The following is a 57,671-nucleotide window of genomic DNA, read 5'->3' on the forward strand; positions in this document are numbered from 1 at the left end:
GAAGCTATAGTTTTGCCCAATATACCTTCTGCAATTGCTTTACCTATAATATCAGCACCTAACTTTTTATATAGCTTAACATCTTCGTCAGCTTCAACAAAACATACTTCTACAATCATACTTGTCATAGTAGGTTGCTTAACATCATATAAATGTTCATCGTTAACACCATCTTTTAGCCCTCTATTAATAAAACCTAAACAATGTAAGTTTGCTAGAATCCTATTCGCTATTTTTACTGCTTGAGCATTATTCGGATTTAACCATATTTCACTTCCAATTGCTCCAACATAAGAGTCATATGCTTTGTTAAAATGTATAGATGCAAATAAATTTACTAACGCTTTATTTGCTGCATCTACACCATAAGAAAGGTCAGAACTTACATCACAGTTTCCAGGCGTAACATCTAATACTGTATCTCCTCCTAGTCTTAAATATTTTATTACAGCATCTTTGACCTTACGATCTTCTGTAGTTTCATCTATTAATGCGCTTGCGCCAATGGCTTGAAAATTATGACCACCTCTTATTGCATCTTTGCTCATTATTTTAGTTCCTCCTTAGTTTTTAAATTTTTTAATACTTCTACTAATTTATTAGGTACTGGTATACCTATAATAACTGCATTTTCTAATATGGATATTCCTTCATTTGCAATATAAAAATAGCATACAAGCGTTCTGAATGCCCATGTGCCACTATTAATTAACCTATCAAGCAATACAGCCATAATTAAAACTATTAATATTGTTACTTTCTTAAATATACCTGCAATTCCTATTTCACTAGAAATCTTTTTAAGAACTGCTGCACCCCAAACGCCTGTAACATAGTCCATAAATATAAAAAATATCAATACTTCTAAACTTGTATCCCAAACCCCAAATATAAATGCAAATGCACTACCTAATAATGCAACTATTGTATTGAATATTTCTTTTTCATTCATTTTTTATAACCCCCACTATATTTTTATATGTTTTTTATTTAATAGTTCTTAACGATTTACATTACATGATCCGCCTCCTTAAATATTTTTGCATAAGAAAAGACACCCAAAATTGAGTGCCTTAATTTGATTATTTTATTTTGTAGTTATGTCGGGTTATATTCCAAGTCGCTTTTTGAACCTCTGTAACCGTTGGTATGACTTAGTTGTAACTAGTTGTGACGGATTGTTACTATTGCGTATCAACTATTCTCAAACATAAAAATAGAGCCATAAGCTCCATTTTTATTAATGATATATAATAATTAATTCACTAAACGAACGACCACGATTCTTATCATCAATAATTTTAATTGAATCAATTATTTTATTTTGTTGTCTAAGTTCATTAACCGTTTTATCAATTAACTCGCCTAAATTAGTATTGTACATTTCTGCAGTTACCCTAAATATACATACTTTTCTGTTAGCATCGATTGCTTTGTTTACTTCATTTAATAATGGGACTAAAAGGGCTAGTATAGCTATAATAACTGCAAGTATATTTAAATCTATCTTGCAATTTATAAATACTGGCAGTAAAACAATTATAGCTATTATCAATATGATTTGTATGAATCCAACCGCACCAATTTTTTTCAATACTACTAACCCCTTTCTATTTCCTATTCTTTTTGAATTCTTCAAGAAGTATTTCATCCTCAATAAATTCTCTCATTTTTACTGTTACCCAGGTACTAACTTTAATACCTTTTTCCTCTGAATACTTACAGAAATCTGCATACACTTTTTCATCAATGCTCATGTTTTGTCTGTGTGCCACCATATATAATCATGTTCTTTGCTCTTAATAAATATTATGAGAATATTTTATCACTGATTGATTTAAGAATTGGATTGTATTCTTCTGTTATATCAACATATTTTTCTTCTATTTCAATATCTACTTGTTCCTCATATCTCTTGCATAATATATTATGATAAGTTAAAAATAATTTTCCTTGAAGCTTTCGATTATCCAAAGTACAAGCTGCATAATTAAAAATAATTTTATAATCAGAACTTGGATCATTATGTAGTTTAATTACTTTTGTTGTTATCCCATCTGACCCTTTCCAAAATGAATTTATATCTAGTAATGTACCAAACCCTATATTTTTTAAAGTAACTTCTATACTTCTTTCAATTCTATCTTCAAATGTGCTGCTTATTAAAAATATTGGTTTAATCATAGCATTTCTTTCGTTATCTATCTTTTTATTAGCATTTTTATTCTGAATGGTTGTGATCAATGCCATAAAAGCAGCAAAAGCAGTAGCTACAGCAGATGCTATTTGAGCTTTATCTACAAGTGTTAATGGGCTATTCATTTTCATCACCTCCCTTTAGTACTATTATTCTATAAAAGAAAGTAATTACCTGCTATTTTATTTAAAAGACACCCTTATGGATGCCTTACTTTTTTGAATTTTTAAATTCTTCCATTTCTTTTTCTTCTTTCACAAACTCTCTCATTTTTAAAGTTACCAGGTGCTAACTTTAATAGCTTTTCTCTCTGCATATTTACAAAAATCTGCATATACTTTTTCATCTACACTCATGTTTTGTCGTTTGACTACCATATGTAATTACCCCCTAAGAAGTCATTATATACTATATTCAACATTCATTGCAACGAGTGTATACTAGTGTGTATTATGTCACATTAATGTGACGTCTTATATTCCTATGTTGAAGTAACTATTTTTTTAATTCTAAATTTGTTTTCACTTTTAAATGAACCAAACGCAATGAAATTAGTGTATTTGTTAGTCTTTAGTATCCTAGCAAATAAGAGTGAACATATTGTAGCAGTAATAAATATAGAAATTACTCTTATATAACCACTGCTTATCCCTATATTAAGGAATATTGATTCACATACGTACAATTCTAAAGACCTTTTACCAAAATAAGTTAACCATTTCAGCTGTTTTTCTAATAGTTTTACTAAACAATAAACTGTAATCATTGCTACAATTGCCATAATATACTTATGTGCAATGCTATCATTACTATCCCATTTGTTAAGAAGCACTATCCATAATAAAGCCGATGGTAGTAATGTATATTTGACATATTTAAAAATATAATCTTTATATTTAGATAAATAATATCCACATATAAATATTGGGAAATAGTTTAGTACATCAGCAACTCCAAAATAGCCTTGTGGTAAATTAAAAACCTTAAAAACTAAAATCACTATAAAAATTAAAAATATCATTTGATATTGTCGAATACTATTGTACTTTTTAGTTATCTTGTCTATAAAATAAAATGTCAACATGAATATAAATATGATCCACAAAAACCAGAATGCCCAATCTGGATGCAAAATAGATTTTTTTGCGAATTCATAAAATGAGTTAGGAAATATAGTAAATGGTTTGAGACCAGTAAACTGGAAGTTACACATAAGCTCAACTAATAATGTCCAAGAAATTAAAGGAACTATTAATCTGTAAAACTTCCTTTTTACCCATTCAAAATTATATGTTGGATTACTTAAATACAAAGTAAAACCTGATAATAATACAAACAAGGGCATATGATAAGAATATACTACCCTCCATATTATTGTACTATCAAAGTTGTAAACAAGACCTCTTTGGACAGCATGTCCAAGTATAACTGACAAAATAGCAATTCCTTTTAAAATATCTAAAGTTTCATTTCTTTTTTTCATTCTGTTCACCCCTCCGTTACTAAATATACCATATATAGTCATATTGCTCAACTTTACTATTATTAAACACTGGGATGAACAGAATTAATTGATTGTTTTAATTAGCTATTTGTAATAGTTATACCATCCATATTAGTTATATTACTTAATGCTCCACCAACCTTTTCTTGCTTAATTTTATTAAACATCATGTTATTTACTTTAGCGTTGCACATAATCGCATTCGTAGCAATTTTAGAAACTACATTGTTAACTCTAATGCTATTTAGGTCATTATCTACATAGCCACCACCATAACCAGTTATTATATAGATAACTGCTTCTCTCACTCCAACATTTGTTTCAATAATGTCATTAACTTGGATGTTATAAACTCTCAAGCCGTTTGCACATAATAGAATAACATCATGTGTTGAAGCAACAACACCTCCAAGAGTAATATTTGATATTGTTATATCATGAATATCTAAGTCTCTTATATTCATAGAAGCGTTTAAACCATTTGTTGGTTCCATTGGATAAGCCCAACCTCCAACTGGATAATTACCAAGGCTTAAAGCAGAGCAAGCAACTCCATCATCCCAAGTTTGCCCAGTAATATTATAAATATCTATATTGTGACACCCTGCCCGAAGGTCAACTCCATCACCATTTATTCGTGTGGATACTATGTTTAAATCATGTACACTTCCATTACTGCATTTATCTAAGCCAATTGCCCAACACCTCTGTTGTGTAAATGCAAATCCACTTATTTCGAACCCATCACATTTTGAAAGTGATATTTGAAGTGTTCTCCATCCCCATACATCACCAATCATTAATTCATTTATCTGTTTTATAGGGTTTACACCAGTTTTATTAATATTACAACCAATAATCTTAGCGTTATTTATTCCAAGTATTTTTATGTTTTTTATATCTGCAACCGACAAAGCAGCACCATATGGGTTTGATGGATCTATTGTTAAATTGTTACCTCTAAATACATTATCAAACACATTATCCTTTTGCTTAATAGTGCATCCATCAACAATAATAGTCGTATCAGACTCTAATAATATTACTTCATCAATATTCCAATCTTTTTGGTCAAATATTATTGTTCTTTTTCCAAAGAGAGAGCAGAAATTTAAGCAATCAATAATGACTTGACTATCAGTTTTTATGCCATCATAAAAATCTGAAACGTGGATAATCTCTTTACCATTTTCAAGACCTATTATTTGCTTTAAATTCGCAATGTCAATTTTTGAATTTTGAACGTCATTGATAATACCTGATTCATCAATATTATTGCAATACAATTCAAATCCACCTGTAGCGTCATAGTTAACAGCCAATACTTTGAGATTAAATACAACATATTTGGCATTTGATGGTGTAGTAAAATTAGCAGTTGATGATCGCATTGAACAAACATATTGACTATTTGCATCATAAAAATTGCAACTAACAATTTCACCAGCAGGATAATAATTATACAAATTATGTGTAATTACAGAGTTAGGTACTATTTCTATAAAATTACACATTGCAAAATCACTACTTGTATTTATTATGTCACCGAAAAATTCTCGCCTTATCCCAATAGATATTGTTCCATCGTATAAATTTTTATTTTTTAAATCTAGTAATGTTTCAATCTCTGTGCTTGCTTTCAAACTTTCTATTAATTTTTTAGGTATATAATTTTTTATAAATAATGCACCGTTATCATAAATTTGTAAACTCCCATTTTTTACGTTTGTTCGTATATAAACTGCATTATATGGTAAAAAACATAGACCGTTATCATCTACAGTTATAGCTCCAATAAATGTTTTATTTATATCGAAAACACATAAACTATATGGATTAATCCCCGATAATGTTTTTGCATTGGTATAAACTTGGGAATTCGGTAATACCTTAATGTAATCAGTAGAATAAATATCAGTAATCCCTATATTTTCTATCGCTCCTGTAGCGCTAATACTTTCATTTCTAACCCCATTGTAAAGATTGTCAGACAATTCAAATTTCAATGAGTTATAAAACATGGCTTCATTACCTATAATACTATCTTTCAGTGTAGCGCTTACTTTTCCTCTGAAATCAGTTCTTGCATTAATTCCTTCTTGCCAATTTGTACCTTGATAAACTCCTCCTGCTACCCAAGCCGAGCCATTCCAGTAATTCCAGTTTCCATCTGTAGTTAAATATGATTTAGTATTGCCTGCTGGTATGCCTGCTTTAAGCAATGCTAAAGTTGTATAAATTGTACTTGGAGCACCACTAGCAATTGCTTGTACCAGTGTATCTACGTAAGCTTTATCTGTTTTTGTAGTTACTGTAGCATTGGTTATATCTAAACTTTCTTGATTAGCTTTTAACTTTATTGCATTAGTATTATTTGTTATATTTAAGTTAGAAGTAACTAATGCTGTTTTATCAGCTTTATTGGTATTTAAACTGTCTAGTTGTGACGTGTTATTTGCCAAATCTGACGTGTTTTTATTGATCCCATTTTGTAATGCCGCCACATTACTTTCGGCAATCATCACATTTTTATAAGAATCATACTCTGTTTTAATGCCATTAAATTCCGTTACTCTTTCTCCTTCTACGTTTATTCTACCAATTTCATTTGTTTTTCTTATTATTTCATTGCTATCTGCTAAATCTTGCCTAACTTCTACTGCTGTTTGTTTATCTTCTACAACCAATTGCCTTGCTGTAGTATCTTCTACAACTGTGTTAATGGCTTCAATTCCATCCGCAATAGTTAATTTTACCTCTACCCCTAAAACTGCCGCTCTTATCTTTGCTACTAGATCTGGTATATTTATCATTTGAGTTATTCTCCTTTCAAATAAATTTTATATAATTATTAAATAACCTAATTCTTTCATTTTTGTTCTTAAAGCATTCATGAAGCTATCCATTTCCACCTGAGCCGATGCTTCATTTCCTACTATGCTTATTGCATCCGTAATTGTAAAATTCAAGTTTAAATTATTCCCACCATTTATTAAATTTGAGCTTATAGCTATAACTGGTTTTATCATTTTATCTGCATTTGTAATTGATAAAGTTGAATTTAAATTTGTACTTTCTTTAATTTCCATTTAACTCACTCCTCTTTATTTTGTTGCAAATATGCCCATAGCTTGTTGCCACATATTTGATATTTGAGAATTTACATATTCTTGCGTTGCTAAATTTGTGTTACCATACATATATAAGCCACTTCCCTCTTCTACTGACCAATTACCTTGAAGTGTTGGTGAATTCCCCCCTGCTGTTATTGAACCAACCTCGTTTAGCCCATCTCCACCATATAACTTTATTCCTGCATAATTATTTATACCGTCAAATCCTACCTTCATTCGCAAAATTCCATCATGATAAAATTCAATAAATTGGTCATGGAACAACATATAATCCATGCCATTTGAGGTACGCATTAAAGTAGCTATCATGTACATTGCATTAATATTATTATAAGTTCCGTTGTTCGCAACTATATCGTTGAATACACCTCTAGTTGCTGTCATATCTATAGCTTTTATATTATTAAACGTTCCGTTATTTGCAGTCATATCATTTGCAGTTACATCATGTTCTACGACGTTGCCATCTAAACCCAAATAATATACTTTTTTAGTTCCATTAGTTATGCTTATCCCTTCTGTTGCATTTAAAAGTATTTTTGCTAAGCCTTTTTTAATTCTCAAACCAAAGCTATCGCCGATCTGCACACCATTATAATCACCATCATTAGTCACCATCGAGCCTATAATGCTACTTAAAGTTCCAGTCAGTGTAATACCTTTGTTGCTTAAAGTTAACTTAGGGCTCCACACTACGCTTAAATCCACATCGTATTCCACGCATTTCCAAGTTTCATCAATCCTCATAACTTCGTTTACCATATGTGCCGACGTATTTTCATCAATCATATTGATACTTGTATCAGATAATGTTGCTAAGTCTATTGCTCCAACTTCGAGTGATTTTTTTGGCTTTGTGTAGCTATCTAACTGTAATAAACATTGGTTTTTAAGTTCTGCATCATCATCGACATCTTTAAACTCTACAGTTTTATAAATAATCCCATATTCTGATGCCGCTTCGGCATCCTCTAAGTAATTTAAACCATTATTTACATTCTCAATTGTTAATGAATTTGCTCCAACTGGCACAATTCTAGTACCAAAATCTGTAGCATCTGTTTGAATTAAATTAAGCATATTTTGACTTAAAACTACGTCAATAATTTTATCTGTAGTTGCTTTTAAATAGTCTAAATACTTAATTCCATTCACCTTTCTTAATTGTAAATACCCTAATTGTTCGTTATATACATATTTTGTGATTGCTTCTAAGGTTGTCTCAAGTGCAGTCGTACAAAATAACCAGTCTTCAACGTCAACATTACCCAAATATATTTTTTTATAATTTTCAACCTTTGAGTTATGGGCATCTAAAAATATTTGTAGTAATTGTATAGGAGTTTTCTCCTCATAAATTACAGAATCTACAACGGTATCGTGAAGGAAGTTCATTTCGCCCTCACAAATTATGTCTTTTTTAAATCCCTTATCATCCATACTGCTTTTATTTGTAAATACTCTGCCGCTAAATACTTCTTTATCGTCCCTAATATCCGTAACCACAATCAAAGTTGCCATTCTTGTTAGTAAATTATAAGCAGGATTATTTGGGTAAATAGTAAAGGTCAAGCTACCAGCCTGACCTCTTTTTTTATTTAAATGTGGGACTAATATTTTTGGTGTAGTTTTATCTGTATCAGGATAATGTATAACTGTTTCTACACCTTTGTTAAATATGCTTATTTTATACATTATAAACTCACCTTTCTAAATAATATTTTTATGTGTCCAGTGCCATTTACAGTTATGTTATTTGCTCCGTTTGCTAATTTTAAGCCATAGGGTTTATTATCTCCCATAGACAAATTATAGGTTTTGGAATTATAAATAATACTCATTGCAGTACTTGCATTAATGATAGGCATTACTAGCCTTCCGGGATTATATAAAGTTATTGTTTTTGTACCAACAACATCAAAATCACCAGTTTGCATATAATCCTCTTCAAAATTAAACGTATCCCATAAATTATTTACAGCATAATCAACACCAATTTTAAAAGGATCTGCAACAAATTTAACTTCTAATTCTCCCAACATTATAAAAGTTGCAAATGTTGGTGGTGTTTCAGCTTCTGCCATAAAGTAATAATCTGAAATATCATCAAATATTAATTTTTGTTGCCCTGTATCTTGCAACCATGCTAAGATTTTAGTATATTTAACATATAATTGTTTTACATTGTTAGAATCTATACCAAATTTTATTGTTATTTCTCTTGTGTTGTATACAATTTCTCCATTACTACCAACTGTAGAAAAGTCCCAACCACCACCGTTCATAAATGGAACTGGAACTTTTATTTTATCCTTACTAGGAGGTTGTATGGATTTGCTTATAATAAATAAATCGTAATCACTGTAGCTGTGTTTGCCATTAAAAGTTATCTCATACATTTATAATCCCCTCCTATTTAACGCTAAACTATTTCCATTTATACTTTCTGAATACGGTGTAGTTACTTTTGCAATAGTTTGGCCATCTAAATTAACTGGTACCGTTATTGTTAGGTTACTATTTGATGAATTATTGGAACTTGCCGAACTCCTTAAAGCGTTTGCTATGCTATCTGAAATACTACTTGATGAAACTGTTGTTGATATAGGCACTGCATTACTTGTTCCGGTTACTGCGGACATATCTATACTGCTATTAATATTATTAAGTACACCATTTACCGCGTCTGCTAGTCCGAATAATTGATCTTTAAATGCAGATACTAATCTTTCACCAAGGCTCGCTCCTGCTACTGCGTAATCTTTGCCGTAACTTGTAAGTAAACTTGTTATTTCTTTTTGGTTATCGCTAATTATCATTTTTTCTGCTTCTGCATTTAAATTTGCTTCTGTAGTTTTATTAGCGTAAAAAGTTTTAATATTGTCTAATTGAGTTGCATATGAAGCTGAATTTGCTGTTGCTGTAGCTTCTACCGCTGCCTTATCTGCTACATTTTGTGTTGCTAAAGTTGCTTTCTGTGCTGTAATACTTTCCTTATATTTTCTAGTTTCATTTGTTTTAAGCAATGTATCTAATTGAGCCTGGACTTCTTTTCTCTTAGTTGCCCCCAGGTGCATGCTTAACTGTCTTCTTAATTCTGATTCGTTCGTGCTATCTGCCGAATCTTGATTAGCTATATCGTATTGCGTAGACTCTGCATCAAGCGAGGCAGTTCTAGCACTGTAAATAGTCTCTATAGTTGCTAAACTACTATCTTTTAAAGCTGTATTACTAGCTATTTGCTTATTAACATTCGCTTCTGCTTGGCTCTGTTGATCTGCATAGCTTTCTTTTAAAGCATCCTTTATGTTAGTAAATAGTCCAGTTAAACCAGTAGCTAGGTTATTTGTTTCTGTCTCTGTTGCCTTTGCTATAGATTCTGTAGTAGTTATAACCTCTTGGCCCATTTTTATAACCGCTAAAGTGGCTGAATCTAATTCCTTACGAGCATCTATGCAATCTTGTGAAGCATATCCAAATTGGTACCCTATTTGTTGCCATTTAGCTGTTAATAGGGTAACTTCATCTTGTGCATCTAAAAGAGAATTTTTTTGATTTTCTAAATTCTTTGTTAAATCATTTGTATCTATTGCAAGCCTTGCCATGTCACTATCTAGTGACAACATTGGGTTATTAAAATAAGTGTTTATTTTTTCTTTCATATCTGACCCAGTGATTGCTTTTACTGCTGTAGATATAGCCTTTTCAACCAGTCCTACATTGTTTTGTATTCCACTTGCTAAACTCTGCATAGTATAAGCCCCAAGTTTAGCTGTTGTTCTGTCTGTAATAACAGTATCAAATACTTTTGATAAATTAGTTGTAATGCTGTCTGAAATTCCTTTTGCAACCGTGGATATTGCATCAGTTACAACCTTTTTATTATCTTTAATTCCACTTGCAAGTCCGTTCATAAAATCAGGCATCCATGATTCGTAGTCTGTTAAAGGCCCTTCGTCTGGAACCGAAAAATGTAAGAACTTTCTTATATCTTGTGCAACTCCTTTTATTGCATCGCCTACCGCTCCTGCTGCACCTTTTATTCCATTAACAATTCCCTCTATCATATCTTTACCCCAAGTAAGGGCTTCTCCTGGCAATCCTTTTATATATGCAATTCCATTACTAAAGCCACTTCTAATAACTCCACCTAGTGTGCTTAGTACGCTTGTGATTCCATTTTTAAGAGCATTAAACATATTTATACCTAGGCTCATAAGCGTTCCAGGTAAATTTCTAAAAAAGTTAAGAATGCCATTAAAAATATTGATTGCCCCTGCTTTAATTCCACTACATATGCTAATAATACCTGAACTTAAACCATTCCATGCACTTATAGCTAAACTTTTAATACCGGACCATAAACCACTAAAAAATGTTTTTAATCCATTAAAAATAGACTTAGCTGTATTAACTATCCCACTCCACATTAATGATAAAAAGCTTGCTATTGCAGTAACTACTCCAGTAAATATTAATTTAATTCCTGCCCATATTTGCGTAAAGGCTGCTTTAAGCCCATTAAATATTGAAATTGCATCGGTCTTAATCTTTCCAAAATTTCCGGTGCATAAATCTAATATTAAAAGTATCGGGCCTAAAAAAATTAATTTAATAGCTGCCCACACACCACTAAAAAATGTTTTTAATCCATTGAATACTGTTGTTAAACCACCTTTTAAACTATTAAATATGTTAATTACGCCTTGTATAAGTGGATTAAGTATTATCATTGTTGCTGCAACTATCTCTGCCCATATTGTAGATAACGTTGTTTTTATACTGGTTAATACATTGCTTATAGATGTTTTAATGCCATTCCATACGTTCGTAGCACCAGTGCCTATACTTGTCCATAAATTACTAAACCATGCAGGTATACCAGTAAAAAATGTAACTAAACCATTCCACGCCATTGGTATTGTAACTGTAAAAAATCCAACTAGTGCATCAACTACAGTTTTGGTTATGGCTTGGATATTAGTCCATAGGTCAAGCCAAAATGCTTTAAAAGGTGCACAATGATCCCACAATAATTTAAATCCAATTACCAAACCCGCTATTACTGCTATTGCAATACCGACTGGTCCAGTTATAAAACCTATTACCGCTACTAATGCAGAAACAGCCGGTGTAGCTGCTGCAACTCCTGTTGTTAATACTGCTATTGTCCCACTAATTGTAGTTATTACCGCGACTACTGCTCCAACTACGGTTGCAATGCTGCTTATTATAAATGCTAATGGTGCTATTACCGCTATTATTCCTAATATAGCTAATATTGTTTTTTTTGTTCCTTCGCTCAATCCACTAAATTCTTTTGCTAATTTTGCAATATATTGAGCTACTTTTGCTAATATCGGTGCTAATATGACTCCTATAGTTGAAGAAGCTTCTTTTATACTCTCGCTTGCTATTCTTGCGCTGTTAGCTGCACCAGTACTTGTATTTGCAAAGTCACCTTGGCTATTCTTGGTCTTATCTAATACATAAGCATATCTTAATTGTACTTTTTCAGCTTGTGTCATATCTTTAAATAACGTCTTATGACCTGTGCTTAATGCAAACGCACTTAATGTGCTGTCTAACATGATTACGCCTAGCGATTTAAGACTTTCACCTTCACCTGTAAATATTCCTTTTAACGCATCTTGTGCCTGATCTAATCCTATATTTTTAAAACTTGCTAAATCTCCAGCTAATCCACCTAATTTAGTTGACATTTTAGCGGCTTCGCTTGTATTTATACCCATACCGCTGGCCATATCACCAAACAATGAAGCCATTTCTAAAGCGCTACCCTTGGCAATACCAAACTTATCAAGCGTAGTATCTGACCATGTTTTTACTTCATTTGCATTTTTTCCAAACGCAACATCGACTTTATTAGTACTTTCGATCAAATCTGAACCCATTTTTACAGCCGCTCCACCTAATGCAACAATTGCTAAAGTAGCTGGTGTAGTAGCTTGCCCAACTCTGCTGGCACTTGTTGCAACTTTTCCCGAAGCTTCTGAAACTTTGCTCAATGATGAATTACTTTTCTGTGCTTGTACTTCTAAGTTTTTAAGCTGACTTTCTGTTTTAATTACTTCTCTTTGTAAAGCTTGATATTGCTTTTCTGATATATTACCTTTTGCAAATTGTTCTTGAGCTTGTGCTTCTGCGCTTTTTAGTGAAACTAATTTTTCTTTTGTATTCGTTACGCTTTTAGCTAATAATTCTTGTTTTTGTTGCAATAAAACTGTATTTTTGGGATCAAACTTCAATTGATAATTTACTTGTTTTAATTGAGACTGTAAATCACTACTTGTTTTGTTTACTCCCTTGAGCGCCTTGTCTAAAGGCCCTGTATCTCCATTTATTTCGACTGTTATACCTTTAATGTTATTCCCAGCCAAATTATCCCTCCTTTCTTCCGTATTTGTCTCTTAGTCTTACTCTATCGGGCTTTGTTTGCTCCATTATCCAGCACTTATCTAAATATTCTCTACCTTCTTCGGTCTGCATATAGTTATAAATAATTGCATCCCTAAGAAATAACCAATATTCAAATACACACATATCTTCTAATTCATCAAAACTATAGCCAGTGTAATCACTGACTCTTTTTTCTTCTACTGTATTAACGTTATAATGTCCCTTATCTTCTCCATCGTCAAAATAAGGGACTCTTAGTTTTTTGAGTCTTTAGTTTTGCTTAACCATTCAAAATATGATGTAAGAATTGCATTTATTTGGTCGAGATTTAAATTTGATAATGATTCTGCTGTTATTTTTGTTCTTACTTTATTTTTATTTAATAACATTTCGACCGCATCATATAGGCCATCTGTAGCCTTTTTACCATCTTTGGTACCGCTTAATGCCGTTATTTTAGTAAGCATTTTTTTGCTAGGCGGTTCAACTTCTAAATTCAGCTCAACTTCTTCTTCAATTTCTTTCTTATCTACAATTTTAGTAACTATTAATCTTAATTTTATATCCCAATATCTTTTATTAATTGTATTTAAATTAAACATTTGACAACCTCCAAAGGGGCTATACACCCCGTTATTTTATACTAATGATGTAACTACTATTTCCCCTGCTTTAATTGCTTTAAATGCGCTATCAACTTCAACTATTCCAATTTTGTTTCCAGTTACAGCAGCAATGTCAATTATTCCATCCCATGCTGTATACCCTGATGCAACATTGCAAATATCATTTAATGATGGACGTGTAACCGTAGTCGCAGTTTTATACATATAGCTATTGCCAATTGTAAGTGTTGGTGTTACAGTTATTTTAGTGGTGCCGCTTGTTGTTCCTGCTATTGAAACCGCCGTTAATGCAGTGACCGTCCCAGGGATATCTTCTTCATATATAATTTTTGTTCCCTCGTTATCCATTGGTGCTGCTATAAATTCAGCGTCGACAACCGTTTCTTTATCCGCTGCAAATTTAAAACTAAATCCAGCTTGATTATTACCGACTATCGTCACTCTAATGTTTCCGTCTACAGCATCAAGATACACAAATCTAATTACATATTTCTTTCTATCTTGATTATTCATGCCACCTATTTTTACAATTCTTTTCCCTGGAGTTGATTGTTCATCAACTCTTGCTGTAGCACATAATCTTTCCAATGTATCGCCATTCCATGTCATTAGCCCGCTTTTTAGAGTTACTTCTTCTTCTGTTAAAATTGTTTTGCTTACAAGCCCTAAATCGTCTTTTGCTTCATAATATTTTGGCTTGTACTCTAGAGTTGCTCCACCTTGTATCAGCCCGAGCAGATTAGCCGGTACCTCTAATTCTAAATCCGTTGGGAGTGTTTCACTTACAAACTCTGTTGTATACAATTTACCTGACCCTAAAACTATTTTTTGTTTACCATCTATTGCCATTAACAACTACCTCCTAAAATTTTTCTACAAAATTAAAATCGTATGTAGTTTCGAACCACATTTCTGTGTCGTCCCACATACGATCTTTTTTATACTTTATTGATTTTTCATTTAATAATTTTTCTATTAATATTTCTGAAACGTGATCCACTTTTAAAGAATACAATTCAATACTTATATCTCTATCCGCTATACAATTTTTATCATCAGCCCCGCTTACTGAAGCACCTTCCATAAAAATTATATAAGGTAAAGGCGGAGGTTTTAAAAAACGTTCCTCTGCAACTTTAAGGCTTATAGTTTCCAACCATGGCTTAATGTCCAGCATTTTCTATTACCTCCTTGGATAATTCTTGCATTCTTTTTATTGCTAATTCTTCACCAAATTTAATATGAGGATATGCTTTTGCTCTTCCACCCTGGTTTAGAGCATGTCCTTTTTCTAATAAATGGGTTAGCCTATATTCATCACCACTTACATACCATGTATATCCACGATTATATTGTGTATCAGTTGTTTTTTTAATTTTAAAAGCTTTAACATACTTATTGCCTGAATGTTGTTTAAAAGTTACATGTGCTTTTATTTCTTCATTACATTCTTTCGCTACGATTCCGGTAGAATTTTTAACACCTTCTGTAACTACTTCACTATAACTTGATAGTTCTTTTAATATTGCACTAGCTAAGTTATCTATGCTTATATTACTCATATATTTGCCTTATCTAACGTTAAGTCTGCGCTAGGTGGATTAGTGCCATAAATAGGTTGTACTATTTTAATGCCATATGGTACACCTTCAATTTCAACATAATCTTCGTTATCTATGTCACCTAGTTGAGGTATTCTTATAACTCGATTTATATTGATATTCCTGGCATTTCCTTCAAAAAACCTTTTAAAGCCTAGGATTCTATTCTCAAATCCTAAGCTTGTATGTTTATTGGGAAGTCTTTTTTCATCTTCATCAGTAGTAAATATGTTACATACACCATCATTAAAATTTGAAAATTCAATATTATCTATTTTTATTTTCATACTTCCACCACATCGGGTTGGGAGTCTACCAAACTTTGAATGTGTAAAGACATTAATTCACTAGCAAAATTCTTCTCAAATACTTCTAATGCTTGGCTATTAATATATCTACATCTATCTTTTAATAAGTCTCTTGCTAACCTATTTACCTCAAAATCAATAGCAGACACACCCGCAATTCCTTGCAAATATGCCACACTACTTTCAATTGCATCAATTAAATTTAACTCTGTGTTGGCATCCTCCCACGTTATGTGTAAGTATGCCTTTATCATTTCTAGTATTCCCTCGGGTACTGTTGTAGTCATTTAAACCACCTCTTATTAAGCTTGTTCTTTAGTCTTAACAACATTGTTTACTGCTACTTCTAATACTGCTGCGGTCATTCCAGTAATATCTGCGAGTATAAACGCATTATCATCAAGTGCTCTACCATTACCATACATTTTAGATAAATAAACTCTTTCATCGTCTAGCCATCTAAACTCATCAGAAAATTCAATTTTACCACCATTTGTTCCCGCTCCAATTCCCATAAGGTACTTGTCAGCTAAGCCAAATATAGCTGTTCCTGCTGCTACTGCTGTGCTTTGTATTATAGTTGTTGGGAATGGTAATACATTGTAAGAATAACTACCATCTAGTGCTCTTACAGTTGTGTTTGGGTATATTCTTGTGAAATAATCTACTGGACTAACTACTATTAATATATTGGCTACTGGCCTTTGCTTTCCATTGGGTGCTTGTGCAAGTTTCGCAGCTATTGCACCAAATGTTAGTGGGTTTAAATTAGATACTACCATTGGAGTTTTAAGAGGATATACACCAGCTGTTACTGTTACATCATCAGCTACACTTCTGTTCATCCCGATTGGCTCATTTAATCCAGTACCATCAATTATTGCTGTTTCTGTTGCAAGTGCTATTGCCTCGCTCAATACTCCACGTACATATGCATCTATCCATTGTGGGCCAACCGCTAACATATCTTTGCTTATTGGCATAAATGCAGATAATTTACAAAGTGTTAAATCAATTACTCCGATTTGTCCAGCTAGTTCTTTAGTTATCGCAGAGTTAATAGGGCCCCAAAATGCTAATTGAGCACCTTGTTTATTAACGATCATCTTAGTTAATATAGTAGTATTGGTAAAATTAATTGCAGCTAACAAAGGATGTTCTGCTTTAATATCAGCAATAACATTATCTATGATTGTCTCAGGGTACGCTGCTGGTAAAGTCGTAAATGCTTGTCTAGGATCACTAGATCTCATAGCAGTAATTACACTTTGATAAAATTTATCCTCAACCGCGGTTAACTGGTGCACTCCACGTTTAGTTAAAATATTACTGTCTGCTGTTTTTTGATATGTTTCAAACTCTTCCATTACATTTTGTTGAACATCTTCTGCAAATGCTGCAAATGCGGTTGCTATTGCATTTTCGTCTGTGGATTTCATTGCCACCGCTAAGCTATCTTTAAGTTGTTGTTGAATAAGATCTTTATTTTTAATTGTCATTATTTTACCTCCATTTTTTTATTAAATGCCATCATTAATCTTTCAGCATTAGTTTTCTGTACTATTAATTCTGGTGGAACTTTTAAAACTGGTTCCTGTTGTTCAACTTCAAATTTCATTGCAGCATTAAATCTTTGTTTAGCTTCTGTAATTGTCTTATCTTCTTTGCCAGTTATTTCATCAGCTAACCCATATAACAAACATTGTTCAGCACTAAGCCATGTTTGTTCATCTAATAATGCTTTCAAAGTTTCTGCTGTTAATTTGTCACCAGCTTTTGCAAGATAGCTTGAACAACTAGCACTATCTATAACTTCAACATCATTTGCAGCCTTTCTAAGTTCTTCCGCATTGCCCCACGCGCCCATGGCTGCATGATGTATCATCATTAATGTATTTGTACCCATTACTACTTTATCGCATGCCATTGGAATTACGCTTGCTGTCGAACATGCAAACCCATCTATATAAGCAGTTTTCTGTGCAGTATGTCTTTTTAGTTGGTTATATATTGCTAAGCCTTCTTTGACACTTCCACCATAACTATTAATATAAATATTAATTTGTTTAACATCTTTTGCACTTTCAAGTTGAGCCCTCATATATTTCGCAGATGTTTCGCTTTCAGTAACTTCATCAGTCCACCAATTCACACTATCCTCTGCTACATCATCGTAAATGTATAAATCAAGTGTTCCGATTTCTGCCATTTGCTTAATTAAAAAATTAGTTTTTGTTTTTGCCATAATTATCACCCCCTTTCATTATTGTTTTGTAACTGTAGTTGTTGTAGTTTCAACCCCTAGACTTTCAATCTTTTGATAATTTTTAGTTATTACATGTTGTCTGCTCCACGGTGTATTCAATGCTACATCTCCTGCCTTTACTCTTAAATCATCGATACTATAGCCTCCACTAGCAATAAGCTTATCAAAAGCCTCTGATATGCTAAATAGATCAATATGTCTAATTGTTGTAGTATCAATTCTCATATAGTTACCAGCTAAAAAAGCGGGTTTGCCATAATTTTTTCTAATATTTTCCTCATCTATCATGCAACATATAGGGTCAACGCAAAATGTCAAATAATTTGTAGTCGTTGCTACTATGTCTGCAATGTCCCCTCTCAACAATGAAGGTGGTATTTTAAACGCTTGCCCTGTTCTTTCAAAGATTTCTTTTGTGATAACTGCTATATCTGCAATTTCACTAGTGCTTTTTTTACTTGCTTCTCCACCGTTCTCGGTATATTTATAACCTTTTTCCAACGGTAATACTGCATTTCTTGATTCAAAATATGTTTTGAATCTTTTGTTCATAAGATTTTCTAACTTCTCCTGAAAGTTTACGTTACCGCTTGCTGTTGAATCAATGTCAAGTATGCCTTTGCGCCCACCGCTTTGGTCGTATTTGTCTACGGACATATTTAACAGATCGTTATACCCTTTAACTAAATTACTTAATAATGCCCTTATATCTGTATTCCCTAGCTTGTAATAGTAAACATCGCTCATATTGTAGGTTTTATTAAAACTTAAAGTACCGCTAGTAATACTACTAAAGGTATTTTCTGCAATTGCAAATTCTTCTTGATAAAAAGAGTCCGCGATTATGAGCTGATCGCCTATAGGTAATACTAAAACTTCATTGTTAAATAGCAATTTAGTAATTAATTCTTGCTGAAACTGGCTTGAATTTTTATTTTTGCTAGGTTCTATGTTCCATTTGTAATAATTGTCACCTTTAAATTCAATACCTTTTGCATAAGTTTTAAACTCACACTTCGATACACTACTAGCTATTAAGTTAATCGCGCTAAATACTGCAAATAATTCGATATTTAATTTTTGCTCAGAAGAAATCGCTGTCGAGGTCATGTTTACTGTTGTTCCTCCTACACCTAGGAAACTTTTCATCCAGTCTATGAAACCAATACTCATATTATTGTTCTCACCTCCCCTCATGTTTTGGGTATAAGAAAAGCACCCTAGCTATTAGAGTGCTTCACGTTTTAAAGAGTTATTTCATTAGGTAAGTTTAAATGTGCCCTTACTGCTAATGTTAATTTATTTGAGTTAATAGGTATTAATGGAAGTTCGAGAGTAATAACTCTATCTTCATCGTAATTTATAATCATAAACATTTTAATTTTCGTTGTTTTATTTTTACCGATTCCAGACATCCCTCCAACTAACAACCCTAAAGGGCCTAACAAAAGTCCACCTGCAACCGCTCTCCCACCAACACTTTTATTATGTTCTATAATTTCTTTTTCTGAAATAATTCCAATTCTTTTTATTTTATCAATACTTAAGTTTACCGTTTGTTCTATTTGCTTTTTAGTATAAGTTTTATTCTTAAATATTATACTTCTCTTACTTTCATTCCATGTAGCATAAATCATTATATCTTTTAAATACATTGCTTCTAAGCCACTAGTATGTTTTGCTGCCATCTCTATATTGCCATCATTATCTTTCTTACTAAATAACCCCACATCTATCAACTCCTTACATACATATATAATACTACATATTTATAATAGTTAATAGGTATAGCAATCTAAGTCTAGTTCCACTGCACCCTCGCTATCCTCTAAATCTAATCCCCCAGCTATCATAGCCGCAATAAATGCTTTAAATCCATCTGTTTTTCGGCTCTTAGGTTCAATTTTGCCATATGAAATGTTATCATGTGGTTCAGATTTCTTGCTTGTATTGTTTGTGTACCACCTCATTAAAGGTGAATCTCCATACACTATATCGTGCTTAACAAATAAAGAATTTATTGTAGGGGCCACAAACATTTCATCAGACGGTCTTGCAATCTTAATATTATTTGCACCGTCTTTTTCTATATCGAAACCTACTTCTTTCAATGCTCTTTTAAGTGTTGCAAATCTAAACTTATCCATGCCAAGAGTGGTTATATTATATTTAAGTGCTTGCTCTGCCAACCATTCAGCTGGTAAGTTGGGTGTTACTTCTACATCATCAACAAATGTTAAGAGTTTTCCGCCCTTTTCACTCGCCCATTCATCTAATGGCGCCTTAATTCTTTTCAAGTCTTTGCATCTTTTACATACCCACGTATGGCTTAGCCAATAATATTTGCCTTTAAATAAAAACAATAGGCCAGCGCATACAAAGTCTGTAGTCATAGCGAAATCTATGCCCGCTGTACATGTTAGCCCTTCTAAATTCGGTATTTCTTTATCGGTTGCAAGTATATTTTCCCATGATGTAACTTCTACATCTATGTTGCCTACTGCTATATTCATCCTCTTAATCATAAAACTAGAATTACTTATCGGATCATCTTTGTAGTCAACATATTCACGTTTCATAGTTGCAAAAAGTTCAGGGAAATGATGTAATGAAGGGTTTGCTTTATCCCACATTTTAGGATTATTTACTTCTTCTTCATCATCCAGTTTAGAAATAAAACATATTAATCCATTATCTTCTCTAGCACCTTTTAATATATCTAGTGCCCTTATAATTAATTTATCTAAAGGGCCATCCCTCACGTCTCCATTTGTAGTTGTAATTGTCGTACGTGGATTTTTCTTTTTCCCTAGGCCTGTTTTAAATACCTGAATGCTACTATAATTCTCATATTGATGATACTCGTCAAAATCTACTTTACCAGGTCTACCACCATCTTTAGTTTTTGCGTTTGATGTTCTAAATCTAAGTTTAGATCCTGTCTTTATACAAGTTATTAATTCTTTAGTCCATGTAAAAAAATTCTTTAACACTTTTTTATTAGCTTCTAGCACATTCCATACATCATCAAAGCTTGTCTTAGCTTGCTCCTCTGCATTTGCACAAATATCAATATCATAGTTTTTCACTGGATTATAGTCACCTATTAAACAAAAATCCTCAAATGATAAATAACCATTTTTACCTGCGCCACGTCCTACAAAAATAAGTAAATCAGGCCATCTTAAAATACCAGGACTAGAGTACGTACAATTATGGAGGGTAAAACAAAATACCTCCCATTCAATTAAATCAAATGGAAAGTATTTCTGCTGGCTTAAATACTTATGCAATTGTACTTCATCAATAAATAAATTTTCATTTTCAAAACATTTTTCTATATAATCTATCAATTGGAACTGTTCTTTACAAACTTCTATTTTTTTACTTCTTACTAAATCAATATAATTTTGTAATTCAGGTATTAATACTTTATAGCTCAATAGCATCACCCACGACATTGTCAATTGTTAATCCAAGTTGCTTAAGTATTGCTAGTTTTTGTTTATTGAATGTTACTGCATTTTTTAAAGATTCATTCTCTTTCATCATCATAAAACCCGAAGCTGATTTTGCTTTATAACGTCTTCCGCGTGTTTTTACATCTTCTTGCATTTCAACTTCTTGATTAAAGTACCAAATATAATCATCAATTAAAGATAAAAAGTAATCTGTTTTTGCATCTTTATTTTCAAGTTGTTTAATTAATGACTCCTTAACTTCAATTGCATTTTTCATATTTTAAAATTTTTCTCCTTTCACTCAGATTTTTCCCACATGCGTGATGTTTCTCTTTTGTCTTAATATTGCACCGTTCTAGCAGATTCCTAGAATTTTCCCACATTTTTCGACCGGGGGTAGCCTATAGCTTCATTCTCATTTATAATTTTACTTCAAACGTAAATATCAGTGACAGCCCCATTCTTTTCAATATTATATATCCTTATTGATAACCCTATTACCATCGTAGTTTCTAGTAGTGATATGTCTTACTGGCAAACCTACGTCTCTTAATTTACTCCATATATCTAAAAACATATCTTTAAAGAAGAGTTCATCATAATGTCTACCATATCTTCCATGCCAATCTGAATACTCCCAAATGTCTTGTTTATTAATTGGTTTGCCTATTGTCATCGCAAGATTGATACAATACATTAATGTTCTACCAATGCCTCTATCTTTAGGTATCTCTACACTGACACTACTACTTGATTGTAATAACATACGTTGCCATTCATATAACTTAATGTCCAACGCTTTCTCTACCTTAACTATCTGTTCATCTGTTAACACTGTGCTCATAACCTTACCACCTCTCCTCATTCAATTGTTTCTTAACAACTATATGATGATGAACTAACCAGTGGCATTCACTACACAATGCCATGAGGTTGTCCTTCTCTATTGCTAACTCAGGATGATACTTAAGATACTTGATATGATGTACCATTGTTGCAGGTTCAACCAATCCTCTACTCTTACACATCTGGCATTCATTGTGTTGATCCTTTAATACCTCTGACCTTGGCACTCTCCATATGATATTCATATAGAACGCTTTGATATTGTTATGTAAGTATAGAGTCCTTATCCATTGTACTAACTCCTTAGTATCCATTACCTATTGTAGAATACGCGGTCATCTACTGTTGCTGTCCTTATCTCACCATCTATCTCAACGAATATAGTCTTACGTTTCTTCGGTTGTAACTGTGCTGGCATATTGCAACACAACACATTCATCGTCTTACCGTTGATACTAAACTCTTTAGCATTAGGCTTAACAATACATTTTGTTATTGCTTCTGTTCTTGCTCCATAACTACCACCTATCTTCAGTACACCACCGTTATTAATGGTTATACCCTCATCAACCTTAGTCTTACCTATCTTCTCCTGTTTCTCTAATATCCTATCGCATGTAGCTTCTAAGTTCCTCAACTGCTGCTTTGCTTTATCATATCCTTTAAACTCTACACCTATATCCACCGTTATACCTTTTGCTATCGTACTTGTTTGCTTACCTTTTAAAGCTAAAATACCACCACATTCACATCTCATATTGCCAAGCACCTTATCCCATGCATCTAGCCTATGTTCTTTATCACACTTTAAACATTGATATACAATACTTTTACTCATTATTAACCACTCCTTCATATATTATTGTTCTTTACGTTCTCCACAACTCTCGCCCTCAACTCTTACAATACCTTTACTACATACCCACTCCCTATGACCTCTGTCATACCTTCGTAAGACACAATACTTACAACTGTTTATCTTGTCCTCCACGCTTTACAACTCCTCCTTATATCTCACCAACTTTGGCATTAACTTCTATTGCCTTAAGTCCAGTAATCTTCTTATCATTAGCAACTTTATGAGGATCATCTTTCCAAACAACCTTCTTTTTATTATTAAGCCAATACTTTATTGCTACTATATCAGCCGCTTTATACTTTTTAACTTTAGATATCTTAACATCTTCTTTTGTAAGCACTATATCATTTTCTCCAACTACTTCTTCTTTAACTTTTGTAACTACTTCTTCATAATAAAAATAACCATTACAACATTTAAATAAAGATTCTTCTACTTCATAGTTTCTATTATCTAAGATTTCATCCAATGCATCCTTGATTATTTTATTTTGAGCCTTTTTACGTTTCCATGTTGAGGGCGAAATTCCTAACTTTCCCACTATTTCTTTATCACTACAACCATCCTTAACCATAGATACAATAAGCTTTAGCTGGCTTTCTAGTTCTTCATCCATATTGTTTCTTCCCACGTTATCACCTCATTATAAAGAGCCTTTTGTTTTTCATGGGCTCTTTATATTTTTTTTGCTTAATTTTTAAAATAATATAATTAATATAAAAACTATTCTTAAGCATTGATATAACTAACTTTAAAGCACTTTTATTTTCTACTTGTAAATCGGTAATAACATACACGATTACGGATTATTATTTTACTATTCTTATAATAGATATTATTTTATTGTTAACCCTTAAATAAGTACACCTTATCTATTTACCGATTTATTGCTAAAAAAATATAATTATAATTTTCTAGCAGCTATCTTTGCTGCACCCTCTTTTACTTCATCATCTAACCCTAAATATTTCTTTGTAACTTCAATACTTAAATGTCCTAACGCAATTCTTACATACTCAATATCGTTTGTGGCTTCATATAATCGCCTTGCATAAGTTTTACGTAAACTATGTCCAGTTATGTTTTTAAGATTAATTTCTTTATCCTCAGCAACCTTTTTCAATATGTCTGAATAAGATTGAGCTCTTAAATAATTGCTGTTATCACCTTTTTGCGATGGGAAAGCATATTCACTACTTTTCTTACCCTTAATATATTTTTTAAGAATAGTTTCTAATTGAGGTTCTATACCATGTTTTCTCTTTGGAGGAACCTTTTTTAATGATCTAGGATTATTTTTAATATATGTTTTCCATGCCCTGTATTGTTTTTTTTCTTGAATTTCAAATTGTTTATTACTTAATGCTTCTTTTATCCCAGCAATAGTTAAATCAACTAGGTCCTGTAATCTATATCCTGTTGCAATTCCTAATAAAAACAATGTTAGGTTTCTTTCGGACCATGTATTACTAATTTCTTCTAATCTATATTTAAATCTTTCATATTTGCTCTCTAATATAGGCTTTGCAGGTCTTTTTATCATTCATTTCTCACCTGTCTGCTCTTTATATGAGGATCAAGTATAAGAACGCAATCTTTCAATTTTGATTTAATCCTATTACTCATACTTTTACCCCCTCTTAATTTTGAGTATAAGAAAAGACACTGGATTATCTCCAATGTCTTTCTTCATTTCTCGTTATACATACTATAATCTAGTAAAACCGTCAAAAGACGTCATTTTTAAAAATAGTTTATTTATTTTTTAATTTTCTTTCTTTTTTAATTTTAGCCATAGTTCTTTCTACTTTGCTTTTACTTATATTTAATCTTTGTGATATTTGTATATAATTTAAATCATCAACATCTTTTAGCTTAACAATTTTATATTCTATACCTGTTAACGACTTTAATTTAATATTCATTAGTTCCTTTTGTTCTAACATACCTTTTAACATCAATTCTTCTCTTTCTAACCTTACTTCTAGCTTATTAATACTTGGTATAACTCTTTCTAATGTTGTAAAATTCATTGAACCATGTGGCATATCTGAATAAGTTTGCGCTTTGAGTTCGCCTGGTGCTTTAAGTAAACCTTCTAAGCTTTTTTTCTCATTCTTAAGCCTTGATATGTTCATGTTTGCTATATCTATTTCTATACATAAGTCTTTATAAGTATTAATTGCGTAAATAATAACCATCCCCTAAGTTTGTTTTATGCAGAAAATCTTTCGTATTCATGTTATAATATAAATATCTCCTATTTTTTTAGTTGATATTTAAAAGGGCTGAATGTTATCTAGACGAGCGGCCCTTTTTTTCGCCCTAATTCTTTTCACTTTGCTTCTGCTTTTAACATCTCTTCCATTTCATCTGCTATTTTATTTGCTCTTACCTCACTTATTCCATTGCTTCTCATTGCATTAAAATAATATTTCTTAACTATTTTTGCAGTATTTGTTATATACTCACCCACTTTTATAATTGCTAGTTCTTTAATCGTTGGAGCTTGTCTTATATTTTCTTTTGGATGCCTTCTTTCGTTTCGGCTCATTTTTCTTTCCACTTTTATATCTCCTTTTTATTCAGTCATATTTTTAATTTATAGTTTTTTACCAAGCTTTTTTCGTTTAATGTAAAGTTTATTTCTATTTACAGCCCTTTTATTGAATTTATTCTTATTAAGTCCCCAAGTCATTATCCAAGGATTATCACTTACAAATTTCATAATAAAATCCCAAACTTTAGTTAATATTTTTACAACTTTTTTCATTACCTTTGCTATTTCACCGCATGCTATTCTTAAGCCTTCCATAGTTTTTTCTGAAACAATTTTATTTTCCATGATTATCTCCTTTTTTATGACAGATTAGTTTTAACTTATGCTTCGTCTAACTCTTCAAAATACTTTGTATATAACTTGATTTTATTTAGTTCTGTAAAAAGTCGTTTTACACTTATTTCATTTTCTTTGTTAAAGTTATGTTGTTCAAAATCACCAATATTAACAGAAAACCAATTTCCTTTTTTAGTTTTGTATAATGTTGTTGGTCTTCTTACATAGATTGTATGACCAGTTAATATTTTTATAGGGTAAGAAGTTTCATATTTTATAATAGTTTCTGCTTTTTCTGTATCGTATATTTTTCCATCAATAATAAATTTCAATGAGTTTCATCTCCTTATCTTTGAAATGCGTAGCTATTTTGCTACCATGCTATATCCGAATGTAGCTATTTCTTGAATATCAATAAGAGTTTGTTTATTGCTACATATTTCCTCTAATTGAATAATTCCACTTTGACAATCTCGTTTAGCATCGCCTATTAACTCAAATATGCTATCTATATCTTTAGATGTTGTATAGTAAGCACACTCACCATTTTTAAATAATATTTTTATTTCAATCATTTCTTCTATTCCATCCATCTTTTATTCCACCTTCGCATTATTCTCATAATATCCTCCATATTTCAAGTCAAATTATTTAGCGAATACGACCTAACTTTTACCCTTAGAATGGTATTTCGCCATCTTCTATAGGTGTTACATCTTCAATATTTGTTTCTTTATTTTCAGCTGGTTTACTACCTGGTTTACCTCCCCATTCAAGGAAGTCAACTTCATCAGCAATAACCTCAGTAACATATCTTCTATTTCCATCTTTAGCTTCATAATTTCTAGTTTGAATGTTTCCAGATACACTTAGCAGTTTACCTTTGCTCATATAGTTAGCTGTTGCTTCTGCTTGTTTACCAAACACTACTACTGGTATGAAGTCAGCATCAGGTTGACCTTCTCTTTTAAATCTCCTATTAACCGCTACTGTGAATGTTGCTACTGCTGTTCCAGTTCCCTGAGCAAACTTAAGTTCAGGATCCTTTGTTAATCTTCCAACTATTACAACTTTATTCATTTTTTATTTTCCTCCACCATTTTGTTTTCTATAAATTTTTCCAATATATCTGCTATTTGACCTTTACTAATTGATGTATACCATGTAAATCTTTCATCATCAGTTGATTCCATAATGTTTTTATCAAATATATTAACAACGCCATTTTTAACAGTTTTAACTCTAATAAATATTTGTTCCATTATTCCAACCTCGCTGGTATATCTTGCAACTCTTTATGTTTCAATTCCATTTCTATGGCCATAGCTACATTCCACATTGCCGCTCTAAGGTGTTTTTCTTCTTTCTGTCCTCTTAAATAGCAGCTTAAATGTCTAGTGGCTGAATCCAGTAGGCTGTGTAGTGGAATACCCTTTTCACAATTTCTTTCACCATACTTTAAAGCTCCATCTTCACAATGAATTGCTAATTCATGTATGGCATCCCAAGGCAATAAGTCATATCTGCCTTTACCTATGTGCATGTCTCTTACTGCACCAGTACTAAACTCTGTTCTTTCTCCACTATCCTTTATAGTTTCTTCTTTTTTTATTACCATTTTTGTTTAGCACCTTTCTTTTTAGATTTAATTATGTTTCCTACTTGAAAAAATTTTCTTTTCATATACTGATCTGCTTCTTTTTTCCCTTGTGCTGCTACCTTATCCCTACGTTTAAATTCATTTACAGTAACCTCGACTTTTTCTTTTAAAGATAATTCTTGAAAATCCATGTTTTACTCCTTTCGGTATTTTGTATCGTAGGACCATAAACTTAATTTTTGAATATTAAACTCTTTAACATTGCCATATCTGGTTACCACTTTCATTTCCAATGTATATCTAATTAGCTTGTCTACTTCCAATGCAATTTCTTTTAGTTCTAAAAGTTCTTTATTGGTCAAACTTAGACACCTTCTAGTCTGTGGTTATTTTCTTTACAGTATTTAAAAATTATTATATTATCTTTGCAGCTCTCAATTATTCTGCCACCGAGTGCTTCGTCTAGGTCCAGTAACATATTTGCATTACACTCTGAATTGTAAATAGTTGGTTTATGGTTAACGTACCTTTGATTCACTATAGGATATATATGTTTCATATCCGTTTCTTTTAATTCTCCGATAAGTTTTCCTTTTTTAACTTTATCTTTGAACAAATCATCAATTATCAATAACTCACATGTAATATATTTAGATTGCATTTTATTATAATTTTCTTCATCCATTGCATTAGCTTTAAGTTCTCTAGTTGCTTCTAAATATGGCATATATATAACTTCTACATGATCTTTTCTTTCTAATAGTGCTTTTCCTATTGCCAGTGCTAAATGTGTTTTACCTGCTCCTGGCTGTCCTAAAAATGCTACACTACTATTCCTTTGTTCTTTTATGGCATCAAATTCTTTAACGTATCTAACCGCCTTGTTTCTTGCATCCACTCTTATGCTTGTATTAACTTCATATTCTTTAACTGATTTAACATCATCAGGATTAACACCAAACTTTTTCCAACGTCTTTTTACAATCTCCAATTTATAACATTGGCATCTTTTAAGGCCATTTTCTCCTTGTATCCAACTTGTATCTTTGCATTTATCACATTTGTATTTATCCGGTATACTTTGAGAAGTCGTAGTCTTCTGTTGAACTCGATTCATTATTCTGCTTAGAGCTTCCATACTTGCCCTCCTTAATTTCAAAGATACCTTTCCAGCTGTTCATTATGCTTTGTTCTACTATTGCTATTTTGTCATTATCATTATTAGCTAATTTATTTAATTTATTTAATATAAGAGTTAAAGCCTTATTTGTAGGTGCTGCTTTAACTGCTTTTCTCATTTCAATAAAATTAATTATTGTATTCTTTAATTCTTCATTATTTGTATAGTCAGATATTAATAAATTAAGACTATGTTTTGTTGTTGGCTTCTTCTTTTTATCTAACTCTATCTCTAACTCTATATCTAACTCTTTTCTCTTCTCTCTTATCTCTGTGTTACATTTTGTTACTGGTGCGTTACAAAGTAACAGTTTTTCCTTTTCTCTGAACCTTCTAACCCTTTCAGCTCCTTGTGTTTCATTCCCTATACTTAATGTTGCATTTTTCATTAAATACTCATTTTCATTCAATTCTTCTAATAATCCAAATTTAACTAAATACATTATTGTAACTTGTACATTTTCAAATTCTTCATCAATTTCTAGTGCTATTTCTGCTGAAAAATTATCTTCTATACCTTCAAAATATAATCTGCCTTCTTTTTTTAAACTTAGCAGCTGCATTTTTAAATATATAATTGTATAAGTATCACCACCAGCAATTTTTCTTAGCTTTTTTATTTCCTTTTGCCTAAAGAAATCTTCTTTTAACTTAAGCCAGTAATATTTCTTAGCATTATTCATTTTGTCCTCCGTATTTATTTAAGTCATAAAATTTTATACTTCATTACAGCGGTTTTCTGATTCAAACTTTTCTTTAGCAATATAAAAATCGCTTAACTTTATTTCTATAAATCCCTCAACTACATCTGTCTCTTTTAAATGTTTACTCTCAACTTTAATATACAAATTTTCACCATTTGGGAATTGACTATAGCTGCACCCATAGCAACCTAATGATTCAAAATAATCTGATATTCTTGGACCCGATAAATTAATAACAATTTTTTCATTTACACATTTTTGACTAAACTCTTTAGATATTTTAGAGCTTTTCTTAAATGCATATAAATTATTCTCGTCGGGCTTGCATAACATTTTGCAAAATTTAATTAGATCATTTTCACTTGGTTGTATACTAAGTCTAATTCCTTTTTTATTGTATTCTTCAAATGAACAATTCATAAAACCATTCCCGCCCATCATATATACACTCGTTTCAATTTCCTCTTCAATAAAGAATTTCTTAACAAATTCACGTTGCTGTTCGCTAAATACTATGACTTTATTTAAATCTTGAAGATATTTGCTTTCTTTTGTTACCATAAAACTTCTTTCCATTTTAATATTTCCCCCTTTTAAAACGTACGTTTTCAACCTGTATGTTTGGTCACGATATTTTTATATTTCGTAGTAACTAGTTTTCTGTAAAATCATCAAAATGTAAATATACATATCCCAAATCATCTAAATCACATATTGTTAATTCATTAAAACCTCCTAAACTTTCCTCAATATATTGTGTAATCCAATCTTCATCATCAATGTTATTAGGCCTATTAACTTTTTCATTTTGGTCAACTTTTATAATTATTGGTTTATCATCATTTCTAGTTACTAAATATCTTTTATAATATTCCATTAATATCCCCTCTCATATTCCTCAGTTAATTCACGATTTTCTTTAACAAATCCATCGTAGATACTTTCTTGCAACCCTTTGTTTTCGGTAACTATTGCACAAGGACAAGAATGTTCATAGCACATACCCCAGTAACCGCATCCATGATTCATTTCCATATCTTTAAATTCTTTTTCACTTAACATTTACTGGCACCTCATTCCATTTTTTTAAATATCTATCTAGTTCAGTTTGAACAACATACCAACAACCGCATGTTTTACCACTAGGAACTAATTTTTCAACTTTGATATCGTATCTTAACTTTGCTAATTCAATACCCTCGTTATGAGCAATATGTTTGAGCGTATAAGCAACTTGACCTAACATAGTAGAGTTTAACCTTTGCATTTTATACAGCCTCATATCGTTGCTTATCCATATCGTCGCACCAATTACAAAATGCTTTGTAAATTGGGATTGCATTACCTGTCCCAGCCCATCCGCAAAATCCTATAAACCCATCCTTATTAAAGCTAATACATTCTCTTTGAGTAAAATAATGACTATTTACAAATAAATAGCACTCAATTAATTCTCCATTTCTTGTGAACTTACTTTTTACTTTTAAGCTCATTCTCATAGTATCAACCGACATTGTGTGATTTTTGCAAGCAGCTTTTATCTTTTTATTTAACAACATAACTAAAGTACAAATATCTCCCTCAGTTATATCTTTATAAGTAAGCCCTTTATCTTTAAAATACTGTCTAACTGATTCTGAATCTTCTAATTTTTTAGGATTTATACCTCTTTTTATACGTCTTATTTTAAAATCTTCCTCAGTTGGATCAAATAAGTTAAAGTCAGCTTCATTTCTAATTTCAGTATCATTTGTAATTACCCACCACATATTATTTAAATTTCTATATACCTTTCCACGCATTAACCTGCCATCCCAATGCCTAAAGTATTTTATTTGACCGTTATAAATGATCTTTTTATCTCTATCGGTATTGTTATAACTAGCATCACAGGTTGTACCATCTAAATCAGATAATTTAAAATTCATGTCCTTTTGTGGATAATGACAACTACTTACCCAATCATGTTTAATTTTATCTTCTGCTAGTTTATATTCATGTTTCTCTTTATTTTCCACTCCTAACTTTTCTAGAAATTCAGCTATTTTATTTGATTCATTAATAAATAAGAGTTTTATTAAATATGGCATCATTTTAAATTTATCAAAATCATAAAAACCACCATTATTATTTTTTACATTAATTTCTTGATAAAATTCAATTGCAAATCCTGCTGGATATCTATGTGTTTTAAATCTTAATTCGCCTTTTTGTCCAGCTCTATGATCTTTACTCAAACATTTATAATCTTTTTCGATTCTAGGATCTTTGCTTACTTTAAATCCTCTTTTTTTCATAAAATTCAATACTTTATTATGAATTTTATAATGTGCCCAATCATCTGCTAACATATCTTTTTTCTCTTCTGATTTATTATTAAAATTAATACTTACTGAATCTTTATATATAGTAAAACTACTTGTACTCATAATTTTCCCCTCTCGATTTTTATTATTTACTTCGCGATTTTTGTCAATTGCGATGCTTCATAATTAATTTTGTGATATAATTACACTAGGATTTTTACTTTTGGACACTTTGGCGAGTGTCTTTTTTATTTGCAAATTTTGCTCCATATTTTTAATCCTTTTAATGTAGCTTCAATATTATGTTTTTTACATAAATTGATGTAATTTCGTAATGATTTATTAGTCATCTTAAATCACCTCAGTGCCTGTTTTTTTAGAATAACTTCTATCGACTTTTATAGGCGTAAACTTATTTTCTTTGCATCTATTTATAATTGTTTTATCGCTTACATGATATAATTCCGCCAATTCTCCATAAGTCCATCTGCGTTCAACTCTAAGCCTGCGTAGTTCATCTATATCTATTCTTTTATACATAACTTTTTCTCCTTTTTCTATTTTAATAGCCTTTGCTTAATTGGACATTTACCAACTTTCTAAATTCGCATACTGGACAAATATATTTCATATTTAAAAGTTTTTTAACTTTCTTAGCAGCTTTTAATGTATTTCTTTTTTTTATTGTTTTTGTTCCACACTCTTTACATTTAATTTTTATTTTCATAAATTTCACTTAGTAAATCATGCTCATCACGTAATGGCATTATTACTCCTATAAATTCCTCATTTACATAAATTCTTAAATTTGGCAATATTCCATCATTTGATGCTCTGTACTGAACATTCTTAAAGATATCAACATATTCTTTTTGATAACTAACAAACTTATCACCTATTTTGAAAATATTAACTATTCCTTTAGATCTAACATCTTTCAAATATGGAGTTTTAATAGCTTCAAGTTCATTTTCACATTTAGTTACAAATCCTAACTCAGTTGATAATGTAGGTGTCCAATTTCTATAATTTGTGATTGCACCTATTTTAAATAATTTTTGTATAACTATATCTAAATCATAAGTGCATTCAACTATTAAATAGCCATTACAATATTCAAAGCCATCATCGTTTAAATTTACAATATTTCGTTCATCCACTTGCATTAATTTTGAAAGCTTACTTTCATTGATAAATTCTTTATGGTTTATCATTATATATTCACTCCCTTTAACGTAGTTTGATTATTTAATAATGTAATATCATCTTGTAAATAAAGTGGTAATATATAGTCACTTACTATTCCTCTAGCACTATCAATTTGTGATCTTTTTATAGCTTCATATCTAGTAATGCCAAATTGTCTTTTAAGTTGTCCTTGAATATCTGCATAAACTTTTCCTCTAAGCGAATTATCTTGGTATGCAGGTGTTTTATATCCACCTAATGATTTAATGCCTATTTTTCTAACTAGTGCTTGTAGTTCCTTACAATCTATATTGAATAGTGGCATATCATTTTCTAACTTATCCATCCTTAAATTTGTTTCTGTACTCCGCTTATCTATTACAAATATTGCTTGCAATTCTTGGCTTAATTTAGGTTGTCCATTTATTAATGTTCTTTCCATTTCATTAAATGCTTCAATATATTTTGTTTTCCATACATCTGCCACCCTTCCTGTAAACCCCATTACTACAAAACTAAATCCATCCCTAGATAATAAATATTGTTTATTTGATTTACCACTTTCGTCTTTATAAGTATCTTCTATAAAATATTTACTCACCTTATTTTTAAGGGCAGTATCTTTTGTCCAACTAGTTATTATAGCGTTTATTTTTAAAACTACATTATCGTGTCTCTTACCAAAATTTTCTGAAACTTCTCTACTACTTACTACTAATTTCCCATTCTCATTTAATATTTGTAAATTATTCATTAATACACTCTCCCTAAATTTATTGACCTCTGCTGGAGCTTGTACACCATTGCGGTGTTATTTGCTTAGAATTGCAACTTATAATATTGAAATGTTTGTAATTACTTACAGTAGCCAATGCATTTGTTGCTTTCAGTAATAATATTATTGAATACAGTTCTTAAGTAGTCTCTTTCTTTTTTAACTTCTATCAGTTCTTTTTCAAGTTTTTTTTCTCTTATAGTTATTTTTTCAGGTATGTTGCCTTCAATTTTCTCTATATATTGCAAATTAAATCTAATACAAGGTAATCCCTTGATTGGAACAACAATTCCGCTTAGTCTATATTCATCAATAGTTCTCTCAGATACTTGCCATCTTTCTGCTAAGTCTTTTTTATTTAACAGTTTGTCCACTTTTTATTCCCCCTTTTTTTTATTTGGAAAAAGTTCATCTAATGTAACTCCGATAGTTGAAGATATCTTTCTTGCATTAGTTAAACTTGGAATACTATTGCAATTCATAACATCATAAAAATATGATTTGGAAAGTCCAGTTTCTTTAATAACATCAGATGCCTTTAATCCTTTATCTTTTATAAATTCTCTTATTTTATTATTCATTTTTTAATTTCGCCCCGCTTCCATAAACAAATTGTACCACTTTACCGAACATAAACAAAACGCTTTGTACCTCTTTATCGAACGTTGTAGAAGATTAGCCCATTATATCGAACGATTTCTCATTATTTCTTTAATTTACTAGTTTACTTTATCGAACGAACTGATATAATAAAAGTACGGTTTATCGAACACGTAAAAGGAGAGTCGAGATGATAGGAACTATTATTAAGAATTTAAGAAAAGAAAAGAATTTAAGTTTAAGGTCATTAGCTCAATCTGCTGGTATTTCTAAAAGCACATTAAGTGATGTTGAGAACTCTAACAATAATCCTTCAATAAAAACGCTTGAAAAAATTGCAATAGCTCTTGATGTATCAGTTAAGGACTTACTTACTTCCGAAGAAAAAGTAGAGGTCGCAATTAATTCTATGACTACAATATCTGAAATGGCTTTAAAGGCACTGTCATATAACCCGATAGATTCTGCTGAAAATGGGTTAAACCCAATTTCTCCACTTTTTGAAAATGAGAACTTTTCAGTAGAAGAACAGAATGAAATAGCTAATTTTATAAAATATATAATAACAAAGAGATCGTAAAAAATAAGGAGTTGATTAAATTGCAATACAACATTACTTACAGAGAGAAAGACGGTGGGTGGCAATATATTGTTTCCTATAAGGATAGTAATGGCAAATGGAAGCAAAAAAGCAAACAAGGATTTGAAAAAAGTAGAATCGGTAAACAACAAGCTAAAGAGGAAGCCTTAAAAACTATAGATAAGTTAAATAAAGATATTAGTTTAAATGTTCCTAGTGAATTTGAGGGTATATCATTTAATGAATTTGGAAAAAGCTATTTAAAACATAACAAATTATATAATGCATACAAAACTATTCAATCAACTCAAACGGTCTTGAATAGATTTTCAGATTTAGACGATATGGAGTTATCTAAGATAACTACTCTTGATATACAAAAGGTAGTTGATACCCTTACTGGAGAAGATTTGAACCCGAATACAATAAAATACTACCTTAAGAAACTCACAATTATTTTTAATGCAGCTAAAAATCAGTATAGCATTATAGATGCTATTCCAACTAAAAATATTAGAGTGAATAAATCAAAAGAAATTAATAAAAAAGCACTTACGGAAGATGAAGTCAGCAATTTATTGAATGTTTATAAAGATAGCAAATACTTTTTATTAGTATTTATAGCTGCCAAAACAGGTATGAGAATTGGTGAGGTGTTGGGTCTTAAATGGAATGATATTAACAGTGTAGATAATATTATTAATGTAGAGCGTCAATGGAAAAAAGATGAAAACGGGAAATTTGATTTCGGAACATTAAAAAGTAATAATTCTTATAGAAGTATTCCTATTTCAAAATCAATTTGTAAGGAATTATTAGCACATAAAAATGTAATACAATTAAATAATAGAATATTTGAATTTGAAAATAAAGATAATGTCATTGCTGCACTTGATAAATCTCTAAAACGTAATGGATTTAATATCACAATACATGAACTAAGACATACGTATGCTACTAAACTCATTGCGAATGGAATGGATTATAAAACAGCTGCTAGTATATTAGGACACAGTGTACAACTAACAATAAAAACTTACTCACATGTTAATAATGACATGCTAAATAAAGCAAAAGAATTAATCGAAAATATCTTTTAATTTTTTTTTATGACGAATTTTTGACGAAAATTTAAGAACCCTTTATAATTAAGGGGTTCTTCGTCATTATAAATCTTACAATTCTGTAAGATAACCAGCTGAAAATATTAGTGTAGTTAATTTTGCTTAATCAATTGTGTAATCCTTGTGATTATAATATAATATATTTAATTAGTCTTATTTAAGAAAGATTATATAAGAAAACAACATATATATAAAAGTATATAAAAAAGGAAGTGATTAATTTAGCAAGTATAGTACTTTTGGTACTAAAGTACCTTACAAGCTAAAGATAATATATGAAGATTGTAGATGTAATAAATCAAATAAATAAAATAGGTGAAGAAACAAAAGATAAAACTGCTCCTTTTCAAGTATTAAAAACATTCAAAAGTGGTCGTTCTGAGGCTGGAGTATTTATGGTTGAATATGGACCCGCAAATCGTGTAGGTATTTTAAAGGTAACTAAAAGTAATGAAGGAAAGGTATTTCAAAAAGCCTATGAATTAGCATCAACTAACAATATGCAAAAGTATATTGCCAAACTTATAGCTAGTTATAAAATTCAAGACAAAAACAAAGCTATATTATATGTTAACTTATATGACTTAGCAGGAGATGATATATACAATAGTGAGACATTTTTGGACAAAATTTTAAATGAAGATGAACTTAAAGATAGTATAATCTCGTCAATAACTAAATTTTTATTTACTTGGAATAAAGAACATGTAAAAAAATTCATTTCTCCAATGGAAATAATTAAAAATGAACTTTCATATAGATACATGGACGATAAATATGTACAAGCTTTTAAATCAATTGGGGTAGATAAAAACATAAAGTGGATATCTTTAGATGGAACTGACGTTATACTCCCTAACCCCTATTATTATTTTAACAATGAAAATGTTTGGGGTGATTTAACTGTAACTTGCCTTACTGCATACGCACATGGAGATTTTCAAGGAGATAATATTATTATAACTGAAGATAAGCCTGTTATAATTGATTTTTGTGATCTTATAGAAGATTGCAACGTTTTCCATGATCTTCGATATCTTGAATCTATAACCCTTGGTGATTGTTTAGAAATTGATAAAGAATGTGATAGGGAATTATGGAGTAAAGTTTGTGAGAGTTTAAGTTTTGGAATAACAGATATAGACCTTCCTCAAGGACGTGGTATGAGTCTCATAAGACAGCTTATGTCAAAACTTAGACAAAACGTAAAATTAATTGTATCTGATAGTCGTAATAGTCTTTATGATCCATCATTTCATCTAGCTGGTACAGCTTCAGGATTAATTAATATGAGAAAATACACAAGCGTTAATAAGAAAAAAGCAGCTTTCATATATACAGCATTTAATCTTAAAATGTTTCTAAAGGATGAAGCTGTTAATATGTATGATCCTAAATTAGATTCATGTGTGGTATTTAATTGGAAAAATCAGAAATTAGGAAACAAAATTGTTGTTTTAGAGCCTTGCTCTACTACAGTAAGCTAGATAATATAAATGAGCAATAATGATTTCTTTGATTATTGCTTATTTTTTAATTAATCTACTAAACATATCAGTTTTTCCCTCTCTAGTAACTCTTAAATCAAAAATTTATCCTAGTTATTTTACATAAAAGTCTATAAATTAACTATAAATTGCATCTTAATTTTAAAAAATGAATTTTATGTAATAATTAGGTTATATTTGTACTAATTATTTTAATAAAATTGCTTGTTATAGATTTATTTTTACTATATAATTGATTTGTAGATTAAATTATATCATGTATACCTTTACGGTAAAACTATGTTAGGATGATGCGGCGTGAACTTGGAATTATGTTATGAAAACGTTTTTGTATTTAGGGATCTAGAATTTTCAAATAGTATAGAAGCTTTAAATTTTTTATCCTCAAAGCTATATGAAAAAGGTTATGTAAAAAAAGAATATCAAATAGCTATTATCGAAAGGGAAAAAAAGTATCCTACCGCTCTACCCTGCGTAGATATTAAAATAGCTATACCTCATGCAACTCATACTTTAGTAAATAAGGCAGCCCTATCTATAGGTATCCTTAAAAGTCCAGTAGAATTTAGATCTATGGGGGACAGTAATATTAAACTAAATGTACAAATTATTATAATGCTAGCTCTAAAGGAACCTCACGGTCATATTGAAATGTTACAAAGAATAGTTAAGCTTATTAAAAATCCCGAAGCATTAAAATTACTTGTTAATGCTTCCTCAATTGAGGAAGTTTTAAATACATTAAAACCATATTTAATTAATAATAAAAAATTATCATAACCTAGGAGGAATTTAAAATGAAAAAAATATTAGTAGCTTGTGGAACTGGAATAGCAACCTCAACGGTAGTTTCAGTTAAAATTAAAGAAATTTGTGAAAAGGAAGGTATAGATGTAATTATAACTCCCTGTAAACTTACAGATGTTCAGTCAATAGTCCCAGATTATGATTTATTAGTAACTACAGGTACATTTGATGTATCAGAAATAAATGTTCATATAATAGCAGGTATATCCCTGCTAACTGGTGTGGGTGAAGAAGACACCCTTAATGAAATTATAAAAACATTAAAAGAAGAATAATCAAACTATATATACAATAAGCCGTACCCTAATTTATTTGGAGGGTACGGTTTATTTAAAGTAAACTACTCTATGAATTTGTTTTAACTTGTGAGCAACTACCTCTTTTTATAATTTTCGTTGGTATAACTACTTTTTTAGGTATTTCTCTTTCCTCTTTTAACTGCTCAATTATTAACTCTACAGCAGTTTCTCCCATAAACTCCATATATATTTTCACTGTAGTTAATGGAGGTACTATAAACTGTGATGTTATATTATCATTATATGATATTACACTTATATCTTCTGGTATTCTTAGGCTAGCTTCACTTATAGCTCTATAAGCTCCTATTGCCATAGAATCATTAGCTACTATATAAGCAGTTATATCATTTTTATCTTGTAATGCCTTTTTCATTAGCTCATAACCACTTTGTGGTGTAAATTTACCTATATACAAATTAGTTTTGTAATCTATTCCTCTAAGCCGCATTTCTTCTTTATATGTTCTCTCACGCCTATCCACAAAAATATCTTTGCCATCATTAATGTATTCTATTCCACTAATAAAGCCAATATTTTTATGTCCGAGCTTTTCTAAATAATTTAATATGTTAATAGTTGCATACTTTAGATCACATACTACGGAATCATAAACATCACTTTGTGGTGATGAGTCAACAAATACTATATTCTCTGATACTGTTTTTAGCTTTTCCAGTTCCCTAATCCCAAATTTGCCAATAGCTATAATTCCATCCACTTCTTTTAAGCCTATATTAAAAAGCGGTGATAATTTTACCACTTCTATATTTTCACTAGCGCATTTTTTCTCTACAGCTAGTCTTATAGATAAATAATATGGATCTAGTACCTCCTCTTTTTCAGTGTACCAATTTGCTATAGCTACCTTAAACGTACTTTTCTTAATATTTTTATCATTTTTTTTAACATAGTTTAATTCCTCAGCAACTTGAAATATCCTTTGTTTTGTAATATCCGTTACATTTAATTTTTCATCAAAGTTTAATACCCTGGATACAGTAGCAATTGATACTCCAGCGCTGTTTGCTATATCTTTTATTGTTACCATTAATTTCACACTCACTTGCCTTTTGAAATGTTTAAAACCATTTCTCTATAAACTATTAATAAATGTATTAAAAGCTTGTTTTCCTTTAACATCTGTTTTAAATACTCCAGCCTGTTCTAGAACCTTTGAAAATACAATACCTATTTCTTTTTTTAATATTTCATCAACATTTTTTTCATTAATATCCGAATATTTTTGAGTGAGCTTTATTGCCCATTCTTTATGTTTTATAAGGTCTTCTTTATTGTCTAGTTCCATAAATATATTTTTATCTTTATTATTTACTAAATAATAACTTAGCTCTTTTATCTCTGTTTTTAATCTTGCAGGTAAAACTGCAAGTCCCATAACTTCGATGAGTCCAATATTTTCTTTCTTTATGTTATGTAACTCTTTATGAGGATGAAAAATTCCATCTGGATACTGAGCTGATATTCTATTATTTCTTAGAACTAAATCTATCTCGTATGATTCTCCTCTTCTTCTGGCTATAGGGGTTATTGCGTTATGAGCAGCCTCACCCGTAAATGCACTTATGGAAACACTCTCATCAGAATAATTCTTCCAAACTTTCAAAATGTGATCTGCAAGTTTTACAAGTGTTTCCTTATCTTTACCATTTATTCTAACAACACTCATAGGCCAATTAACTCTACCAATTGTTACTCCCTTGTATCCTTTAATATTAAATTCTTCCTCTATAGGTGCCTTTGCCATAGCAAATTCATAGTTTCCACCTTGGAAATGATCATGACTTAATATTGATCCTCCAACTATAGGAAGATCTGCATTAGACCCTACGAAATAGTGTGGATATTGCTCCACAAAATCTAGTAACCTTTTAAATGTTTCCTTGCATATTTTCATTGGCACATGTTCACCATTTAATATTATACAATGTTCATTGTAATAAACATAAGGAGAGTATTGTAAAAACCATTTATCTTTATCTAATATAACAGGTATAAGCCTATGATTTCCTCTAGCTGGATGATTTATTCTACCTGCATACCCCTCATTTTCTTTGCAAAGTAAACAAGAAGGGTAAGCACTTGATTTTAAATTTTTAGCTCTGGCAATTTCTTTTGGATCCTTTTCAGGTTTAGATAAATTAATAGTAATATCTATATCTCCATAACTTGTTGCTACTTTCCATTTTAAATCCTTTTGTACTCTTTCCCATCGTATATAATTTGAACTTATACTTAATTTATAAAAATAATCCGTTGCTTTTTGGGGACTTTCCTTATAAAGCCTTTTAAATTCTTTTATTATTTCTGATGGCCTGCCTATTAAACAAGCCATTATTTTTGTGTCAAATAAATCCCTAGCAATTATGCCATCATCGTTTATTACTTTATTGTCGCACGCCCACAAATTTATATTATCCAAAACTTGTTGAACTTCATATTCTTTATCTTCAATGTTTTCTTCCTTAATCTCATCTAAAGATAAAGTTTCTAGAAGTCTGTTTTTTGTATATATTAAATCCTCTTGAGCTATTAAATGCTTATTTATTGCATAATAAAGCAACTTTTGGACCTCACTTGAAATATTTACTGCCATGTTATCATCTCCTAGTAGTTTCATCATCTTTGATGCTGTTCATCACCTACGGTGCTGTTTCATCTTCTGCGAAGCTGCTTTCATCACCTTCGGTGCTGTTCATCTTCTGCGAAGCTGCAAGTCATCTTCCTCGAAGCTGTTATAGTTTTCTTGCACCATCACCTATTTGAGCTACATAAAAGATTGCTTCGTATCCTATTTTATTCTTATATTCTTCCCCAACATTTTTAATGAAATCATCTACAAACTCATCTTTAACTATACTTACTGTGCATCCACCAAAACCAGCTCCTGTCATTCTTGACCCAATTACACCTGGCATTTTCCATGCAATTTCAACTAAAGTATCGAGTTCTATTCCTGTAACTTCATAATCATCTCTTAATGATATATGCGACTTGTTCATTAACTCACCAAATAATTTTATATCTTTATTTTCAAGTGCTTTTACAGCTTTTAAGGTTCTTTGATTTTCATAAATGGCATGTTTTGCACGTCTCGCACATACTTCATTTTTTATAAGATGTCTGTTTTTTTCAAATACATCTTCATTTATTTCACAAAGAGCATTAATTTTAAGTTCACTTTGTAAATCTTTAAGAGCAGTTTCACATTCTGATCTTCTTTCATTATATTTAGAATCAGCAAGACCTCTTCTTTTATTCGTGTTTGATATTACTATAGATGCTCCGTCAAGCTTAATGCTTGAATATTGATATTTTAATGTATTTGTATCTAATAGTATTGCTTTATCTTTTTTACCCATACCTATAGCAAATTGATCCATAATACCACAATTTACACCTACATATTCATTTTCCGCCTTTTGACTATACTTAACGATATCTATCATACTAAGGTCAAAATTATATAAATCCTTTAAAACAACCCCTGTAACTACCTCAATAGATGCTGAAGAAGATAATCCTGCGCCATTTGGTATATTTCCGTAAAATAATATATCAAATCCACTATCTATTTTCATACCGTTATTTTCAAAAACCCAAATTACTCCCTTAGGATAATTTGCCCAATCGTGCTCTTTGTTGTATTTCATGTCATCTATATTTATTTCCATTATTCCTAATTCTTCAAAATTCTCTGAATAAAATCTTATCTTTTTATCAGTTCGCTTTTTAATTAGTGCATAAGTACCAAAAGTTATTGCACATGGAAAAACATTACCGCCGTTATAATCTGTATGCTCTCCTATTAAATTTACTCTACCTGGAGCGAAAAAAACCTTTTCAGCCTCGCATTTATAAACCCTCTTAAACATATCTTTTAATTTATTAATCATAATTGAATTCCTCCCTATAATAAATAGTTTTCGTGTTTCTCTATATGTATAGGTTATCATTGTTTTAGTAAAATTTCAATAGTTTTAGTAAAATAATTATTTTTTATTTGATTACACAAAAAAAATCATCCCATTAAATGGATTTTCAACTGTTTTTTAGTTGATTCCATTCAATAGGATGAAATTATATATAAATATAATCTTATAATTTAATTCTAATCTATTTTGTTATTATTGTACCCGCTACTTCTCTTATTGCATCCTTAGCTTTTTCAAGAGATGTTATAATTGCTTTTCTACCCTCTTTTGCTTCGACGAATATAAGAGCAGCTTTTATTTTTGGAAGCATGGAACCAGGAGCAAATTGTCCTTCTTTCATATAAGTTTTAGCTTCTTCTACTGTTATTTTTGAAAGGTTCTTTTGATTTGGTTTGCCAAAGTTAATAGCAACTTGCTCAACTGCTGTAAGCACAACAAGAAGATCAGCATTTATTAATTCCGCTATTTTACAAGAAGCAAAATCTTTGTCTATTACAGCTGGTACTCCCTTAAGGTTACCATTACCCATATCAATTACAGGTATACCGCCCCCACCAACAGTTATAACAATATGTCCAGCATCAACTAATGTCTTAATAATAGGTTTTTCAACTATATCAATTGGTAATGGAGATGCCACAACTCGTCTCCACCCTCTATTAGAATCTTCCTTCATTGTATATCCTTTTTCAGTCATTAATTTATTAGCCTGCTCCTGTGTAAAGAAAGAACCTACTGGCTTAGTTGGGTTCTTAAATCCAGGGTCATTTGCATCTACTATTACTTGAGTAATTACGGTAGCAACTTCTTTATTTATTCCTCTTTTTCTCATCTCTGCCCTAATGCTTTGTTGTAAATGATATCCTATATATCCTTGACTCATAGCACCGCATTCAGGAAATGGCATTACTGGACTATTTTCATTTATAGAAGCTGCGGCCTCATACGTAGCTACAAGTTGACCTACTTGAGGTCCATTACCATGAGCAATAATAACCTCATGACCTTCTTCAATTAAATCTACAATAGTCTCTGAAGTTTGCCCAGCTGTTATTAACTGAGCTTCTGCTGTAGTATCTTTCGGATTTGCTTGAAGGGCATTCCCCCCAAGTGCAATTACTATTCTTGACATATTAATCTCTCCTTTCATACCTAACCTAAAATATTATCTTCATAAAAAATCATTTCAGATTAGATTATTTATCAAACTTTCTTAAATAAGCAGATAACTCTTTTAATCCATTTTTTAATATTTCTGTATGTGTACAGTAACCTAATCTAGCATGTCCCGGAACATCAAAACGATTGCCAGGTACTAAAAGGACCCCTTTTTCTTTTAAAATATCTATACAAAATTGCTCAACATCAATAGGTATATCTAATTTAATAAATGATGTAGAAACATATTTCGGGAATACTAATGAAACACGCGGCTCATTTTTAACCCATTCCTTAACAATCTCTAAATTCGTATGAACAATTTTTTTATTTCTATCGTAGACTAATTCCTTATTTTTTAATACATGAACAGCTAGATAATCATCAAAAACGCCTGCACAAATCATAGTATAGTCCCGATATTTTCTAAATGAATCTGCGAGTTCTGTATTGCTAGCAATCCAACCAACACGTATTCCTGGAACTGAATATGTTTTTGATAAGCTGTTAGTCGAAATTCCTTTATCGTACAAGTCTACTATTGAAGAAACAACAATTGAGGAGTCTAAAGGTTTATATACTTCATCAACTAAGATATAAGCACCAACATTACTCGCAATTTTTACTATTTCTTTTAGAAAGTCATCATCAAATATAGTTCCAGTAGGATTGTTTGCATTATTTAAACAAATTAATTTTGTATTTGGACGTATTAATTTTTTTAGTTCATTAAGCTTTGGTAACCAATCATTTTCTTCATAAATTTCCCAGAAGTCTACTTCGGCACCAAAAGATTTCGGAATATCATATAATTGCTGATAACTAGGATGCATCGAAATTACATGATCACCGGGCTCGATTAATGAGTATAATGCTAAAAGATTTGCACCAGTTGCTCCATTTGTTTGCAAAATATTTTCAGGTGGAACATTTTTATATAGTTTACTAACTTCTTTTTTAAAGTCTGGAGAACCTTCTATCCATCCATAGTTCATTTTTGTTTTTAATAGTCCATCAAAAAATTCCTTTGGAGTTGTACCATCTATAGATATTATTTCTTCTAATGAAAATGATGCAATGGAACTTCCTGCTATATCATAAATAGCATCATTTTCCCAAACATTTAACCATTCTTCAACGCCAAAACTTGCAATGTTCATATTAAATCATCTCCTTTTCAATAATTTAAATAGCAACTTTTCTTGTAGCTAATTGGGAAATGATATATATTGCTCCTATAACAATTAAAGCAGTCAATATAGCTTGTCTCTTTGTTAACCAGTTCTTTTCACCATTTTCTTTTCTAGCCATGGCAAAGAACACAATTCCAGGAATATAAGCTATAAGGCATAGTAAAGTATAGTTTAGTCCTGAAACTACTATTGCCCATGTTTCAAAAATCACAGTAATTAAACCTACTATTATTTGTTTTATTTGTCCTTTTTCATGTCTGTTTAGATAAGATATTTTAAATTGGTACAATCCAACAAATAAGTAACATACGAGTATTGCCGCGGTACAAAGAGAATACGCAAATTGGTATGCCTTATCGGTAAATAAGAAAGTAAAAATAAACAATTGAGTTAATACTGCTGTGATAATTAAAGAAAAAGTTGGGGCACCAGCTTTATTTACCTTACCAAACACTTTTGGTAATAATTTTGAACGAGCCATTAAAAGAGTTGTTTCAGATGGTAACATCGTCCAAGATAACCATGCACCTGAAATCGAGATTATCAAACCTACATTTATAAATGCAGCTCCCCAAGGTCCAACAATATCTTTTAAAATATAAGCCATTGAAGGAGTAGCTAATTTCGCTAACTGATCTTTACTCATAACACCATAAGGAATCATTGAAGCAAGAATATAAATAGTTAATAATCCTATTAACCCAAGAATAGTTGCTCTTCCAGCTTCAGATTTTTTATTAGCACGAGAAGATAACATAGAAGCTCCTTCTATACCAACAAAAACCCACATCATTACCATCATACAACTTTTAACTTGTGAGAATATATCTGATAGCTTAAAATTAGTAGATATGTTACCCCAAAAATGATTTGTGAATAAATCTACCTTAAAAGCTACAATACCTATTACTATGAATAAAAAGATAGGTATTAATTTAAATATGGTAACTACTGTATTTATAAGAGCAGCTTCCTCAACGCCTCTATTAACTATGTAGGTAAGTACCCACATAATAATACTTGCACCAATAATCGAGGCAACATTTTGACCATTTCCAAAGACAGGAAAGAAATATGAAAGTGTACTCATTAGCATTGTGGCAAATGCTACATTACCAAGCCATGCGGATAACCAATACCCCCATCCACTAATGAACCCTCCAAATTTTCCAAAACCATCTTCTGCATAGCTGAAGATACCATTTAATTCAGGTTTTTTTAATAATAAATTGTTAAAAGATAACGATAACATTAAAATGCCAAAACCAACAATTATCCATGCAATAATTGCAGGTCCTGCAGCAGCACCTGATGCTAAATCACCCGATATATTAAATATACCAGCACCTATTGAGGAAGTAATAACTAGTGCTGTTAGTGAAAATACGCCTAATTTTTTAGATTTATCAGCCATTTTATAATCTCCTTCTAACCGTACTTGCAATATTGGAATTTGGCGAGAGTAATAATATTACCCTCACCAAAGTTTATAATTGTAAATTATTTTAGGCTAGTTTCCAAGTGTAGCAACCATAACAGCTTTGATTGTATGCATCCTATTTTCCGCTTCATCAAATACAATAGAATGTTTACTTTCAAATACTTCATCCGTAACTTCTAAACCTTCAAGACCATATTTTTCAAATATTTCTTTTCCTACGATAGTCTTTAAGTCATGGAATGCTGGTAGACAATGCATAAATTTAACATTCTTATTGCCTGTCTTATTAAGCATTTCCATATTAACTTGGTATGGTCTTAATAGTTTTATTCTTGATGCCCAAACCTCATCTGCTTCACCCATAGAAACCCATACATCTGTGTATATTACATCTGCATTTTTAACTCCTGCATCCACATTATCTGTAATAGTTATTTTTGCTCCTGTTTCTTTTGCAATTTCATTACATTTTTGAACTAATGCTGTTTCTGGGAATAAGCTCTTAGGTGACACGATTCTAAAGTCCATACCCATTTTAGCAGCACCTATCATCAATGCATTTGCCATATTGTTTCTTCCATCACCAGCATATACAAATGAAATGTCGCTTAATGGTTTGTCAAAGTGTTCTTTTATAGTTAAAAAATCTGCAAGAATTTGTGTTGGATGGTCCTCAGTTGTTAAACCGTTCCATACAGGTACTCCTGCATATTTAGCTAAATCTTCAACAATATCTTGACCATATCCTCTATATTCTATTCCATCATACATTCTTCCAAGAACTCTCGCTGTATCTGCTACAGATTCTTTTTTACCTATTTGAGTCCCTGTAGGTCCAAGGTAAGTTACATGTGCTCCTTGGTCAAGTGCTCCTACTTCGAAGGCACATCTTGTTCTTGTAGAACTTTTTTCAAATATTAGAGCGATGTTTTTACCTTTTAAGTTCTGCTGCTCTGTACCTGCATACTTAGCTTTTTTTAAATCCGCAGCTAAATCCAAAAAGTAGTTTATTTCCTTTGGAGTAAAATCCATCAAAGTTAAAAAGTTTCTGTTTCTTAAGTTAAACATAATAATTCCTCCTAATATTTTTATTTGCTTTTATCATTTTATCATATTATCATTATTATAAGTTATCTCTATTTAGTGGCATGCTCATACATCTAGGGCCGCCTCTTCCTCTTGATAATTCAGCACTTGGCATTGTTATAACTGTTATACCACGTTTAGATAAAATTTCATTTGTGATATAATTTCGTTCATAAGTTATAACCTTTCCTGGTGCAATAGCTAGAGTGTTTGATCCATCATTCCATTGTTCTCTTGCTGCTACAATAGAATCACCACCACCGCATCTTATCAATTCAACTGAAGGTACCTTTAATGCGGATTTTAATACATTTTGCAATACATTTTTTTCTTGTTTAATATTTATTTCCCCATTAAGACCCTTTGTAATTTCAAAAACATTAAGTGGTCCTTCTATCTCTGGGTGTATTGTAAATTTATCATAATCAACCATAGTAAATACAGTATCAAGATGCATAAATGCTCTGCTTGATGGAATTTCTAATACTAATACCTTTTCAAAAGAAGTGTGTTTTGCAAATAAATTCCTTGCTACCACTTCTATTGCTTCAGGTGAGGTCCTTTGACTACATCCTATTGCAAGAGTTGTAGCAGATAATACAAGCTCGTCCCCACCTTCTATATTATTAGGAAGATTCCTATCATACCAAAGTGGTACTTCCTTCTCTTTAAAAGATTTATGATATTCATGAATAAATTCTAGGAACAATGTTTCACGCCTTCTTGCTTCAGTTTGCATAGTATTTATAGTAATACCATTTCCAATTGAAGCACCCGGATCACGAGTAAAGTAAAGATTTGGCATAGGATCTAAGTAGAATGGATACTGATTTCCTATTAATCCTCTTAGAGAATGCATTTCCTTAACCTCTATCTCATTTTTTCTAACTCCAGCCATAAGTGTATCAATCATTTCTCCAGTAGGCTTTGACATTAAATAATCATAAAGAGATTTATATATTTCTTTATTGCTAATGTGGCTTTCTTGTAAGAACTGCTGTAAAAATATTTTTTTTACTTTATCATCCCCCAAAGCCTCTGTAACAAGTTCTTCTAGATAAAGAACCTCAACATCGTTTTCCTTTAAAAGCTTTGCAAAAATATCGTGCTCTTTTCTGGCTACCTCTAAATAAGGAATATCATCAAAAAGCAATCTTTCAAGAAGTTCTGGTGTTAAATTTTCTATTTCTCTACCTGGTCTATGTAACATTACTTTATTAAGTTTTCCTATTTCCGAAGTTACATTTATAAATGAATCCATGATATTTCATCTCCCTATCATTTCTTTTGATGCCTTCATTATAAAGTCTTTTATTCCATAAATAAAACCCCTTATTATACCATTGTTCTACATATATAGTATCTATTAGCTTTCACGTTTATTTATAACCATATTTATATATCAACCTCCATTTTACGCTATAATTATATATATGTTGCTACTTGCAATTTTCAAACAACGAATAGATTGTATATATATTCACAATGTTCTAATTTATAATGTATAACACAAAAATTATAGCATAAACATACATAAAAGTTTTTTTTGGTTCTTTATACACATAATTGCATAATAATGCTAAACTTAAAGTTATATCCCTTATATACTAGTAATTACATTACTTATATTTATGCACTTTTGCTTTTTATTTCCAAAAATAATTATTGAAATCGTTGCCATAATTAGCATTGTTAACACTTTATTCATAATATTTGAACGCTAAAATCAGAAAGTAGATCTAAAATAAAAAAATAATTTCTGTATTATACAGAAATTACTTTTTTACTTTATAATAACTTATTTTTCACCAATTACAAAACATTGGTGTTTTCTATCTTTTTAGAAAAGTATTTAAACGAAATATATAATATAATAATTGTTGGAACTCCTGTAATAACAGCTATTTTTTCTGTTGGATCAAATATCATAGCAATTACGATTATACCATATAATATAAGCGCTAAAATTGGAGTTACTGGATAAAATGGAGTTCTATATTTTAAATCCTCAACCTTATTCCCTTCTGATATATAACGTTTTCGAAATCTCATTTGGCATATACAATCTATTGAATAAATGAATATATCAATGCTAGCGAGAAGAGAGATTAAGAAAAGATAAACTGTATCCGCTGCTATAAAACTAGAAACGATCGCAAATGATGCAAACGCAATAGAAATAGCAAGTGAATATATTGGAACTTTATTTTTATTCAATTTTGCTAATATTTTTGGTGCTTGTTTATGCTTTGCAAGAGACCATAATGTCCTTGTACTTGCATATAAAAAACCATTTGCTGACGAGAGTGCTGAGGTAACAACAATTATATTCACTAGAAGTGCAGCTGAACTTATTCCGGCGCTTTTAAACATATAAGCAAAAGGACTACCTGCAAGATTTGCTTCTCTCCAAGGAAGAACACACCCAATTAAAATAACACATACCACATAAATTAAGGTTATAGAAATTACATATCCTTTTATGGCTTTTGGCATTTCAACTCCTGGATTTTTACTCTCACCTGCTGCAGTTGCAATAAGATCTGACCCACCAAATGCAAAGATAGCAGATAACATACATACAACAATGGCTTTAAACCCATTAGGAAATGCTCCTCCATCATTTACAAAATTCGTGAACCCAATTGATTTCCCTCCAATAACACCTGTCATAATTCCAATTCCTACAATAACAAAGAGAACTACAGCGATAATCTTAACACTCGCAAACCAAAATTCTGTTTCACCATAATTACGAGCTGGAAGTACATTAAGTAAAACTAATAAGATAGTAAAAGCAACAATCCAAACTAGTGAATTTACAGTAGGAAATATATTTTTCATTATAATTGCTGAAGCGACTAATTGAGCTGTAACTGTTACCGCACAACTTATCCACTTCATCCAACCAGACGTAAATCCTATTGCTGGGCTAATAAATTCTGTTGCATAAGCTTGCACATTACCTGAAACTGGCATTGCCACTGTTAGTTCTCCAAGACATGACATCATTAGATACATAATTAATGCACCAATCAAATATGCAACCACCGCGCCACCAGGTCCCGCATTGTGTATAACATAACCTGAGGCTAAAAATATGCCCGTACCTATAGTTGAGCCAAGTGTGTACATTTGAATGTGTCTACTTGATAAACTACGTTCAAGTCCTTTAGATTTATCAAGTACCTCTTTTATTTCATTGTTATTTGATTTCATTCTACATTCCCCCTTTATTTAATATTTTGGTAAGCATGTAAATTTAAAATCCAACCCTTGTTTCCAAATCAAATATTTTCTTAATTATTTTTTAAAACATACTCAATTACACCATTAATTAGTCTTGGTGTTTGTCTTATTACATCAAGAGTAAAAACTCTTTCTGTAAACTTATGTAGATCCTTTCCGTAAGGACCTATATTTATGCTTGGAATATTTAATTGTTTTATAGTTTCAAATGGAATATCATACATATTATTCCAAAGTGGCATGTTAAATTCTATATGTGGTATGACGTTCTCACTTTCATTCAAGGCTGAATAACTCATATCAGAAATACCCATGAAATAATTTCTCTTACTATAAGTTTCATAACACACTTCCCTCGCAATACGAACTACCGCATTGCCAATATCTGATACATTATTATCTAATTCTTTAAAATCATTAATTGATATGTGAGGATAATAAGGTGGAGAAAATGCTATAACCACCATTGGTGTTTTATCTGTAATATATTCTAATGTTTTACCAATTAGAGCCATATTACTCTCGGGCATACCAATGATGTTATTTTTTATATCTACTTTTAATTTATCAATAGTTAAATTATAATCTAAGAGAAATTTTTCTCCAGATTGTTCAATGGCATCATTATATATTTGTGAAAAGGTTTTAACATTTGTCTTCCAAGGGAGTTTATGTTCATTTTCATTTTTCTTATTTAGGTAATTACTGTAGCTTTTATTCATTTTGCATATAACATTTTCAAATGTTTGTTTAGAAATTTCAAGTAATTGCTCAAGTATTACCTTTGGCGTTCGCTTAAGGGTTAATACACTAAAATATCCACCTGCCGAATCTGGTATAGACGCATCATAACATTTTTTTCCATCTCTAAAATAGTTCCAGGAAGGTGGCGGTGATACTTCATTCTCTACAACATCTGAGAAGTCCGAATTAAGTTCCGTTTCACTTGCAATTTGCGATAATAAAAGGAGCGGATTAAATCCTTGAAAAATGTCACCAATATGAGTTTTTTTACCCCTTACATACACAACAGGCATTAATTTCCCAACAGAACCTGTATAAAACACACCTTCATTATTTTCCGTTTTCTGGTGTGGCTCTGAATCAATTAAAATAGTATATTCCAAATCAAATTTATTCTTTATTTTTTTAAGTAACTCTGCACTACTTCTCATTCCGAGCGATAATGATTCCTCATCAGCAACCGATATAAACAGAATATTACCATTAAAATTTTGCTTCTTTGAAAATTCTTCAATAATTGACAACTGAATTGCAATACCTGCCTTCATGTCTGCAGCTCCTCTTGCAAAAATCCATTCTCCGCTTATTAAATCCTCTTCAACATCTTTTGCTAATTCAACATTTTTCAGCATTTCTCTAAGTAATGCAGGTTGATAAGCATAAGTTTTCAGAGTTTGATAATCATAAGCATCTACAACATCATGATGATTAAGAAGAATAACTGTTTTTCTCCCAACCCCTTTAACTAAACCCCATACGACTGCTCGTTCTAATGAGTCATTCTTAAGTGGATAACTTCCTGAGTTATTTGTATTACTTTTAAAATAATCTAGTTTTTGTAACCAATCATATAGATATTTTTCAACGTCTTTCTCTAGTGACGTTCCTGTATCACTTTGTATTGAAACTAGTTCTTCTAAAGTGTCTTTTATTTTTTTTTCAGAATCTTCCATTAGAGCACTAATCATGAATAACGCCTCCAGATATAATAATAAATCCAGAAGGAGATTTAGAGTCCCTCTGAATTAATTTTTGTTATAACCTATTATTTATACTTATAAAAATGGGTACTTTCCTTCTAAAATATTACTACACAGAAATTTTACCCATAGCTGCTGCTATTATCATAATAATAGCCACTATAACAATAACTACCATAGCCAACTTTTCTTTAGAAGTAATAACTTCATTTTTTTCTTTTTTGGCTTTTAAATAAAAACCTATACCTACTGCATAAATTACAACAGCTAAACCTAAATATCCAATTCCTACCGCATATATAACATAAACTGAATAAATACCTGCAATTATTGATATAATTTTTTCTTTAATATGTCCACTTTCTTTATTATATACTTTATATGCAAACATAGATGATAATAAATATGGTATTAATATATTAGTTGTACACATATGAGTTGCTACATAGTAGGCCTTTTGTAGTGCTGGTGATAACATAGCTAAAAGCCCTATTTGTGTTGCAAGCATTGAAAATAAAAGAGCATTCGTAGGTACGTTTTTACTATTATTCTTTTTAAACCATTTAGGCATTAGCCCATCTTGATCTGCTGGAACATACAATATTTCTGTAGTTAACAAAAGCCAGCAAAGGAGTGCTCCTATAAGTGAAACTAAAATTCCAACTTTAACTATCATAGCCCCCGCGCTTCCTAGGGCTGTTTGTGCTAAAACAGCTGCTAATGGTGTTTGTGCTGCAACTAAAGCTTTAGCTGGCAGAATACCCATTGACAATATAGATATTGATACATAAAGTGTTGCCGTTATAGCAAGTGAAATTATTGTTCCTTTACCAACTAGTATTTGTGATTCTGCTCTTTGGGATAAGACTACTAGGCCTTCAACACCCACAAAACACCATAAAATTGTCCCCATTGCTCCACTTATCTGTTTTCCTAAATTAACACTGTCTCCACTTGATGCTAAAACAGTCTGCCAATTATCAACATTAAATATACCTAGCTTAAAAGCTGAAAAACCAAATATAATTACTAAGATTAGTGGTATTACTTTTCCAATTGTAACTACTAAATTTAGGATACCCGCTTGCCTTATACCCCTTCTTATTACAAAATAGTATGACCACAAAAGGATAGATGCAAATATGAATGATAAAATAGGAGGCATTGAATATCCTTCTCCTATTAAACTATTGATAGTCTTAAAAATTAAAATAACAAATGCAATATTCCCAAGGAAAGAACTTGTAAAGTAACCCCAAGCTGAATTAAACCCTACAAAGTCACCATATCCTTCTTTTGCATATGAATAAATCCCTCCTTTTAATTCCGGTTTTTTATTTGAAAGTAAGTAAAATACCAACCCTAGCATAACTACGCCGAAAACTCCAATACCCCATGAAATAAGGACTGCCATTGGATTTGTTGTTGATATTAGGTCCGTTGGGCTATTAAAAATACCTGATGCAATCATAGTACCAATGCCTAAAGCTACAAGTAGCCCAAGACCTAATTTTTTATTGTCTTCTTCCATTATAAAAAACTCCCCCTAATGTTCGTTTATTCTACTTTATTTTACTAAATTTCTTACATCACCTATTATAGCTCTTGGAACTGGTAAATCAAGCATTGTTTTTAGTCCTGGTTCTGAATTCATTACAAGTGGAATCATATTAACACATATAGCAATTGTAGCAATGCCTCCCGGTATCTCTGGTTTTATTTGGAGGTTCAAGTTTGGAACTCCCTTAATTGTAATATAATCTCCAGTGTCAACATTCTCAAGTTCTGGTCTTATCTGTTGAGGATGCTCCATTGTAGCAAATACTTTATCTCCTAAACTTGCATATCCCAATTGGCTACATCCTGCAACTTCTCCAGCTTCCACCGAAACAATATCCGTGCTGCGTGGTACAGTTGTAACAATTGGTGATTTTTCTTGTCTAATATTATTGAACTTTATATTAAACGCTTCTTCAAACATTCCAAAAGATTGCATAAACCCAACATGTCCATCTACTGTATTGTCTTTAACTCCTTGTATAAATTGTTCTGGTTTTAATCCTATACCTTGCTCAACCATAACTGCTTTACCAAAACAAGCTAAATCATTTACTCTAGTAGCCTTTATGCTATCAACGGTATCAGAAACCCCTGTAAGCATTATAGCAACTAAATCCATTATAAATCCAGGATTTACTCCAGTTCCTAATATTGAGATCTTATTTTCTTTAGCTATTCTATCCATATCATCTGATAATTTTGGATCCATTGCTCTTGGGTATGACATTTCTTCAGCTGTTGTTACGATATCCATGCCAGCTTCTGCTGCCATTTTTATTAATGGAAATACAACTTTTGTAAAGGAGGCTGTTGCCATAAGACAAACATCTGCAAAACTCTTCTTTATAACATCCTGTGCATTTTTTGTGACGATGCAAGAATTATCTTCATTTGCTTTTACACCTAACACTTCATAAAGCTTTTTGCCAACCTTATTGGGATCCATATCAATAGCTCCAACGATAGTAAATCCTTTTTTGCTAAGTACCATTTTAGCAATACCGCTTCCCATTGAACCTAATCCCCAAACTACAACTCTTATTTTGTTTTTCATAATATGTTCCTCCTTAAAATTTTAATATTTAATTTCATATAATGCAAATTAATTTTTAATTAATATAATACTTTTCAACATAAGGGGAAGTCATTGCCTTAAGTAAACATCCATAATCTATTTTAAACTCTACTATACTTCCCACTACTAATTGCTTTTTACTATCAGTAACATCTAAAATTAGATGATCACTACTTGCACCAAAAATACTTATGTCATTGTCCAAAGGAGTTATCCCTTCTACTCTTATATCTTGTCTTCCTAATGCTATAATGGCTCTTTTTCTTATTCCTTTATCTTCAAAAGAAGGAATATGACCAAACGCATCCATACCTATAGTGCCTGTTGGCAACGTTGGTTTGCTCTTTATTTCAACTATTTCACCGCTGAGTATAAAAGCATCATCATAGCAATTAGTCACTGGTTTCCCAAAAGAAGTTTCTCTACCAATAACTATTGCTTCTCCAATTCGAAGCTGATTAATTTCTTTTGGCATTGTATCATTAATCACCATATATAAACTACTAGAGTTTCCTCCTGAAATTACAGGTAATTTTAAATCAAACCCTTTTTCCATCTCAATTTTTGACTTTGTAAGCTTACCTAAGTTTTCAATATCCGGAATTACTCCACCATAACAAGTAACATTGGTTCCAAGGCCTATTAGCTTAATATTATCTAATTTTACTATTTTACTGACAATAGAAACTACATCATCAACTAATACTCCTTCTCTTAAATCCCCTAAATCTACCATTAGTATAATGTTATGGATTTTATTTAATTCTTTTGCAGCTTTTGATAACTGCTCTATTGTATCTGTTTCGGAATTCAAGCTACAATCACTATACTTAACAACCTCAGAAACTTCACTTATCATTGGAATTCTAAGCAGCATTTTTTTACAATTTAAATCTTTTAATTTTTTTAAATTTAAAATTCTAGAATCCCCAACCATAGCTACTCCAGCTTCAATTATAGCTTCTACAATAGGCACCTGAGCACAATATACTTTGGTTACCGCCACAACATCTATCTGTTTTTTATTACACATCGCTAGTATTGTTTTTACATTGTGAGTCAATTTTTTAAGATCCACTTCCATACAAGGATATTTTTTTCCCATATAGATACTCCCCTTATTTTAAACTTTTACAAATATTTGTTTAAATTTGACTCAAATCTATTTCAATTTATTTCCATATCTTTTGTTATCTCTAGACTTTGAATTAATAGGGCTTTCGCTACTTCTTTGTTTTCTCTGCTTAAAACCCCTGCGCAGGCCATAATATAATTTTTGTCAATTAGTACTTTAGCACCTTTTTTAGGTAACATTGTAACTTCATCTTTTAAGTACCTTATTTTCAAAAGCAAATTTTCTCCATTTGGAAGCCTTGTAAGTGCACCACCGGTACCTATTATATATTTAACCTCAGATAAATCCTTACCATAGGCTACAAACCCACTGTCACCATCATATTTTCTTTTTATAAATCCTACATGCCTATCTATTGCAACAGCTATAGCTTTCTTTGTTAGCAATCTACTTGCAAGTACATCCTCCTTATCTTTTGGTATAGGTTTTATATGCTCTTTTATATATTCAGTGCTAAATTCACCTAAGTCCCTATCATCAAGTAAATCGATTACATTTTTACTGTTAATAAAAACTCCAAGATCTCCTTCTACAGTTCTTTTAGCCTTTGGTTCAGGATTTATTAGCATATCTAAAACTACGCTACTTCCCTCTGTAACAGAATGCACATCGGTAGTAGCACCACCTACATCAAGAACTACTAAGTCTCCTATTATGTCATACAAAAGTTTTGAACTTTCCATAACTGCTCCTGGTGTTGGCATTATGCTTCCATTTACCATTTCTTTTATTTTACTCATCCCAGGTGCTTTTACAATGTTTTTTTCAAAGGCTTCTTGTATTATTTTTCTTGCAGGTTCCACATTTAAAATATCTACACTTGGGTAAACATTATCTATTAAATAAATTTCTTGCCCTACAAATATCTCTTTTATTTCTTCCCTATTTTCGCTGTTTCCACAGTAAACAATAGGGATACTAAATTTTTGGGCACTTATAAGTTCTGCATTATAAAGAGCTGTTTCCCTCTCACCATAATCCGTGCCTCCAGCAATCATTATCATATTAGGGTTTATATCATGTATCCTCTTTAAATCACTCCTTCTCATTTTCCCAGCAGTAACCATTTTTATTATGCCACCAGCACCAAGAGCAGCTTCTCTTGCTGCCTTAACCGTCATGTGCTCCATAAGACCATGAACAGTTATTCTAAGCCCACCTGCCGCACTAGAAGTTGCTAGCATTTTTTCCCACGTGATTGGTTCATGTATTTGATTTTCAATATCCTTGACTGCATTTTTTAACCCTATAGTTACATCACCGTCTGTTACAGTAGTACAGCTGTTACCTTGAAAAGGTATATCTACAAAAACCTGTCCTACCTTATCATAACATACGTTAAATGCTGTAACCAAGGTGGTGGTAC

At 31.2% G+C, this 57,671-nt stretch carries 71 protein-coding genes (2 of these 71 only partly in view); 5 read left to right on the plus strand and 66 right to left on the minus strand.

Annotated features, from left to right (window positions below; translation table 11 throughout):
- The 52 genes from A7L45_RS16525 to A7L45_RS16760 all read right to left on the minus strand — a co-directional run.
- A protein-coding gene (locus tag A7L45_RS16525) for an N-acetylmuramoyl-L-alanine amidase (RefSeq protein WP_071613807.1) crosses the window boundary here: on the minus strand, positions 1–548 show its 5' portion. 439 nt of this gene lie to the left of the window's left edge; the window shows 548 of its 987 coding nt (coding positions 1–548); its start codon is at positions 546–548; the stop codon falls past the left edge of the window.
- Positions 548–952, minus strand: coding sequence for a phage holin family protein (locus A7L45_RS16530; protein ID WP_071613808.1), 405 nt, complete (start codon positions 950–952; stop codon positions 548–550). Before A7L45_RS16530 ends, A7L45_RS16525 begins: the two co-directional genes overlap by 1 nt.
- 288 nt (positions 953–1,240) lie before the next feature.
- Positions 1,241–1,639: a hypothetical protein gene (locus tag A7L45_RS16535; RefSeq protein WP_071613809.1), complete on the minus strand. Its 399-nt coding sequence runs from the start codon at positions 1,637–1,639 to the stop codon at positions 1,241–1,243.
- Positions 1,611–1,757: a hypothetical protein gene (locus A7L45_RS23355; protein WP_169829547.1), complete on the minus strand. Its 147-nt coding sequence runs from the start codon at positions 1,755–1,757 to the stop codon at positions 1,611–1,613. The genes A7L45_RS16535 and A7L45_RS23355 overlap by 29 nt, the downstream gene beginning before the upstream one ends.
- A 52-nt stretch (positions 1,758–1,809) precedes the next feature.
- Positions 1,810–2,322: a hypothetical protein gene (locus A7L45_RS16540; protein ID WP_071613810.1), complete on the minus strand. Its 513-nt coding sequence runs from the start codon at positions 2,320–2,322 to the stop codon at positions 1,810–1,812.
- A 356-nt stretch (positions 2,323–2,678) separates the two neighbouring features.
- A complete protein-coding gene (locus A7L45_RS16545; RefSeq protein ID WP_071613811.1) occupies positions 2,679–3,680 on the minus strand; it encodes an acyltransferase family protein in 1,002 nt (333 codons plus the stop codon).
- Positions 3,681–3,781: 101 nt separating this feature from the next.
- Entirely contained in the window at positions 3,782–6,514 is a 2,733-nt protein-coding gene (locus A7L45_RS16550) for a glycoside hydrolase family protein (RefSeq protein ID WP_071613812.1), read from the minus strand.
- Positions 6,515–6,541: 27 nt separating this feature from the next.
- Positions 6,542–6,790: a hypothetical protein gene (locus A7L45_RS16555; protein WP_071613813.1), complete on the minus strand. Its 249-nt coding sequence runs from the start codon at positions 6,788–6,790 to the stop codon at positions 6,542–6,544.
- A gap of 15 nt (positions 6,791–6,805) precedes the next feature.
- Positions 6,806–8,530 (minus strand): phage tail protein, encoded by a 1,725-nt coding sequence (locus tag A7L45_RS16560; protein ID WP_071613814.1) that lies wholly within the window; start codon positions 8,528–8,530, stop codon positions 6,806–6,808.
- A complete protein-coding gene (locus tag A7L45_RS16565) occupies positions 8,530–9,234 on the minus strand; it encodes a distal tail protein Dit (protein WP_071613815.1) in 705 nt (234 codons plus the stop codon). The genes A7L45_RS16560 and A7L45_RS16565 overlap by 1 nt, the downstream gene beginning before the upstream one ends.
- Positions 9,235–13,236 carry a phage tail tape measure protein gene (locus tag A7L45_RS16570; protein ID WP_071613816.1) on the minus strand — a complete coding sequence of 1,334 codons (4,002 nt, stop codon included), beginning with the start codon at positions 13,234–13,236 and terminating at the stop codon, positions 9,235–9,237.
- A gap of 1 nt (position 13,237) precedes the next feature.
- Positions 13,238–13,399, minus strand: coding sequence for a hypothetical protein (locus A7L45_RS23940; RefSeq protein WP_236900458.1), 162 nt, complete (start codon positions 13,397–13,399; stop codon positions 13,238–13,240).
- Between the two features lie 110 nt (positions 13,400–13,509).
- Complete coding sequence (locus A7L45_RS16575) at positions 13,510–13,857, minus strand: hypothetical protein (RefSeq protein ID WP_071613817.1); 348 nt, start codon at positions 13,855–13,857, stop codon at positions 13,510–13,512.
- Between the two features lie 36 nt (positions 13,858–13,893).
- A complete protein-coding gene (locus tag A7L45_RS23360) occupies positions 13,894–14,730 on the minus strand; it encodes a hypothetical protein (protein ID WP_169829616.1) in 837 nt (278 codons plus the stop codon).
- A 13-nt stretch (positions 14,731–14,743) separates the two neighbouring features.
- Complete coding sequence (locus A7L45_RS16585; protein WP_071613818.1) at positions 14,744–15,058, minus strand: hypothetical protein; 315 nt, start codon at positions 15,056–15,058, stop codon at positions 14,744–14,746.
- Entirely contained in the window at positions 15,045–15,443 is a 399-nt protein-coding gene (locus tag A7L45_RS16590) for a hypothetical protein (protein WP_071613819.1), read from the minus strand. Before A7L45_RS16590 ends, A7L45_RS16585 begins: the two co-directional genes overlap by 14 nt.
- Positions 15,440–15,769, minus strand: coding sequence for a hypothetical protein (locus tag A7L45_RS16595; RefSeq protein ID WP_071613820.1), 330 nt, complete (start codon positions 15,767–15,769; stop codon positions 15,440–15,442). Before A7L45_RS16595 ends, A7L45_RS16590 begins: the two co-directional genes overlap by 4 nt.
- On the minus strand, positions 15,766–16,077 hold the full coding sequence (locus A7L45_RS16600) for a hypothetical protein (protein ID WP_071613821.1): 312 nt from the start codon (positions 16,075–16,077) through the stop codon (positions 15,766–15,768). The genes A7L45_RS16595 and A7L45_RS16600 overlap by 4 nt, the downstream gene beginning before the upstream one ends.
- A gap of 15 nt (positions 16,078–16,092) precedes the next feature.
- Positions 16,093–17,289 (minus strand): phage major capsid protein, encoded by a 1,197-nt coding sequence (locus A7L45_RS16605; RefSeq protein WP_236900459.1) that lies wholly within the window; start codon positions 17,287–17,289, stop codon positions 16,093–16,095.
- Complete coding sequence (locus A7L45_RS16610) at positions 17,289–18,035, minus strand: head maturation protease, ClpP-related (protein WP_071613822.1); 747 nt, start codon at positions 18,033–18,035, stop codon at positions 17,289–17,291. The genes A7L45_RS16605 and A7L45_RS16610 overlap by 1 nt, the downstream gene beginning before the upstream one ends.
- An 18-nt stretch (positions 18,036–18,053) precedes the next feature.
- A complete protein-coding gene (locus tag A7L45_RS16615) occupies positions 18,054–19,229 on the minus strand; it encodes a phage portal protein (protein WP_071613823.1) in 1,176 nt (391 codons plus the stop codon).
- A gap of 71 nt (positions 19,230–19,300) precedes the next feature.
- On the minus strand, positions 19,301–19,786 hold the full coding sequence (locus A7L45_RS16620; protein WP_071613824.1) for a hypothetical protein: 486 nt from the start codon (positions 19,784–19,786) through the stop codon (positions 19,301–19,303).
- A gap of 48 nt (positions 19,787–19,834) precedes the next feature.
- On the minus strand, positions 19,835–21,505 hold the full coding sequence (locus A7L45_RS16625) for a terminase TerL endonuclease subunit (protein ID WP_071613825.1): 1,671 nt from the start codon (positions 21,503–21,505) through the stop codon (positions 19,835–19,837).
- Positions 21,489–21,794, minus strand: a complete 306-nt coding sequence (locus A7L45_RS16630; RefSeq protein WP_071613826.1) for a P27 family phage terminase small subunit — start codon at positions 21,792–21,794, stop codon at positions 21,489–21,491. Before A7L45_RS16630 ends, A7L45_RS16625 begins: the two co-directional genes overlap by 17 nt.
- A gap of 195 nt (positions 21,795–21,989) precedes the next feature.
- On the minus strand, positions 21,990–22,361 hold the full coding sequence (locus A7L45_RS16635; RefSeq protein ID WP_071613827.1) for a hypothetical protein: 372 nt from the start codon (positions 22,359–22,361) through the stop codon (positions 21,990–21,992).
- A 4-nt stretch (positions 22,362–22,365) separates the two neighbouring features.
- Positions 22,366–22,677, minus strand: coding sequence for an HNH endonuclease (locus A7L45_RS24245; protein ID WP_071613828.1), 312 nt, complete (start codon positions 22,675–22,677; stop codon positions 22,366–22,368).
- The gene (locus A7L45_RS16645) at positions 22,677–23,201 is read right to left on the minus strand and encodes a hypothetical protein (protein WP_071613829.1); all 525 of its coding nucleotides are present in this window, start codon (positions 23,199–23,201) and stop codon (positions 22,677–22,679) included. The genes A7L45_RS24245 and A7L45_RS16645 overlap by 1 nt, the downstream gene beginning before the upstream one ends.
- Positions 23,202–23,222: 21 nt before the next feature.
- The gene (locus A7L45_RS24125; protein ID WP_257786554.1) at positions 23,223–23,354 is read right to left on the minus strand and encodes a hypothetical protein; all 132 of its coding nucleotides are present in this window, start codon (positions 23,352–23,354) and stop codon (positions 23,223–23,225) included.
- 16 nt (positions 23,355–23,370) lie between these two features.
- Positions 23,371–23,853, minus strand: coding sequence for a Xaa-His dipeptidase (locus tag A7L45_RS16650; protein WP_071613830.1), 483 nt, complete (start codon positions 23,851–23,853; stop codon positions 23,371–23,373).
- A 273-nt stretch (positions 23,854–24,126) separates the two neighbouring features.
- Positions 24,127–24,765 carry a tyrosine-type recombinase/integrase gene (locus A7L45_RS16655; RefSeq protein ID WP_071613831.1) on the minus strand — a complete coding sequence of 213 codons (639 nt, stop codon included), beginning with the start codon at positions 24,763–24,765 and terminating at the stop codon, positions 24,127–24,129.
- Between the two features lie 211 nt (positions 24,766–24,976).
- Entirely contained in the window at positions 24,977–25,423 is a 447-nt protein-coding gene (locus A7L45_RS16660) for a sigma-70 RNA polymerase sigma factor region 4 domain-containing protein (RefSeq protein ID WP_071613832.1), read from the minus strand.
- Positions 25,424–25,557: 134 nt separating this feature from the next.
- On the minus strand, positions 25,558–25,788 hold the full coding sequence (locus A7L45_RS16665) for a hypothetical protein (RefSeq protein WP_071613833.1): 231 nt from the start codon (positions 25,786–25,788) through the stop codon (positions 25,558–25,560).
- Positions 25,789–25,824: 36 nt separating this feature from the next.
- Entirely contained in the window at positions 25,825–26,067 is a 243-nt protein-coding gene (locus A7L45_RS16670) for a hypothetical protein (protein ID WP_071613834.1), read from the minus strand.
- Positions 26,068–26,102: 35 nt separating this feature from the next.
- Positions 26,103–26,390 carry a hypothetical protein gene (locus A7L45_RS16675; protein WP_071613835.1) on the minus strand — a complete coding sequence of 96 codons (288 nt, stop codon included), beginning with the start codon at positions 26,388–26,390 and terminating at the stop codon, positions 26,103–26,105.
- A gap of 33 nt (positions 26,391–26,423) precedes the next feature.
- Positions 26,424–26,651, minus strand: coding sequence for a hypothetical protein (locus A7L45_RS16680; RefSeq protein ID WP_071613836.1), 228 nt, complete (start codon positions 26,649–26,651; stop codon positions 26,424–26,426).
- Between the two features lie 85 nt (positions 26,652–26,736).
- The gene (locus tag A7L45_RS16685) at positions 26,737–27,138 is read right to left on the minus strand and encodes a single-stranded DNA-binding protein (RefSeq protein WP_071613837.1); all 402 of its coding nucleotides are present in this window, start codon (positions 27,136–27,138) and stop codon (positions 26,737–26,739) included.
- Positions 27,135–27,320, minus strand: a complete 186-nt coding sequence (locus A7L45_RS16690; protein ID WP_071613838.1) for a hypothetical protein — start codon at positions 27,318–27,320, stop codon at positions 27,135–27,137. Before A7L45_RS16690 ends, A7L45_RS16685 begins: the two co-directional genes overlap by 4 nt.
- Entirely contained in the window at positions 27,320–27,676 is a 357-nt protein-coding gene (locus A7L45_RS16695) for a dATP/dGTP diphosphohydrolase domain-containing protein (RefSeq protein ID WP_071613839.1), read from the minus strand. Before A7L45_RS16695 ends, A7L45_RS16690 begins: the two co-directional genes overlap by 1 nt.
- Positions 27,670–27,849 (minus strand): hypothetical protein, encoded by a 180-nt coding sequence (locus A7L45_RS16700; protein ID WP_071613840.1) that lies wholly within the window; start codon positions 27,847–27,849, stop codon positions 27,670–27,672. The genes A7L45_RS16695 and A7L45_RS16700 overlap by 7 nt, the downstream gene beginning before the upstream one ends.
- A 173-nt stretch (positions 27,850–28,022) precedes the next feature.
- A complete protein-coding gene (locus tag A7L45_RS16705; protein ID WP_152025085.1) occupies positions 28,023–28,796 on the minus strand; it encodes an ATP-binding protein in 774 nt (257 codons plus the stop codon).
- A complete protein-coding gene (locus A7L45_RS16710) occupies positions 28,726–29,520 on the minus strand; it encodes a phage replisome organizer N-terminal domain-containing protein (RefSeq protein WP_071613841.1) in 795 nt (264 codons plus the stop codon). The genes A7L45_RS16705 and A7L45_RS16710 overlap by 71 nt, the downstream gene beginning before the upstream one ends.
- Before the next feature lie 33 nt (positions 29,521–29,553).
- Positions 29,554–30,117, minus strand: coding sequence for a hypothetical protein (locus A7L45_RS16715; RefSeq protein WP_071613842.1), 564 nt, complete (start codon positions 30,115–30,117; stop codon positions 29,554–29,556).
- 76 nt (positions 30,118–30,193) lie between these two features.
- Positions 30,194–30,418, minus strand: coding sequence for a hypothetical protein (locus A7L45_RS16720; RefSeq protein WP_071613843.1), 225 nt, complete (start codon positions 30,416–30,418; stop codon positions 30,194–30,196).
- Entirely contained in the window at positions 30,418–30,603 is a 186-nt protein-coding gene (locus A7L45_RS16725) for a hypothetical protein (RefSeq protein WP_071613844.1), read from the minus strand. The genes A7L45_RS16720 and A7L45_RS16725 overlap by 1 nt, the downstream gene beginning before the upstream one ends.
- On the minus strand, positions 30,593–30,808 hold the full coding sequence (locus A7L45_RS16730; RefSeq protein ID WP_071613845.1) for a hypothetical protein: 216 nt from the start codon (positions 30,806–30,808) through the stop codon (positions 30,593–30,595). Before A7L45_RS16730 ends, A7L45_RS16725 begins: the two co-directional genes overlap by 11 nt.
- A 1-nt stretch (position 30,809) precedes the next feature.
- On the minus strand, positions 30,810–31,970 hold the full coding sequence (locus A7L45_RS16735; protein ID WP_071613846.1) for a hypothetical protein: 1,161 nt from the start codon (positions 31,968–31,970) through the stop codon (positions 30,810–30,812).
- 228 nt (positions 31,971–32,198) lie between these two features.
- Positions 32,199–32,387: a hypothetical protein gene (locus A7L45_RS16740; protein ID WP_071613847.1), complete on the minus strand. Its 189-nt coding sequence runs from the start codon at positions 32,385–32,387 to the stop codon at positions 32,199–32,201.
- A 22-nt stretch (positions 32,388–32,409) separates the two neighbouring features.
- Positions 32,410–32,574 (minus strand): hypothetical protein, encoded by a 165-nt coding sequence (locus A7L45_RS23580; RefSeq protein ID WP_207647743.1) that lies wholly within the window; start codon positions 32,572–32,574, stop codon positions 32,410–32,412.
- On the minus strand, positions 32,558–33,061 hold the full coding sequence (locus A7L45_RS16745; protein WP_071613848.1) for a hypothetical protein: 504 nt from the start codon (positions 33,059–33,061) through the stop codon (positions 32,558–32,560). Before A7L45_RS16745 ends, A7L45_RS23580 begins: the two co-directional genes overlap by 17 nt.
- Complete coding sequence (locus tag A7L45_RS16750) at positions 33,061–33,789, minus strand: ORF6C domain-containing protein (RefSeq protein ID WP_071613849.1); 729 nt, start codon at positions 33,787–33,789, stop codon at positions 33,061–33,063. Before A7L45_RS16750 ends, A7L45_RS16745 begins: the two co-directional genes overlap by 1 nt.
- A 101-nt stretch (positions 33,790–33,890) precedes the next feature.
- Positions 33,891–34,184 (minus strand): histidine kinase, encoded by a 294-nt coding sequence (locus A7L45_RS16755; protein ID WP_071613850.1) that lies wholly within the window; start codon positions 34,182–34,184, stop codon positions 33,891–33,893.
- Between the two features lie 3 nt (positions 34,185–34,187).
- A complete protein-coding gene (locus tag A7L45_RS16760) occupies positions 34,188–34,391 on the minus strand; it encodes a helix-turn-helix transcriptional regulator (RefSeq protein WP_071613851.1) in 204 nt (67 codons plus the stop codon).
- Between the two features lie 209 nt (positions 34,392–34,600).
- On the opposite strand from A7L45_RS16760, the gene A7L45_RS16765 reads away from it, so the two are divergent.
- The 5 genes from A7L45_RS16765 to A7L45_RS16785 all read left to right on the plus strand — a co-directional run bounded on the left by A7L45_RS16765 (position 34,601) and on the right by A7L45_RS16785 (position 38,704).
- Positions 34,601–34,990: a helix-turn-helix domain-containing protein gene (locus A7L45_RS16765; RefSeq protein ID WP_071613852.1), complete on the plus strand. Its 390-nt coding sequence runs from the start codon at positions 34,601–34,603 to the stop codon at positions 34,988–34,990.
- A gap of 20 nt (positions 34,991–35,010) precedes the next feature.
- Entirely contained in the window at positions 35,011–36,090 is a 1,080-nt protein-coding gene (locus A7L45_RS16770) for a site-specific integrase (RefSeq protein ID WP_071613853.1), read from the plus strand.
- A gap of 299 nt (positions 36,091–36,389) precedes the next feature.
- Positions 36,390–37,601: a hypothetical protein gene (locus A7L45_RS16775; RefSeq protein WP_071613854.1), complete on the plus strand. Its 1,212-nt coding sequence runs from the start codon at positions 36,390–36,392 to the stop codon at positions 37,599–37,601.
- A 318-nt stretch (positions 37,602–37,919) separates the two neighbouring features.
- The gene (locus A7L45_RS16780; protein ID WP_071613855.1) at positions 37,920–38,402 is read left to right on the plus strand and encodes a PTS sugar transporter subunit IIA; all 483 of its coding nucleotides are present in this window, start codon (positions 37,920–37,922) and stop codon (positions 38,400–38,402) included.
- Positions 38,403–38,419: 17 nt separating this feature from the next.
- A complete protein-coding gene (locus tag A7L45_RS16785) occupies positions 38,420–38,704 on the plus strand; it encodes a PTS sugar transporter subunit IIB (RefSeq protein WP_071613856.1) in 285 nt (94 codons plus the stop codon).
- 70 nt (positions 38,705–38,774) lie between these two features.
- Here the strand turns inward: A7L45_RS16785 and A7L45_RS16790 are convergent, their stop codons facing one another.
- The 14 genes from A7L45_RS16790 to A7L45_RS16855 form a co-directional block, all read right to left on the minus strand.
- Positions 38,775–39,779: a LacI family DNA-binding transcriptional regulator gene (locus A7L45_RS16790; protein WP_071613857.1), complete on the minus strand. Its 1,005-nt coding sequence runs from the start codon at positions 39,777–39,779 to the stop codon at positions 38,775–38,777.
- A 45-nt stretch (positions 39,780–39,824) separates the two neighbouring features.
- A complete protein-coding gene (gene galT, locus A7L45_RS16795) occupies positions 39,825–41,369 on the minus strand; it encodes a UDP-glucose--hexose-1-phosphate uridylyltransferase (RefSeq protein WP_250637449.1) in 1,545 nt (514 codons plus the stop codon).
- Positions 41,370–41,484: 115 nt separating this feature from the next.
- Positions 41,485–42,645, minus strand: coding sequence for a galactokinase (locus tag A7L45_RS16800; protein WP_071613859.1), 1,161 nt, complete (start codon positions 42,643–42,645; stop codon positions 41,485–41,487).
- A 220-nt stretch (positions 42,646–42,865) separates the two neighbouring features.
- Positions 42,866–43,816 (minus strand): carbamate kinase, encoded by a 951-nt coding sequence (gene arcC, locus A7L45_RS16805; RefSeq protein ID WP_071613860.1) that lies wholly within the window; start codon positions 43,814–43,816, stop codon positions 42,866–42,868.
- Between the two features lie 64 nt (positions 43,817–43,880).
- The gene (locus A7L45_RS16810) at positions 43,881–45,002 is read right to left on the minus strand and encodes an aminotransferase (RefSeq protein ID WP_071613861.1); all 1,122 of its coding nucleotides are present in this window, start codon (positions 45,000–45,002) and stop codon (positions 43,881–43,883) included.
- A gap of 25 nt (positions 45,003–45,027) precedes the next feature.
- Positions 45,028–46,449, minus strand: a complete 1,422-nt coding sequence (gene arcD / locus A7L45_RS16815; RefSeq protein ID WP_071613862.1) for an arginine-ornithine antiporter — start codon at positions 46,447–46,449, stop codon at positions 45,028–45,030.
- A 96-nt stretch (positions 46,450–46,545) separates the two neighbouring features.
- Positions 46,546–47,544, minus strand: coding sequence for an ornithine carbamoyltransferase (argF, locus tag A7L45_RS16820; protein WP_071613863.1), 999 nt, complete (start codon positions 47,542–47,544; stop codon positions 46,546–46,548).
- 55 nt (positions 47,545–47,599) lie between these two features.
- Positions 47,600–48,823 carry an arginine deiminase gene (arcA, locus tag A7L45_RS16825; RefSeq protein ID WP_071613864.1) on the minus strand — a complete coding sequence of 408 codons (1,224 nt, stop codon included), beginning with the start codon at positions 48,821–48,823 and terminating at the stop codon, positions 47,600–47,602.
- Positions 48,824–49,374: 551 nt separating this feature from the next.
- On the minus strand, positions 49,375–50,781 hold the full coding sequence (locus A7L45_RS16830; RefSeq protein ID WP_071613865.1) for an amino acid permease: 1,407 nt from the start codon (positions 50,779–50,781) through the stop codon (positions 49,375–49,377).
- A gap of 80 nt (positions 50,782–50,861) precedes the next feature.
- Positions 50,862–52,523: a M20/M25/M40 family metallo-hydrolase gene (locus A7L45_RS16835; protein ID WP_071613866.1), complete on the minus strand. Its 1,662-nt coding sequence runs from the start codon at positions 52,521–52,523 to the stop codon at positions 50,862–50,864.
- Between the two features lie 121 nt (positions 52,524–52,644).
- Complete coding sequence (locus A7L45_RS16840) at positions 52,645–54,066, minus strand: amino acid permease (protein WP_071613867.1); 1,422 nt, start codon at positions 54,064–54,066, stop codon at positions 52,645–52,647.
- A 36-nt stretch (positions 54,067–54,102) separates the two neighbouring features.
- Positions 54,103–55,149 carry a 2,4-diaminopentanoate dehydrogenase gene (ord, locus tag A7L45_RS16845; protein ID WP_071613868.1) on the minus strand — a complete coding sequence of 349 codons (1,047 nt, stop codon included), beginning with the start codon at positions 55,147–55,149 and terminating at the stop codon, positions 54,103–54,105.
- A 55-nt stretch (positions 55,150–55,204) separates the two neighbouring features.
- On the minus strand, positions 55,205–56,275 hold the full coding sequence (gene orr / locus A7L45_RS16850; protein ID WP_071613869.1) for an ornithine racemase Orr: 1,071 nt from the start codon (positions 56,273–56,275) through the stop codon (positions 55,205–55,207).
- A 62-nt stretch (positions 56,276–56,337) separates the two neighbouring features.
- Positions 56,338–57,671 carry the 3' portion of a GlmL-related ornithine degradation protein gene (locus A7L45_RS16855; RefSeq protein ID WP_071613870.1) on the minus strand. The gene runs 34 nt beyond the window's last position, so only the last 1,334 of its 1,368 coding nucleotides appear in the window; its start codon lies beyond the right edge, outside the window; its stop codon occupies positions 56,338–56,340.

This window comes from Clostridium estertheticum subsp. estertheticum (genome assembly GCF_001877035.1).
GTDB classification, from domain to species: Bacteria; Bacillota; Clostridia; order Clostridiales; family Clostridiaceae; genus Clostridium_AD; species Clostridium_AD estertheticum.

Bases quoted from the DNA above. Each gene is read 5' to 3' on its own strand.
- A7L45_RS16585 (WP_071613818.1), bottom strand. From the start codon at position 15,058: ATGCTGGACATTAAGCCATGGTTGGAAACTATAAGCCTTAAAGTTGCA.
- A7L45_RS23940 (WP_236900458.1), bottom strand. From the start codon at position 13,399: ATGTGTGTATTTGAATATTGGTTATTTCTTAGGGATGCAATTATTTAT.
- A7L45_RS16730 (WP_071613845.1), bottom strand. From the start codon at position 30,808: ATGCAAAGGTTAAACTCTACTATGTTAGGTCAAGTTGCTTATACGCTC.
- A7L45_RS16810 (WP_071613861.1), bottom strand. From the start codon at position 45,002: ATGAACATTGCAAGTTTTGGCGTTGAAGAATGGTTAAATGTTTGGGAA.
- A7L45_RS16545 (WP_071613811.1), bottom strand. From the start codon at position 3,680: ATGAAAAAAAGAAATGAAACTTTAGATATTTTAAAAGGAATTGCTATT.
- A7L45_RS16660 (WP_071613832.1), bottom strand. From the start codon at position 25,423: ATGGTTATTATTTACGCAATTAATACTTATAAAGACTTATGTATAGAA.
- A7L45_RS16830 (WP_071613865.1), bottom strand. From the start codon at position 50,781: ATGAAATCAAATAACAATGAAATAAAAGAGGTACTTGATAAATCTAAA.
- A7L45_RS16685 (WP_071613837.1), bottom strand. From the start codon at position 27,138: ATGAATAAAGTTGTAATAGTTGGAAGATTAACAAAGGATCCTGAACTT.
- A7L45_RS16530 (WP_071613808.1), bottom strand. From the start codon at position 952: ATGAATGAAAAAGAAATATTCAATACAATAGTTGCATTATTAGGTAGT.
- A7L45_RS16680 (WP_071613836.1), bottom strand. From the start codon at position 26,651: ATGGATGGAATAGAAGAAATGATTGAAATAAAAATATTATTTAAAAAT.
- A7L45_RS23360 (WP_169829616.1), bottom strand. From the start codon at position 14,730: ATGGCAATAGATGGTAAACAAAAAATAGTTTTAGGGTCAGGTAAATTG.
- argF (WP_071613863.1), bottom strand. From the start codon at position 47,544: ATGTTTAACTTAAGAAACAGAAACTTTTTAACTTTGATGGATTTTACT.
- galT (WP_250637449.1), bottom strand. From the start codon at position 41,369: ATGAAACTACTAGGAGATGATAACATGGCAGTAAATATTTCAAGTGAG.
- arcA (WP_071613864.1), bottom strand. From the start codon at position 48,823: ATGGATTCATTTATAAATGTAACTTCGGAAATAGGAAAACTTAATAAA.
- A7L45_RS16785 (WP_071613856.1), top strand. From the start codon at position 38,420: ATGAAAAAAATATTAGTAGCTTGTGGAACTGGAATAGCAACCTCAACG.
- A7L45_RS16720 (WP_071613843.1), bottom strand. From the start codon at position 30,418: ATGGAATATTATAAAAGATATTTAGTAACTAGAAATGATGATAAACCA.
- A7L45_RS16595 (WP_071613820.1), bottom strand. From the start codon at position 15,769: ATGAAAATAAAAATAGATAATATTGAATTTTCAAATTTTAATGATGGT.
- A7L45_RS16725 (WP_071613844.1), bottom strand. From the start codon at position 30,603: ATGTTAAGTGAAAAAGAATTTAAAGATATGGAAATGAATCATGGATGC.
- A7L45_RS16705 (WP_152025085.1), bottom strand. From the start codon at position 28,796: ATGGAAGCTCTAAGCAGAATAATGAATCGAGTTCAACAGAAGACTACG.
- A7L45_RS16645 (WP_071613829.1), bottom strand. From the start codon at position 23,201: ATGAGTAAAAGTATTGTATATCAATGTTTAAAGTGTGATAAAGAACAT.
- A7L45_RS16670 (WP_071613834.1), bottom strand. From the start codon at position 26,067: ATGGAAAATAAAATTGTTTCAGAAAAAACTATGGAAGGCTTAAGAATA.
- A7L45_RS16600 (WP_071613821.1), bottom strand. From the start codon at position 16,077: ATGACTACAACAGTACCCGAGGGAATACTAGAAATGATAAAGGCATAC.
- orr (WP_071613869.1), bottom strand. From the start codon at position 56,275: ATGGGAAAAAAATATCCTTGTATGGAAGTGGATCTTAAAAAATTGACT.
- A7L45_RS16775 (WP_071613854.1), top strand. From the start codon at position 36,390: ATGAAGATTGTAGATGTAATAAATCAAATAAATAAAATAGGTGAAGAA.
- A7L45_RS16690 (WP_071613838.1), bottom strand. From the start codon at position 27,320: ATGGAACAAATATTTATTAGAGTTAAAACTGTTAAAAATGGCGTTGTT.
- A7L45_RS16610 (WP_071613822.1), bottom strand. From the start codon at position 18,035: ATGGCAAAAACAAAAACTAATTTTTTAATTAAGCAAATGGCAGAAATC.
- A7L45_RS16835 (WP_071613866.1), bottom strand. From the start codon at position 52,523: ATGATTAGTGCTCTAATGGAAGATTCTGAAAAAAAAATAAAAGACACT.
- A7L45_RS16745 (WP_071613848.1), bottom strand. From the start codon at position 33,061: ATGATAAACCATAAAGAATTTATCAATGAAAGTAAGCTTTCAAAATTA.
- A7L45_RS16765 (WP_071613852.1), top strand. From the start codon at position 34,601: ATGATAGGAACTATTATTAAGAATTTAAGAAAAGAAAAGAATTTAAGT.
- A7L45_RS16635 (WP_071613827.1), bottom strand. From the start codon at position 22,361: ATGAGCACAGTGTTAACAGATGAACAGATAGTTAAGGTAGAGAAAGCG.
- A7L45_RS16750 (WP_071613849.1), bottom strand. From the start codon at position 33,789: ATGAATAATTTACAAATATTAAATGAGAATGGGAAATTAGTAGTAAGT.
- A7L45_RS16700 (WP_071613840.1), bottom strand. From the start codon at position 27,849: ATGGATTTTCAAGAATTATCTTTAAAAGAAAAAGTCGAGGTTACTGTA.
- A7L45_RS16550 (WP_071613812.1), bottom strand. From the start codon at position 6,514: ATGATAAATATACCAGATCTAGTAGCAAAGATAAGAGCGGCAGTTTTA.
- A7L45_RS16625 (WP_071613825.1), bottom strand. From the start codon at position 21,505: ATGCTATTGAGCTATAAAGTATTAATACCTGAATTACAAAATTATATT.
- A7L45_RS16800 (WP_071613859.1), bottom strand. From the start codon at position 42,645: ATGATTAATAAATTAAAAGATATGTTTAAGAGGGTTTATAAATGCGAG.
- A7L45_RS16695 (WP_071613839.1), bottom strand. From the start codon at position 27,676: ATGGTAATAAAAAAAGAAGAAACTATAAAGGATAGTGGAGAAAGAACA.
- A7L45_RS16630 (WP_071613826.1), bottom strand. From the start codon at position 21,794: ATGAAAAATGCAATTGAAGTTAAGGAGTCATTAATTAAACAACTTGAA.
- A7L45_RS16735 (WP_071613846.1), bottom strand. From the start codon at position 31,970: ATGAGTACAAGTAGTTTTACTATATATAAAGATTCAGTAAGTATTAAT.
- A7L45_RS16555 (WP_071613813.1), bottom strand. From the start codon at position 6,790: ATGGAAATTAAAGAAAGTACAAATTTAAATTCAACTTTATCAATTACA.
- A7L45_RS16590 (WP_071613819.1), bottom strand. From the start codon at position 15,443: ATGAGTAATATAAGCATAGATAACTTAGCTAGTGCAATATTAAAAGAA.
- A7L45_RS16560 (WP_071613814.1), bottom strand. From the start codon at position 8,530: ATGTATAAAATAAGCATATTTAACAAAGGTGTAGAAACAGTTATACAT.
- A7L45_RS23355 (WP_169829547.1), bottom strand. From the start codon at position 1,757: ATGAGCATTGATGAAAAAGTGTATGCAGATTTCTGTAAGTATTCAGAG.
- A7L45_RS16840 (WP_071613867.1), bottom strand. From the start codon at position 54,066: ATGGAAGAAGACAATAAAAAATTAGGTCTTGGGCTACTTGTAGCTTTA.
- A7L45_RS16740 (WP_071613847.1), bottom strand. From the start codon at position 32,387: ATGTATAAAAGAATAGATATAGATGAACTACGCAGGCTTAGAGTTGAA.
- A7L45_RS16710 (WP_071613841.1), bottom strand. From the start codon at position 29,520: ATGAATAATGCTAAGAAATATTACTGGCTTAAGTTAAAAGAAGATTTC.
- A7L45_RS16655 (WP_071613831.1), bottom strand. From the start codon at position 24,765: ATGATAAAAAGACCTGCAAAGCCTATATTAGAGAGCAAATATGAAAGA.
- A7L45_RS16760 (WP_071613851.1), bottom strand. From the start codon at position 34,391: ATGAATAATAAAATAAGAGAATTTATAAAAGATAAAGGATTAAAGGCA.
- A7L45_RS16565 (WP_071613815.1), bottom strand. From the start codon at position 9,234: ATGTATGAGATAACTTTTAATGGCAAACACAGCTACAGTGATTACGAT.
- A7L45_RS16575 (WP_071613817.1), bottom strand. From the start codon at position 13,857: ATGTTTAATTTAAATACAATTAATAAAAGATATTGGGATATAAAATTA.
- A7L45_RS16605 (WP_236900459.1), bottom strand. From the start codon at position 17,289: ATGACAATTAAAAATAAAGATCTTATTCAACAACAACTTAAAGATAGC.
- A7L45_RS23580 (WP_207647743.1), bottom strand. From the start codon at position 32,574: ATGAAAATAAAAATTAAATGTAAAGAGTGTGGAACAAAAACAATAAAA.
- arcC (WP_071613860.1), bottom strand. From the start codon at position 43,816: ATGTCAAGAATAGTAATTGCACTTGGGGGGAATGCCCTTCAAGCAAAT.
- ord (WP_071613868.1), bottom strand. From the start codon at position 55,149: ATGAAAAACAAAATAAGAGTTGTAGTTTGGGGATTAGGTTCAATGGGA.
- A7L45_RS16615 (WP_071613823.1), bottom strand. From the start codon at position 19,229: ATGAGTATTGGTTTCATAGACTGGATGAAAAGTTTCCTAGGTGTAGGA.
- A7L45_RS16790 (WP_071613857.1), bottom strand. From the start codon at position 39,779: ATGGTAACAATAAAAGATATAGCAAACAGCGCTGGAGTATCAATTGCT.
- A7L45_RS16715 (WP_071613842.1), bottom strand. From the start codon at position 30,117: ATGGAAAGAAGTTTTATGGTAACAAAAGAAAGCAAATATCTTCAAGAT.
- arcD (WP_071613862.1), bottom strand. From the start codon at position 46,449: ATGGCTGATAAATCTAAAAAATTAGGCGTATTTTCACTAACAGCACTA.
- A7L45_RS24245 (WP_071613828.1), bottom strand. From the start codon at position 22,677: ATGGATACTAAGGAGTTAGTACAATGGATAAGGACTCTATACTTACAT.
- A7L45_RS16540 (WP_071613810.1), bottom strand. From the start codon at position 2,322: ATGAATAGCCCATTAACACTTGTAGATAAAGCTCAAATAGCATCTGCT.